General features: G+C 57.7%; 54 protein-coding genes, 2 tRNA genes and 1 pseudogene (2 of these 57 only partly in view). 18 read left to right on the plus strand and 39 right to left on the minus strand.

Features of this window, described 5'->3' with window-relative positions:
• The 6 genes from ACSYSS_RS01305 to ACSYSS_RS01330 all read left to right on the plus strand — a co-directional run.
• Positions 1-1,551, plus strand: the 3' portion of a protein-coding gene (locus ACSYSS_RS01305) for a xylulokinase (protein ID WP_491703725.1). Its footprint begins 60 nt before the window's first position; the window shows 1,551 of its 1,611 coding nt (coding positions 61-1,611); the start codon falls outside the window, past its left edge; the stop codon is at positions 1,549-1,551.
• A gap of 176 nt (positions 1,552-1,727) precedes the next feature.
• Positions 1,728-3,245 (plus strand): L-arabinose isomerase, encoded by a 1,518-nt coding sequence (gene araA / locus ACSYSS_RS01310; protein ID WP_491703726.1) that lies wholly within the window; start codon positions 1,728-1,730, stop codon positions 3,243-3,245.
• A 561-nt stretch (positions 3,246-3,806) separates the two neighbouring features.
• On the plus strand, positions 3,807-5,192 hold the full coding sequence (locus ACSYSS_RS01315) for an ATP-binding protein (RefSeq protein ID WP_491703727.1): 1,386 nt from the start codon (positions 3,807-3,809) through the stop codon (positions 5,190-5,192).
• Positions 5,193-5,408: 216 nt separating this feature from the next.
• Positions 5,409-6,293, plus strand: a complete 885-nt coding sequence (locus tag ACSYSS_RS01320) for an aldo/keto reductase (RefSeq protein ID WP_491703728.1) — start codon at positions 5,409-5,411, stop codon at positions 6,291-6,293.
• Positions 6,294-6,832: 539 nt separating this feature from the next.
• Positions 6,833-8,359: an arabinosylfuranosidase ArfA gene (gene arfA, locus ACSYSS_RS01325; RefSeq protein ID WP_491703729.1), complete on the plus strand. Its 1,527-nt coding sequence runs from the start codon at positions 6,833-6,835 to the stop codon at positions 8,357-8,359.
• A 363-nt stretch (positions 8,360-8,722) separates the two neighbouring features.
• Positions 8,723-12,295 (plus strand): glycoside hydrolase family 2 TIM barrel-domain containing protein, encoded by a 3,573-nt coding sequence (locus ACSYSS_RS01330; protein ID WP_491703730.1) that lies wholly within the window; start codon positions 8,723-8,725, stop codon positions 12,293-12,295.
• A 769-nt stretch (positions 12,296-13,064) separates the two neighbouring features.
• On the opposite strand, the pseudogene valS reads toward ACSYSS_RS01330, so the two are convergent.
• The 4 genes and pseudogenes from valS to ACSYSS_RS01350 all read right to left on the minus strand — a co-directional run.
• Positions 13,065-15,722, minus strand: a pseudogene (gene valS / locus ACSYSS_RS01335) (valine--tRNA ligase); the annotation flags it as partial.
• 376 nt (positions 15,723-16,098) lie between these two features.
• Positions 16,099-17,682, minus strand: coding sequence for an ABC transporter substrate-binding protein (locus ACSYSS_RS01340; RefSeq protein WP_491703731.1), 1,584 nt, complete (start codon positions 17,680-17,682; stop codon positions 16,099-16,101).
• A gap of 45 nt (positions 17,683-17,727) precedes the next feature.
• Positions 17,728-18,399: an endonuclease III gene (gene nth, locus ACSYSS_RS01345; protein WP_491703732.1), complete on the minus strand. Its 672-nt coding sequence runs from the start codon at positions 18,397-18,399 to the stop codon at positions 17,728-17,730.
• Positions 18,396-19,250: a winged helix-turn-helix transcriptional regulator gene (locus ACSYSS_RS01350; protein ID WP_491703733.1), complete on the minus strand. Its 855-nt coding sequence runs from the start codon at positions 19,248-19,250 to the stop codon at positions 18,396-18,398. The genes nth and ACSYSS_RS01350 overlap by 4 nt, the downstream gene beginning before the upstream one ends.
• A gap of 244 nt (positions 19,251-19,494) precedes the next feature.
• Between ACSYSS_RS01350 and ACSYSS_RS01355 the strand changes: the two genes are divergently transcribed.
• Positions 19,495-20,349 carry a hypothetical protein gene (locus ACSYSS_RS01355; protein ID WP_491703734.1) on the plus strand — a complete coding sequence of 285 codons (855 nt, stop codon included), beginning with the start codon at positions 19,495-19,497 and terminating at the stop codon, positions 20,347-20,349.
• A gap of 185 nt (positions 20,350-20,534) precedes the next feature.
• On the opposite strand, the gene ACSYSS_RS01360 is transcribed toward ACSYSS_RS01355, so the two are convergent.
• From ACSYSS_RS01360 to ACSYSS_RS01395, 8 genes are all read right to left on the minus strand, one after another.
• Positions 20,535-21,101, minus strand: coding sequence for a manganese efflux pump MntP (locus ACSYSS_RS01360; protein ID WP_491703735.1), 567 nt, complete (start codon positions 21,099-21,101; stop codon positions 20,535-20,537).
• 471 nt (positions 21,102-21,572) lie between these two features.
• On the minus strand, positions 21,573-22,067 hold the full coding sequence (locus tag ACSYSS_RS01365) for an inorganic diphosphatase (protein WP_491703736.1): 495 nt from the start codon (positions 22,065-22,067) through the stop codon (positions 21,573-21,575).
• A 69-nt stretch (positions 22,068-22,136) separates the two neighbouring features.
• On the minus strand, positions 22,137-23,735 hold the full coding sequence (locus ACSYSS_RS01370) for a PrsW family intramembrane metalloprotease (RefSeq protein WP_491703737.1): 1,599 nt from the start codon (positions 23,733-23,735) through the stop codon (positions 22,137-22,139).
• Between the two features lie 76 nt (positions 23,736-23,811).
• Positions 23,812-24,786 carry a zinc ribbon domain-containing protein gene (locus ACSYSS_RS01375; protein ID WP_491703738.1) on the minus strand — a complete coding sequence of 325 codons (975 nt, stop codon included), beginning with the start codon at positions 24,784-24,786 and terminating at the stop codon, positions 23,812-23,814.
• Between the two features lie 53 nt (positions 24,787-24,839).
• Entirely contained in the window at positions 24,840-25,685 is an 846-nt protein-coding gene (locus tag ACSYSS_RS01380) for a hypothetical protein (protein ID WP_491703739.1), read from the minus strand.
• Positions 25,686-25,717: 32 nt separating this feature from the next.
• Positions 25,718-26,119, minus strand: coding sequence for a zinc-ribbon domain-containing protein (locus ACSYSS_RS01385; protein ID WP_491703740.1), 402 nt, complete (start codon positions 26,117-26,119; stop codon positions 25,718-25,720).
• Positions 26,120-26,403: 284 nt separating this feature from the next.
• On the minus strand, positions 26,404-27,669 hold the full coding sequence (locus tag ACSYSS_RS01390) for a hypothetical protein (protein WP_491704324.1): 1,266 nt from the start codon (positions 27,667-27,669) through the stop codon (positions 26,404-26,406).
• The gene (locus tag ACSYSS_RS01395; RefSeq protein WP_491704316.1) at positions 27,572-28,090 is read right to left on the minus strand and encodes a zinc-ribbon domain-containing protein; all 519 of its coding nucleotides are present in this window, start codon (positions 28,088-28,090) and stop codon (positions 27,572-27,574) included. The genes ACSYSS_RS01390 and ACSYSS_RS01395 overlap by 98 nt, the downstream gene beginning before the upstream one ends.
• A 290-nt stretch (positions 28,091-28,380) precedes the next feature.
• Between ACSYSS_RS01395 and ACSYSS_RS01400 the strand changes: the two genes are divergently transcribed.
• Positions 28,381-28,908: a WhiB family transcriptional regulator gene (locus ACSYSS_RS01400; RefSeq protein WP_491703741.1), complete on the plus strand. Its 528-nt coding sequence runs from the start codon at positions 28,381-28,383 to the stop codon at positions 28,906-28,908.
• A 78-nt stretch (positions 28,909-28,986) separates the two neighbouring features.
• Here ACSYSS_RS01400 and ACSYSS_RS01405 read toward each other — a convergent pair whose 3' ends face one another.
• A complete protein-coding gene (locus tag ACSYSS_RS01405; protein WP_491703742.1) occupies positions 28,987-30,453 on the minus strand; it encodes a DUF6287 domain-containing protein in 1,467 nt (488 codons plus the stop codon).
• Positions 30,454-30,580: 127 nt separating this feature from the next.
• Positions 30,581-30,671: transfer RNA gene (locus ACSYSS_RS01410), tRNA-Ile, on the minus strand.
• A gap of 32 nt (positions 30,672-30,703) precedes the next feature.
• On the opposite strand from ACSYSS_RS01410, the gene ACSYSS_RS01415 reads away from it, so the two are divergent.
• A complete protein-coding gene (locus ACSYSS_RS01415) occupies positions 30,704-31,531 on the plus strand; it encodes a tyrosine-type recombinase/integrase (RefSeq protein WP_491703743.1) in 828 nt (275 codons plus the stop codon).
• Between the two features lie 23 nt (positions 31,532-31,554).
• Here ACSYSS_RS01415 and ACSYSS_RS01420 read toward each other — a convergent pair whose 3' ends face one another.
• The 22 genes from ACSYSS_RS01420 to ACSYSS_RS01525 form a co-directional block, all read right to left on the minus strand.
• Entirely contained in the window at positions 31,555-31,791 is a 237-nt protein-coding gene (locus tag ACSYSS_RS01420; RefSeq protein ID WP_491703744.1) for a hypothetical protein, read from the minus strand.
• Between the two features lie 9 nt (positions 31,792-31,800).
• On the minus strand, positions 31,801-32,541 hold the full coding sequence (locus tag ACSYSS_RS01425) for an endolysin-like domain-containing protein (protein WP_491703745.1): 741 nt from the start codon (positions 32,539-32,541) through the stop codon (positions 31,801-31,803).
• On the minus strand, positions 32,538-32,816 hold the full coding sequence (locus ACSYSS_RS01430; protein WP_491703746.1) for a hypothetical protein: 279 nt from the start codon (positions 32,814-32,816) through the stop codon (positions 32,538-32,540). Before ACSYSS_RS01430 ends, ACSYSS_RS01425 begins: the two co-directional genes overlap by 4 nt.
• Positions 32,813-33,958 carry an SGNH/GDSL hydrolase family protein gene (locus tag ACSYSS_RS01435; RefSeq protein WP_491703747.1) on the minus strand — a complete coding sequence of 382 codons (1,146 nt, stop codon included), beginning with the start codon at positions 33,956-33,958 and terminating at the stop codon, positions 32,813-32,815. The genes ACSYSS_RS01430 and ACSYSS_RS01435 overlap by 4 nt, the downstream gene beginning before the upstream one ends.
• 12 nt (positions 33,959-33,970) lie before the next feature.
• Positions 33,971-35,473, minus strand: a complete 1,503-nt coding sequence (locus tag ACSYSS_RS01440) for a hypothetical protein (protein WP_491703748.1) — start codon at positions 35,471-35,473, stop codon at positions 33,971-33,973.
• Positions 35,470-37,188: a tape measure protein gene (locus ACSYSS_RS01445; RefSeq protein ID WP_491703749.1), complete on the minus strand. Its 1,719-nt coding sequence runs from the start codon at positions 37,186-37,188 to the stop codon at positions 35,470-35,472. Before ACSYSS_RS01445 ends, ACSYSS_RS01440 begins: the two co-directional genes overlap by 4 nt.
• A gap of 135 nt (positions 37,189-37,323) precedes the next feature.
• The gene (locus ACSYSS_RS01450; protein WP_491703750.1) at positions 37,324-37,704 is read right to left on the minus strand and encodes a hypothetical protein; all 381 of its coding nucleotides are present in this window, start codon (positions 37,702-37,704) and stop codon (positions 37,324-37,326) included.
• Position 37,705: 1 nt separating this feature from the next.
• On the minus strand, positions 37,706-38,089 hold the full coding sequence (locus ACSYSS_RS01455) for an HK97-gp10 family putative phage morphogenesis protein (protein WP_491703751.1): 384 nt from the start codon (positions 38,087-38,089) through the stop codon (positions 37,706-37,708).
• Complete coding sequence (locus tag ACSYSS_RS01460; protein WP_491703752.1) at positions 38,067-38,543, minus strand: hypothetical protein; 477 nt, start codon at positions 38,541-38,543, stop codon at positions 38,067-38,069. The genes ACSYSS_RS01455 and ACSYSS_RS01460 overlap by 23 nt, the downstream gene beginning before the upstream one ends.
• 13 nt (positions 38,544-38,556) lie before the next feature.
• Positions 38,557-38,919 carry a hypothetical protein gene (locus tag ACSYSS_RS01465; protein ID WP_491703753.1) on the minus strand — a complete coding sequence of 121 codons (363 nt, stop codon included), beginning with the start codon at positions 38,917-38,919 and terminating at the stop codon, positions 38,557-38,559.
• Positions 38,920-38,966: 47 nt separating this feature from the next.
• Entirely contained in the window at positions 38,967-39,254 is a 288-nt protein-coding gene (locus ACSYSS_RS01470) for a hypothetical protein (RefSeq protein WP_491703754.1), read from the minus strand.
• Complete coding sequence (locus tag ACSYSS_RS01475; protein WP_491703755.1) at positions 39,251-40,855, minus strand: HK97 family phage prohead protease; 1,605 nt, start codon at positions 40,853-40,855, stop codon at positions 39,251-39,253. Before ACSYSS_RS01475 ends, ACSYSS_RS01470 begins: the two co-directional genes overlap by 4 nt.
• Entirely contained in the window at positions 40,842-41,978 is a 1,137-nt protein-coding gene (locus ACSYSS_RS01480; protein ID WP_491703756.1) for a phage portal protein, read from the minus strand. The genes ACSYSS_RS01475 and ACSYSS_RS01480 overlap by 14 nt, the downstream gene beginning before the upstream one ends.
• 120 nt (positions 41,979-42,098) lie before the next feature.
• Positions 42,099-43,538, minus strand: a complete 1,440-nt coding sequence (locus tag ACSYSS_RS01485) for a hypothetical protein (protein ID WP_491703757.1) — start codon at positions 43,536-43,538, stop codon at positions 42,099-42,101.
• A complete protein-coding gene (locus ACSYSS_RS01490) occupies positions 43,528-43,839 on the minus strand; it encodes a hypothetical protein (RefSeq protein ID WP_491703758.1) in 312 nt (103 codons plus the stop codon). Before ACSYSS_RS01490 ends, ACSYSS_RS01485 begins: the two co-directional genes overlap by 11 nt.
• A gap of 160 nt (positions 43,840-43,999) precedes the next feature.
• Positions 44,000-44,737: an HNH endonuclease gene (locus ACSYSS_RS01495; RefSeq protein ID WP_491703759.1), complete on the minus strand. Its 738-nt coding sequence runs from the start codon at positions 44,735-44,737 to the stop codon at positions 44,000-44,002.
• Positions 44,730-44,933 carry a helix-turn-helix domain-containing protein gene (locus ACSYSS_RS01500; RefSeq protein ID WP_491703760.1) on the minus strand — a complete coding sequence of 68 codons (204 nt, stop codon included), beginning with the start codon at positions 44,931-44,933 and terminating at the stop codon, positions 44,730-44,732. The genes ACSYSS_RS01495 and ACSYSS_RS01500 overlap by 8 nt, the downstream gene beginning before the upstream one ends.
• Positions 44,934-44,945: 12 nt before the next feature.
• On the minus strand, positions 44,946-45,317 hold the full coding sequence (locus tag ACSYSS_RS01505) for a hypothetical protein (protein WP_491703761.1): 372 nt from the start codon (positions 45,315-45,317) through the stop codon (positions 44,946-44,948).
• Entirely contained in the window at positions 45,301-45,588 is a 288-nt protein-coding gene (locus ACSYSS_RS01510; RefSeq protein WP_491703762.1) for a hypothetical protein, read from the minus strand. The genes ACSYSS_RS01505 and ACSYSS_RS01510 overlap by 17 nt, the downstream gene beginning before the upstream one ends.
• A 395-nt stretch (positions 45,589-45,983) precedes the next feature.
• Positions 45,984-46,175 carry a hypothetical protein gene (locus tag ACSYSS_RS01515; RefSeq protein ID WP_491703763.1) on the minus strand — a complete coding sequence of 64 codons (192 nt, stop codon included), beginning with the start codon at positions 46,173-46,175 and terminating at the stop codon, positions 45,984-45,986.
• The gene (locus ACSYSS_RS01520; protein WP_491703764.1) at positions 46,168-46,341 is read right to left on the minus strand and encodes a hypothetical protein; all 174 of its coding nucleotides are present in this window, start codon (positions 46,339-46,341) and stop codon (positions 46,168-46,170) included. Before ACSYSS_RS01520 ends, ACSYSS_RS01515 begins: the two co-directional genes overlap by 8 nt.
• Positions 46,342-46,343: 2 nt before the next feature.
• Complete coding sequence (locus ACSYSS_RS01525; protein ID WP_491703765.1) at positions 46,344-46,469, minus strand: hypothetical protein; 126 nt, start codon at positions 46,467-46,469, stop codon at positions 46,344-46,346.
• A 114-nt stretch (positions 46,470-46,583) separates the two neighbouring features.
• Here ACSYSS_RS01525 and ACSYSS_RS01530 point away from each other — a divergent pair, with 114 nt between their 5' ends.
• Positions 46,584-47,222 (plus strand): hypothetical protein, encoded by a 639-nt coding sequence (locus ACSYSS_RS01530; RefSeq protein WP_491703766.1) that lies wholly within the window; start codon positions 46,584-46,586, stop codon positions 47,220-47,222.
• Between the two features lie 91 nt (positions 47,223-47,313).
• On the opposite strand, the gene ACSYSS_RS01535 is transcribed toward ACSYSS_RS01530, so the two are convergent.
• From ACSYSS_RS01535 to ACSYSS_RS01545, 3 genes are all read right to left on the minus strand, one after another.
• Positions 47,314-47,496: a hypothetical protein gene (locus ACSYSS_RS01535; protein ID WP_491703767.1), complete on the minus strand. Its 183-nt coding sequence runs from the start codon at positions 47,494-47,496 to the stop codon at positions 47,314-47,316.
• Positions 47,496-47,735 carry a helix-turn-helix domain-containing protein gene (locus tag ACSYSS_RS01540; RefSeq protein ID WP_491703768.1) on the minus strand — a complete coding sequence of 80 codons (240 nt, stop codon included), beginning with the start codon at positions 47,733-47,735 and terminating at the stop codon, positions 47,496-47,498. The genes ACSYSS_RS01535 and ACSYSS_RS01540 overlap by 1 nt, the downstream gene beginning before the upstream one ends.
• 343 nt (positions 47,736-48,078) lie before the next feature.
• Positions 48,079-48,152: transfer RNA gene (locus ACSYSS_RS01545), tRNA-Met, on the minus strand.
• A 281-nt stretch (positions 48,153-48,433) separates the two neighbouring features.
• Here ACSYSS_RS01545 and ACSYSS_RS01550 point away from each other — a divergent pair.
• The 8 genes from ACSYSS_RS01550 to atpD form a co-directional block, all read left to right on the plus strand.
• Positions 48,434-49,468, plus strand: a complete 1,035-nt coding sequence (locus ACSYSS_RS01550; RefSeq protein ID WP_491703769.1) for a homoserine O-succinyltransferase — start codon at positions 48,434-48,436, stop codon at positions 49,466-49,468.
• A 492-nt stretch (positions 49,469-49,960) separates the two neighbouring features.
• Complete coding sequence (atpB, locus tag ACSYSS_RS01555) at positions 49,961-50,773, plus strand: F0F1 ATP synthase subunit A (protein WP_491703770.1); 813 nt, start codon at positions 49,961-49,963, stop codon at positions 50,771-50,773.
• Positions 50,774-50,940: 167 nt separating this feature from the next.
• Positions 50,941-51,168: an ATP synthase F0 subunit C gene (gene atpE / locus ACSYSS_RS01560; protein WP_491703771.1), complete on the plus strand. Its 228-nt coding sequence runs from the start codon at positions 50,941-50,943 to the stop codon at positions 51,166-51,168.
• 87 nt (positions 51,169-51,255) lie between these two features.
• Complete coding sequence (locus tag ACSYSS_RS01565) at positions 51,256-51,786, plus strand: F0F1 ATP synthase subunit B (RefSeq protein ID WP_491703772.1); 531 nt, start codon at positions 51,256-51,258, stop codon at positions 51,784-51,786.
• 77 nt (positions 51,787-51,863) lie between these two features.
• Complete coding sequence (locus ACSYSS_RS01570) at positions 51,864-52,691, plus strand: F0F1 ATP synthase subunit delta (RefSeq protein ID WP_491703773.1); 828 nt, start codon at positions 51,864-51,866, stop codon at positions 52,689-52,691.
• Positions 52,692-52,776: 85 nt separating this feature from the next.
• On the plus strand, positions 52,777-54,408 hold the full coding sequence (gene atpA, locus ACSYSS_RS01575; RefSeq protein ID WP_491703774.1) for a F0F1 ATP synthase subunit alpha: 1,632 nt from the start codon (positions 52,777-52,779) through the stop codon (positions 54,406-54,408).
• A gap of 3 nt (positions 54,409-54,411) precedes the next feature.
• A complete protein-coding gene (locus tag ACSYSS_RS01580) occupies positions 54,412-55,455 on the plus strand; it encodes a F0F1 ATP synthase subunit gamma (protein WP_491703775.1) in 1,044 nt (347 codons plus the stop codon).
• 8 nt (positions 55,456-55,463) lie between these two features.
• A protein-coding gene (gene atpD, locus ACSYSS_RS01585; RefSeq protein ID WP_491703776.1) for a F0F1 ATP synthase subunit beta crosses the window boundary here: on the plus strand, positions 55,464-56,161 show its 5' portion. 787 nt of this gene lie beyond the right edge of the window; the window shows 698 of its 1,485 coding nt (coding positions 1-698); the start codon lies at positions 55,464-55,466; the stop codon falls past the right edge of the window.

The following is a 56,161-nucleotide window of genomic DNA, read 5'->3' on the forward strand; positions in this document are numbered from 1 at the left end:
GGTTCCACCCGCATCAAGGCGGTGCTCATCGACTCTGCCACGTATACAACGCTGGCTTCCGGCGACTACGGCTGGGAGAACAAGCTGGAGAATGGTCTATGGACCTATTCGCTTGATGACATCTGGAGTGGATTGCAAGCTGCCTATGCGGCGCTCGCGTCCGATGTGAAGTCGCACTATGAAGAGCCTTTGACCACCACCGGTTCGATTGGTTTCTCCGCCATGATGCACGGCTATCTCGCCTTCGACAAGGACGGCGAGCTGCTGGTGCCCTTCCGCACCTGGCGCAACTCCAACACCCACGAGGCACATGAGAAACTTTCGCAGCTCTTCCAATACAACATCCCCGAGCGTTGGTCCATTGCCCATCTCTATCAGTGCATCCTGAACAAGGAGGAGCACGTGCCGTCCGTGGCCTACTTCACCACGCTCGCCGGCTACGTGCATTGGAAGCTCACAGGCCGCAAGGTACTCGGCGTGGGCGATGCCTCCGGTATGTTTCCCATCGATGCCAAGACGCGTGACTGGAACCAGAAGTTCATGGCACAGTTCGAGGCTCTGCCTGAGGTCGCCGCGCAGCCTTGGAAACTGGCTGATCTGTTGCCGCAGGTGCTGCTCGCGGGTCAGGACGCCGGGAGTCTGACTGCCGAGGGCGCCAAGCTGCTCGATCCCACTGGCACGCTGCAGCCCGGCATCCCGCTCGCTCCTCCCGAGGGTGATGCCGGCACCGGCATGATCGCCACGAATTCCGTGCGCGTGGGCACCGGTAACATTTCGGCCGGCACCTCCACGTTCGCCACGGTGGTGCTGGACCACAGCCTGACCAAGTTCCACCCCGAGATCGACCTGGTCTCCACTCCTTCCGGCGAGCCTGCCGGCATGAGCCATGCCAACAACTTCACGTCCGACCTCAACGCCTGGGTCAAGGTGTTCGCCGATTTCGCCAAGTCCATTGGCGCCAAGGTGAGCGACGGCGACCTCTACTCGGCGCTGTTCAATGCGGCGATTGGTCTGGATGCCGATGCCGACGCTGGCGGTTTGGTGAACTATTGCTTCTATTCCGGCGAGTTCCTTGCGGGGTTGGAAGAAGGCCGTCCGGTCTTCGCCCGTGGCCCAGAGGCCAACATGAACCTGGCCAACTTCATGCGCGCCCAGCTCTTCGGCGCCTTCTGTCCGGTGACCATCGGCATGAACATCATGACCAAGGAGGAGGGCGTGAAAGTCACCTCCATGGTTGGTCATGGTGGCATCTTCAAGACCCCGCGTGTGGCGCAGAAGATTCTGGCTGGGGCGTTTGACGCACCCATCACCGTCATGTCCACCGCCGCCGAGGGAGGGGCCTGGGGCATGGCCGTGCTTGCGGACTATCTGCGTCATGCCGAGACCCCGTTGCCCGATTACCTTGAGCAGCGGGTCTTCAAGGACGCCGAGTCCACCACCGAGCAGCCTGACCCTGCGGACGTGGCCGGGTTCGCCTCGTTCTTCGAGCAGTTCAAGAAGTCCCTGCCGGTGGAGCAGGCCGCCATCGACACCATCGCCTTGGAGCGATGAGTCCGCATGCGTAATGCATTGCGTTCGGTCAGGTTGACCACAGATATATGTTGTGCTGGACGCTCCGGGCCGCTCGGCCAAGTCTTACGCCAGCACAACATACATCTGTGGACAGCCGCGTTACCAAAGTGTTAAAGATTTAAAACTAATCGAACAACCAACAAAAGGAAGTCAATATGACATTCGCAAATCCCTATGAAGGCAAGACCATCTGGTTCGGCGTGGGCAGCCAGGACCTCTACGGCGAGGACGCGCTGCGCCAGGTGGCCGAGCAGTCCACGAAGATCGTGGACGCGCTCAACGCCACGGGCAGGATTCCGGTCAAGCTCGTCCTGAAGCCCACGCTGAAGTCTTCTGACGGTGTCAAGTCGTTCATGTCCGAGGCCTCCGCCGATCCCAGCTGCATCGGTGTGGTGGCTTGGATGCACACGTTCTCGCCCGCCAAGATGTGGATTCGTGGCCTGAGGGTGCTCACCAAGCCGCTGCTGCAGCTCAACACCCAGTTCCACAAGGAGATTCCGTGGGACACCATCGACATGGACTTCATGAACCTCAACCAGTCCGCCCATGGCGACCGTGAGTTCGGCTACATCCTGACCCGCCTGGGTATTCCGCGCAAGATTGTGGTCGGCCACTACACCGACCCCGAGGTTGCAGAGAAGATCGGCACCTGGGCCCGCGCCTGCGAGGGCTGGAACGAGGCGCAGAACATGCGCGTCATGCGTTGGGGCGACAACATGCGCAACGTGGCCGTCACCGAAGGCGACAAGACCGAGGTCGAACGCGTCTTCGGCACGCAGGTCAACACCTGGGCCGTCAACGAATTGGTCAGTTACTACGAGAAGGTCAAGGACAGCCAGGTCAACGATCTCATCGAGGACTACAAGGCCAAGTACGACGTGGCGCCCGAGCTGCTCGACTCCCGCTATGACGAGCTCAAGGTGGCCGCGCGCGAAGAGGCCGCCATGGTCAACATGATGAACGACAACGGCGCCACCGCCTGCGTCGACAACTTCGAGGACCTGGGCACCCTCCCGCAGCTACCGGGTGTCGGTGCACAGCGCATGCCCAGCGAGTACGGTTTCGGCTTCTCCGCCGAGGGCGACTGGAAGACCTCGGTGCTGGTGCGCATCGGCAATGTGATGGGCTATGGCCTTGATGGCGGTGCCAGCCTCATGGAGGACTACTCCTACAACTTCGTGCTGGGCCATGAGATGGACATGGGCTCCCACATGCTTGAGGTCTCGCCTTCGGTCGGCTCCATCGCCAAGCCGAAGCTGGAGATCCATCCGCTGGGTATCGGCAATAAGTCCGATCCGGTGCGTCTGGTCTTCACCGTGGCTCCGCACCAGGGCGCCGTGGTGGTTTCCATGGCCGATATGCGTGAGCGCTTCCGCCTGCTCATGGACGTGGTCGATGTGGTTGAGCCCGAGGGGTCGCTGAAGGCGCTGCCTTGCGCTCGCGGACTGTGGAAGCCGCGTCCGAGCCTCAAAGTGGCGGCGGAGTGCTGGCTGCGCGCCGGCGGCTCACATCACACCTGCATGACCACTTCCGTGGGTCGTGAGGCTTGGGAGGACTTCGCCCGCATCGCCGGAGTGGAGCTCGCCACCGTCGACGAGACCACCGATCCACGCCGCTTCGAGCGTGACTTGGAACTCAGTGAAATGGTACACCGCCTCGACAACCGTATGTGATCGGCTGAGACTCTCCTCGAAAGAGGTTGCCCCTACCTTTTGCGACGTTTGGTGTCGCTTTTGGTAGGGGCAGTTTTCTTCTCCTACCTTTTGCGACGTTAAGTGTCGCTTTTGGTAGGTAGAGTTCCTTCCTCCTACTGATTGCGACGTTTGGTGTCGCTTTTGGTAGGCAAAGTCCTTTTCCCTTATTTATTACGACATGTGAGGTCGCAAAAGGTAGGGGGATTTTGTCATATGAGTTATGTTCGTTTGTGGCTCTGAGGGCGGACGTTTGGTGTGACTTGTCGCTTGTATTCGTATGTTTCGTTCGTCAGTGGGTGTTCAGCGGACGTTTTGTGCGAAGTGGCCGTTGATTTCGTACGGTTCGTACATTAGGCCTCGACGATATTGTCAAGGTGGGTATCAGCGTTGAGATGATCTTACAGTCTGAGACTGCAAGATTAATAGAAACTTGCAGTCTGAAACTACAAGATGTATACTAATCTTGCAGTTTGAAATTGCAAGAAAATAGATAACTTGCAGTATGAGACTACAAGTTTGTTTGCAGACAGGGGGCGCGAAATGAACGGATTGGTGGCTTCGATTGTCCGTGAGCAGCAGGATGCCGGCATTCCTGAGGTTTTTTCCCGTGACCTGAGCTTGGGCCCTGTCCAGCAGCCTCGGCGTGGCAATCTTGTGCAGGCCGTGGTTGGGGTGCGTCGTTGCGGCAAGACGTACCGACTCTATCAGGAGATGCGACGGGTGCTTGCCGAGACGCAGTTCGATGAGTCTGCGTTGCTGTACTTCAATTTCGAGGACGAGCGGTTGCGCCCGTATTCTTCAACGCTGATCAACGATGTGGTCGAGGCGTTCTTTGAGTTGCATCCTGAGGCACGCACGCGCGGTGCCTTCTTTTTCTTCGACGAGATCCAAGAGGTACCGGATTGGGGACTGGCTTTGCGCAGGCTTGTCGACACCCAGAAAGCAACCATCTATGTTTCCGGTTCATCTTCGAGAATGCTTTCCAGCGAGATTGCCACGGAGTTCCGCGGCCGTTCGCTGTCCAGAGAGCTGTTTCCCATGAGTTTTTCCGAATTCGCACGGTTCCATGGTTTTGATATGGGTGATGTGCCGAAAGCCAGGGGAGGGCGAGTCTTCACCCAGGCCGAACGTACGCAACTGAGACGGTTGTGCTCGCAATATCTGGAGCGGGGAGGGTTCATCGCCGTGCAGAACCTGGAGATGCCGGATGCTGTGTCACTGTTGCAAAGTTACGCGAACCGCACCGTGGGCAGCGATATCGTCGAGCGCTACGATGTGCGCAGTCCCGTTGCGGCGGTGCGTTTTATCTCGCGGTGCCTGGCCTCATCCGGACGGGCGCTTTCGATCAACAAGGTGCGTGGCGAATTTGCGGGGCAGGGGCTGAAGACATCGCGCGAGACGTTGGCGGCGTTGCTGTCCTATTATGAGGATGCCTATCTGATGTTTACGGTGCCTGAGTTCTCCCGGGCGTTGGCGAGCAATCCGCGCACCTCACCTAAGGTCTATGCGGTCGATCCGGGGATGTTCCTTGCGTTTTCCAAAGCCTCGTCTGTGGAGTATGGGCAGCGGCTTGAGACGGCGGTGTTTCTGAAGCTTAGGCGTTCTGAGCGTTTGGTGCGGGACGGCAGCGTGTCTCGTCTGTTGTTTGCCGAGGGTGGGCGGCGCCACGAGGTGGATTTTGTGGTCGGTGATGCGTTGACGCAAACGGCTTATCGTTTGGTTCAGGTGTGTTGGTCGTTGGCGGGCGTAGGTGGCCAGGACGGTGGTGAGACCAGGCGCCGTGAGGTCTCCGCGCTGAGGGCGGCCATGCAAAAATACGGGCAGAGCCGAGGTGTCATCGTCACGTTCGATGAGCAGGAGAGCATCGATGTCGAGGAGGGTGTGATCGATGTCGTTCCTGCTTGGCAGTGGCTGTTGGATGAGTGAGTCGGTGTGTGCTATACGCTGTGTCAAATGGCTCTAGGTGAACGTTTGGTATCGTTTGGTGTTTGTGCTCGTATGGTTCGTTCACTGATGAGCGTTCGATGGATGTTTTGTGCGAGGTGGGTGTTGGTTTCGTGCAGTTCGTTCAGCTGGACTGTTAACGACTCTGCTTTTCCCGGTGAATCCGTAAACTGGAGAAAGCGAAATGAAGGAGTGATTATGGGGCAGCAGATGCAGCAGGACAGACGAAACGGCGCGGCACCGGTGCCGACGGTCAAATTGAACGATGGCAATGATATTCCGCAAGTGGGGCTCGGCGTGCTCCATATCGGCGACGATGACGTGGCCGGCGTGGTTGAGTCCGCGCTCAAGGTGGGTTACCGCCACATCGATGCAGCGGCGGGCTACGAGAACGAGGGGGGCGTGGGTCGGGCGCTCGCGGATGCCGGGTTCAACAAGGGTGAGGCGCGCAAGAGTCTGTGGGTTACCACCAAACTCAAGGATTCGGAGCAGGGCTACGACAGTGCGCTGAAGGCCTTCGATCGTCAGATCGGGCTGCTTGGGCTCGACTATGTGGATATGTATATGCTCCACTGGCCTACGCCGTTCAACTGGCGTAGCGGCGAAAGCTGGAGGGCGATGGCTAAGCTGCGTGGCGAGGGCCGCATCCGCACGCTCGGCGTCTGCAACTTCCTGCCAGAGCACTTGCAGCGCCTTCACGACGAGATCGGCGAATGGCCCGCCATCGATCAGATCGAGCTGCATCCCACCTATCAGCAGCGCGAGGTGGTCGACTTTTGCCGCTCTCATGGCATAGCGGTGGAAGCGTATTCGCCGATTGCCCGCGGTCAGGACTTCGCGGCTGGCGACGGTGTGGTGGAGTCCATCGCGAAGGTCCACGGTGTTTCGGCGGCGCAGGTGATTCTACGGTGGCACATCGAGGAGGGCTTCATCGTCATCCCCAAGTCGGTGCATGAGTCGCGTCAGCGCGAGAACCTGGATCTGTTCGGTTTCGCCCTCACGTCCGAGGAGCATGCCGCCATCAGCGCGCTCGATGGCAATGGCAGCATGGGCCACGACCCGATGACCTTCACCTACGCCTGAAGTCACTGTTATTGCATCTTTGGCTTTGTTGTAGCGGCTTTCCTCGGCGATTGGGGTAGTGTAAGGCGGTGATGTTGCCGATGTGGAAGTGGCAACATTCGTGGTTGTAGTTGTGATTGTTGGAATCGCCGTTCTGCCTCCTGCCGTCGATTAGTTTGGTTGTCTGTTCACTGGCTGCCGTTTCGTTCGAAAGATTAAATTATCGGTGTCCGGTGCCATCATGTCTGTCTCGAAGCTACTGATTTGTCTGTTTGTTTGCCCTGCGGCCACCGATTCATTGGATTAATTGACTGTCTGTTCAAAGAATGTCGCAGTTTTCTATCGACAAAGGTATAGAGGAATCCCAGCAACGCGGTCGTTGAATATCAATGACATACTGGTAAAGGCCCCTTTGAACATGCTGCCTTGGGCATGTGCCATGGTTCCAATGTTGTACACTGAAAAGCACAATGAGATATCAATGAATGATTCGTGTGAATGGGGAGTGCGCTTGGTTCCATGGCACGGGCCGTCGGTGTCACCGTACAAAGGAGCAGGGAATGGGCAATGACATTCAGCATGCGAGGTTGGTTGTGGATAGGGCGTTCGAGGTTTCGCCGGTGGCCGACCGGTTGTTCGGCTCGTTCGTGGAGCATCTGGGCCGTTGCGTATACACGGGCATCTACGAGCCGGGCCATCCGACCGCGGACGCGGACGGTTTCCGCCGGGACGTCATCGATTTGGTGAGGGAGCTGGGCGTGACCACGATCCGCTATCCGGGCGGCAACTTCGTCTCCGGCTACCGTTGGGAGGATGGTGTGGGCCCGGTGGAGGAACGTCCGCGCCGCCTCGATCTGGCGTGGCACTCCACGGAGTCCAACCGGTTCGGTCTGCACGAGATGGCCAAGTGGCTGCGCAAGGTGGGCGGCAACGAGCTCATGGAGGCGGTGAACCTCGGCACCCGCGGCCTGCCGGAGGCTCTTGACCTGCTGGAGTACGCCAACGTGCCCGGCGGCACCAGGCTCTCCGAGGCCCGTCGTGCCAACGGGGCCGACAAGCCGTTCGACATCCGCATGTGGTGCCTGGGCAACGAGATGGACGGCCCCTGGCAGCTGGGGCACAGGGACGCGGACGACTACGGCAGGCTCGCCGCGTCGGTGGCGGCGGGCATGCGGCAGATCGACCCCGGCCTCGAGCTGGTGGTCTGCGGCTCCTCATCGCATGGCATGCCCACGTTCGGCGAATGGGAGGAGACGGTGCTCGGCCACACATACGAGAACGTGGACTTCGTCTCCTGCCACGCCTACTATCAGCCGCAGGACGGCGACATGGCCAGCTTCCTGGCCTCCGGGGTGGACATGGACGGCTTCATCAGGGATGTTTCGGCCGCCATCGAGGCCACGCGCTCGAGACTCAAGAGCAGGCACAGGGTCCACATCTCGTTCGACGAGTGGAACGTGTGGTACCAGGGCTGCGAGCCCAGCCGCACCCCCGAGGGCATCGGCAACTGGCCAGAGGCACCGCACCTGCTGGAGGACGTGTACTCCGTGGCCGACGCGGTGGTGGTGGGCGACCTCCTGATCACCCTGCTCAGGAACGCCGACAAGGTCAAGTCCGCAAGCCTGGCCCAGCTGGTCAACGTGATCGCCCCGATCATGACCGCCCCCGGAGGCCCGGCCTGGCGCCAGACCACGTTCTATCCCTTCGCCCTCACCGCCAGGTACGCCCGCGGCGGTGTCGTGCTGGAGCCCAAACTCGACTCCGACCCCACCGCAACCAAGAAGTACGGCGACGTGGACGCGGTCAACGCCGTCGCGGTCTGTCAGGCCGACGGCTCGGTGACGGTGTTCGCCGTGAACCGCTCGCTCGACAAGGCCGCGCATTTCGAGGTCGAGCTGCCTCAAGGCACCGTCATGGACCACGTTGATGTGCGGACCCTCCACGACGACGATATCCACGCCGCCAACACCATCGAACACCAGGACCGCATCACCCCGCACCCCAACACCACCGCCAAGACCACCGGGCCGAACGCGCTCACCGTCGACCTGCCCCCCGTATCATGGAACGCCATCCACATTGGCTGATTGTCGTGATATCTGGAATGTATCGCTTGGCATGGATAGTGCTTAGCGTGTGCATTTCGGCCGTCGAACCTGGTCTTGCCAACCATGTTGTGTTCTCATGCGGAAGTGAGAGTGCCTCCCTCGTGGAATTGAACGAGCTCGAGGCCATGACGCTGCCAACGGCGTGCAAATCAATCGCTGATGAAAAGCTAGTCATTGCGTATTCGGCGGAATGACGTATAGCATTGTTGTTTCCGAGAGTTCTGATTGCCACGCTAAAATCGAATAGGAATATGTGGTAAAACTGCATATGGCTGTACGACTGTTGCAATGGAGTAAAAGATAGACGTGTTTATACAACATTATTATGAGGATTCATCGCAATTGCATATCGGAGCGGAGCCGCCGAGAGCCTATTTCGTGCCCGATGCAGATCCCGCCGATCGACGTGGGGATTTGCGTGAAGGTTCTCCACGATTTGTGAGCTTGGATGGGGATTGGAGGTTCCAGTACTATTCCAGCGTCTACCAACTTGACGCCGAAGTGGAGCGGGCTGAAGCCACTGGGAATAGGCCTTTTTATGATGCACAGTTCGATGCGGAACGTGATGCCGGCGTAGGCGTCTTTGATTCCATCACAGTTCCTTCCACCTGGCAGATGCAGGGCTACGACAGCCAGCAATACACGAATGTGGAATATCCGTTCCCATACGACCCGCCGTACGTGCCCCAAGACGACCCGTGCGGCGTGTATCTCCGCGATTTCGACTACAAGACCATCGCCGAAGCACCGCGCGCCTTTCTCGATTTCGAGGGTGTGGATTCGTGCTTCTACGTATGGCTCAACGGTGCGTTCGTAGGCTACAGCCAAGTGAGCCACTCCACCAGTGAATTCGAGGTGACGCGGTTGCTGCGTCAAGGCCGTAACAGGGTGGCGGTGCTGGTCCTGAAGTGGTGCGACGGCAGTTATTTGGAGGATCAGGACAAGTTCCGCATGAGCGGCATCTTCCGCAGCGTATACCTATTGCGTCGTCCTCAGGCGGGCATTCGTGACTACTTCGTACACACAGATTTGGACGGCGGGCACCGTTCGGCGAAGGTGAACATCGATGTTGATTTTCTGGCGCCCGAACGTGCTAGGAGCAGGCTCGACGAGACTTCCGGCACGTTCATTTCCAACGATGCTAAGTCTGATGCAGACGGTGAGTCGCGCCCTGCAGAACTGGGTGGTGGCATCGGCGCCGGTGCCAAAGCATGCCCGGTGCGGGCTCTGCTGTACAGCCCAGAGGGCGATGTGGTGGCGCAAGGCGGTGTGGAGGTGAGAGGCGGCGCAAATGAACATGGCTCGAGTCGCGCTCGCGTATCGCTGACGGTTGAGAACCCCGAATTATGGAATGCCGAGCAGCCGAACCTATACCGTCTTGAACTGGAAACGTATGCCCAGGCGGGATGTGGCATTGATGGCATGCCGGCGGGTGCCAGTGCGCTGACGGATGGTGTTGTGGCCGGCGGCGCTTTCGGTGCGGGCGCGGTTCGGCTCGAAGTCATCACCGAATTCATCGGTATTCGTGAGGTGCACGTGGATGGCAATGTGGTCAAGGTCAACGGGCGGCCCATCAAGATACACGGTGTCAATCGCCATGACGGCGACCCTGTCACCGGCTTTACGATTGGCCAAAGCCAGTTGATGCGCGATTTGGCGCTGATGAAGGAGCATAATGTCAACGCCATACGCACCAGTCATTACCCCAATTCCCCGCAGTATTATGCGCTCTATGACAAGCTGGGTTTCTATGTCATCGCCGAGTCCGACCTTGAGGCACACGGCATCGAGACCTTGTATGGCAAGCAACCCGGCGAGAATGAGGGGGAGACTTGGAATGGCAGGATTGCCGACGAGCCCCGGTTCACCCGTTCCATCGTCGATCGTGTGCAGCGCAATGTGGAGAGCCATAAGAACCATCCTGCAGTCATCGTCTGGTCGATGGGCAATGAGTCTGGTTATGGATGTGGTTTTGAGGCGGCGCTCAAGTGGACAAAAAAGCGCGATTCGAGCAGATTGACCCATTACGAATCAGCCATCCACGGCGCGCCACGCAAGGGTTTGGACTATTCGAACCTCGATCTGTATTCGCGCATGTATCCATCCATTCAGATGATCGATGGATACTTCACGCCTGAAGGCCCACATGGGGTCAGTCCCTACGGTGACGATGGTGATGGCGGTCTGCGCCCCTTCTTCATGTGCGAGTTCTGCCATGCCATGGGCAATGGGCCGGGCGACTTGGAGGAGTATTTCCAAGCGTTCCAACGTTATGACGGTTTGCTGGGTGGTTGCGTTTGGGAATGGGCCGACCATGCCATTGACAAGGGACGTACGGTAGGCGGTCGCAAGGTCTATCTGTATGGTGGCGACCACGGTGAGTTCCCGCATCAGGGCAACTTCTGCATGGACGGCCTCGTGTACCCCGACCGTACGCCGCACACCGGTCTGAAGGAGTTCAAGAATGTGTTCCGCCCGGCGCGGGTAGTTCGTTTCGATGCTGCCGCCGGTGCTTTGCGGCTGCATAACTATATGGATTTTGTGGATCTTAAGGACTACGCCACGATTTCCTGGCAGATGTTGGTGGATGGCAATCCGGTCCAAGATGGATACTTTGCGCCTCGGCCTGGAGGCGCGGGTGCCAAGAGCCCGGCTTCCAAGGTTGGTGTCATCGCAAATTCTCGAAGTGATACGGATACTGCGGAAGGTGCCTACTGTGGGCAGGTGCCCAGCGTCCCTGCTCACGGCGAGGGCGAACTGACGTTGCCGGATTTGAGGGTTTCCCAGCAGGGCAAGGTGACGTTGCTCGTGCATTATGGACTGCTGAATGCCACGCAGGTGCTTCCCGTCGGGTTCGACCTTGGCTTTGACGAGGTGGCCGTGGCTGTGGAAGGCCGGAGCAATATGGCGGCTCAGGCGGTGCTCAAGGCCGATGCTTTCTCTGCGTCTGTACCCGGATCTTCCGCTGTTTCGCCAGCTGAGCTGTCTAGCGAATTGTCGGTCGGTTCTCTTGTGCCGGTGCCGATTGCGATGACTGAGACTGCTTCGCAGATTGTGCTCACTGGGGCGAATTGGCGCTATGTCTTTGACAGGCGCGTTGGCCTGGTCTCGTCGATGGCTGCCGATGACCGGCAGCTGCTGGCTCGGCCTGCCGAGCTCAACGTGTGGCGCGCGCCTACCGACAACGACATGTATATCAAGAAGGAGTGGGTGTCGGCCGGCTACAGCCGCACCTATGCCCGTGCCTATAGCTGTGAGGCCGAGTTGGAATCGCCGGATGGAGCTGATGCTTTTGGCGTCGTCGGTGGCGCGGCAGCTACCGTAAAATCCAGCATTGTCTTGGTGGCTCCTGTGGTGCAGCCCTCCGTCAAAGTGCGGGCGGAGTGGAAGGTCACTGCCGAGGGTGCGCTGAGCGTGAGATTTGAGGTGGAACGTGATGCAAGCGTCTTTCCGTTCCTGCCGCGCTTCGGCCTACGCCTCTTCCTGCCCAAAGCGATGGATCGGGTGGAGTTCTGTGGTTATGGGCCATATGAAAGCTATGTAGACAAGCATCGCAGCAGCCATTACGGCGTCTTCGAATCTACAGCCGAAGGATTGGTTGAGCATTATCTGCGTCCGCAGGAGAACGGTTCGCACTGGGGCACTGATTTGCTGAGTGTCACCGATGATTCCGCTGCCGGACTGACTGTCGCTGCGTCCAAGCCGTTCTCGTTCAACTGCTCGTCCTATACCCAAGAGGAACTCACTGAAAAGGGCCATGACTTCGAGCTTGAGGAGTCGCCCTACACGGTGCTCTGCCTGGACTACGCCCAGTCGGGTGTGGGTTCCAACTCCTGCGGCCCGGCGCTGGCAGACCGCTATCGGTTCAATCCGTCGAGCTTCGAGTTTGGTCTGACTCTTCAGCCACGGTGCTGATTTTCTAACGGTTTTCGCTATTTCCGCACCGATACGAAGCCACTAAGGTTTCGTATCGGTGCGACAACGACTCATAATCCTGGTAATGTGATGCGTTTAGCTAAGCGCGCCACATTACCGTCACTGAGACATGGCCAACAATGGAATTGCCGCGACCGGACAGACCCGCGCTACGGAACCATCGATAGCATCCTCGTAACGAATGGTTTTGTGGTACGAACAAAAGCATCGCCGTTGTCCGAGAAGGCATTTTTCAAGGCGGTGTATCCGTGAGTCGATGAGTCACAATGATTTGGCCAATGACACCAAGTCTGCGATGAGGTTGTTGGCAAAGGCTCTGATGAGTTCCTTGACGACGTCGTCATGCATGTTCCATTCAATCAGTGGAATGATACGTTCCAGTTCCTCGCGGAACAGGCTGACGGATAGTTTTTTCTGCTCCGATAGCGTCCATGATATTTATGCTGTCGTGTGTTTTATGCTGGGAAGTGTCAGTAATTGTGGGAATTACAACAATGTCCCGTGATCTGTGCCGAATAATGGCATCAATCATGGGACATTATCGATACGAGCGTTACTTTTTTTACTTCTTCTTCCGAGCCGGTGCCTCTCCGAGCTTGAAGTCTGTCACCGCCACATTCTCATCGTCCGCGGCACCGCCGTTCTTGGCTGTGCCATGCGCTGACGGTGTGGAGGATGTACCAGCGTCCCCACCTTCGGAGTTCTTCTCAATGGCTCCTGTGCCTCCCGTCACTTCGACGGTCAGCGGCCCGGTGACGCGGCCTGCTTCGGCGATGTCGTCAAGCGTGGCCTGGACGGCGCCTAGACCGGCTGCCGGCACGGAGAGTGTGGCCTTGAGGATCGGGGTCTTCATGGAGACTTTCGCTGTGGACTTCAAGCCGCGCAGCTCTGCCAATGCCTTGCCGGCCCAGACCAATACGTCGGGCTTGGCGTTGCCGGCAGCGGTCTTGTAGATGTCTGAGGTCGGCCAATTGGCGGTGTGCACGGAGCCCTCGCCCGCGTGGATCCAATGCCATACCTCTTCCGTGGCAAACGGCAGATAGGGGGCGAAGAGGCGGGTGAACGCCTCAAGGCCGAGGCCGAGCGTGGTGTGCGCGCTCTTCACGGCGGCCTCGCTCGGAATGTGGCCGGTGGAGTCGGCGGTGCCGTAGGCGCGGTTCTTCACCAGCTCGATGTAGTCGTCGCAGAATTGCCAGAAGAAGGTCTCGATGGTTTCAAGTGCTTTGGAATGCTCGTAGGCTTCCATCGATGCAGTTGCCTCGTCGATTACCTGCGCCAGGCGGGCCATCACGGCGCGGTCAAGCGGTTCTGTGACATCCGCAGGATCCCAGACGGCAGTGGCGGCTTCTCCCACATGGTGGTTCTCGTCCTCGCGGCCGATCGCCAGTGCGAACTTCGCGGCGTTGAGCAGCTTCATGGCCAGGCGCCGCCCGATTTTCATCTGCCCTTCGTCGTAGGTGGCGTCAAGTCCGAGGCGTGCGGATGATGCCCAATAGCGCACTGCGTCGGCACCGTACTTCTCAATTGGCTCCTTGGGTACTACCACGTTGCCCTTGGACTTCGACATCTTCTTGTGGTCCGGATCGAGGATCCAGCCGGAGAGCGTGGTGTGCTTCCAAGGCAGGCAGTGGTTCTCAAGGTGTGCGCGGTCCATCGAGCTGAAGAGCCAGGTGCGGATGATGTCCTGGCCCTGCGGGCGCAGGTCCATGGGGAACGTGGCCGCAAAGAGGTCGTCGTTCTCCTTGCCACCTTCGGCCCAGTGGGTCACGATCTGCGGGGTCAGCGAGGAGGTGGCCCAGGTGTCCATGATGTCCTTCTCGGCGGTGAAGCCGCCAGGCACATCGCGTTGGCCCTCGTCGTAGCCAGAAGGCACATCGTTGGTTGGGTCGATGGGGAGTTGGTCTTCGCTCGGCGTGATCGGTCGATCATAATCCGGCTCACCGTCGGCCTTGACCGGGTACCAGAGCGGAAAGGGAACGCCGAAGAAGCGCTGGCGCGAGATGAGCCAGTCGCCGTTCAGGCCGTTGACCCAGTTCTCGTAGCGCACGCGCATGAAGTCGGGGTGGAACTCCAGCTCCTTGCCGCGTTCCAACAGTTCGGCGCGCAGCTTCATGTCGGTGCCGCCGTTCTTGAGGTACCACTGGCGTGAGGTGACGATCTCGAGTGGCTTGTCGCCCTTCTCGTAGAAGTTCGTCATACGTTTGGTCGGCGTCGGCTCGCCGTCCAGGTCGCCGGACTCGCGCAGATGCTCCACGATGATCTTGCGGGCGGAGAACGTGGTCTTGCCTTCGGTTTCCTCGAAGATCGCGCGGCCGCCTTCGTCCTCGATCCAGTCCGGCACGCTCATGATGATGCGCCCGTTGCGCTGGATGATCGGGCGGGTGGGCAGCTTCAGGTCGCGCCACCACTCGACGTCGGTCACGTCGCCGAAGGTGCAGCACATGGCGATGCCGGCGCCCTTGTCCATCTCGGCGGCGGGGTGCGCCACAATCGGCACCTTCACTTTGAAGAGCGGCGAATAGACATACTGGCCGAAGTATTGCTTGTATCGGTCGTCGTCGGGGTTGGCGATGAGGGCCACGCAGGCGCCGAGCAGCTCGGGGCGCGTGGTCTCGATGTAGATTGGGGTGCCGTCCTTGAAGCGGAAGGCCACCTTGTGGTAGAAGCCGGGATATTCGCGGCTTTCGAGCTCGGCCTGCGCCACGGCGGTCTGGAACGTCACATCCCACAGTCCTGGTGCATCCTTCTGATAGACCTCGCCTCGCGCAAGGTTGCGAAGGAATGCCTTTTGGGCCACGCGCTGCGGGTGCTCGCCGATGGTGTGGTAGGTCTGCTTCCAGTCCACGGAGAGGCCGAGTGAGCGCCAAAGGGCCTCGAATTGCTTCTCGTCCTTCGCGGTCAGCTGCTCGCAGAGCTCCACAAAGTTCTTGCGGCTCACCGGCACCTGGTCTCTTGCCTCGATCTTCTTGCCGTCCGTACCCTCGAACGGTGGTTTGAAGTCAGGGTCATACTTGAGCGACGTGTCCACGCGCACGCCGTAGTAGTTTTGCACGCGGCGCTCGGTGGGCAGGCCGTTGTCGTCCCAGCCCATGGGGTAGAACACCTGCTTGCCCTTCATACGCTCGTAGCGGGCGATCACATCGGTGTGCGTGTACGAGAACACATGGCCCACATGCAGGTGGCCGGAGACGGTGGGCGGTGGAGTATCTATGGAGTAGACGGCCTTGCGGTCGGGTTTGCCGTTGCCGTCCTTGGGCACTCGGCTCAGGTCGAAGGCGTATGTGCCCTTTTCGTCCCAGTTGGCCCGCCATTTGTCTTCCAGACCGTCCACGCTGGCACGGTCGGGGAGTGCGGAAAGATTGGCTTTGACGCCTGAATTATTGCTGTTAGCGCTCGTATCTGTCATAACCCCACAGTTTACCATGCACTTTCCCCGTCAATTGGTGTCCTTCCGTCCATTGACGTGCACATATATAACACATTGGCTCCGGAGTTGCGCACAGGTATGCGTTGCGCTGGACACTCAAGGCCGTTCGGCCAAGCCTACGCCAGCGCAACGCATACCTGTGCGCAACTCCTCCAACGGTTAGATTAGCCGAGCGGTGTGTGATGAGACCAAGAGAAGCTCTGCTATTGCGCTAGAAATGAGCACCTTCCCTGTAACATAGTGGTTGTCCACATGTGCCCTGTGTTCTGGCGTAGGCTTGGCCGAACGGCCTTGAGTGTCCAGAACACAGGGCACATGTGGACAACCATGGCGATGCCTTGAAGGGAGAGACACCTCAGCTGGTCGTCAGATCTTGCAGAGGAAGCCGTTGATCGGTGAGGTTTTCGGGGTAGCCGCGGGTCTTTGGCGTGGTCACCACCGTGCTGTGCTCGGTGTATAGCCAGTCACAGGCGCAGTCTTGGCTGACTGCTTTGGCATAGGCGCGCATCGCCGCCTGATAGGTTTTGTCGTTTCTGGATTCTTGTGCGGTCTTATACAGCTGCTGCACCTGGCTGTTCTGATATCCGAATGCGGAACTGGCGAAGCTGGCTGCATCACCTGTTCTGTTCATTGTGGTGACGGCCAGTGAATAGTCTCCGCTGTGCAATCGGTTCACAAATGTCTGGTCATCAAGGACTTCGAGCGAGACCTGCAACCGTGTTTGATTGAGTTGGTCTGCTATGGATTGACCAATGTCGGCGTATTCCTGGGGGACAATGAACTTAGCTACGCCTAAGTAATGTGGGCCGAAAAAGTTGATTTCGTCAGAACCTTTTTGCACATCATGGGGGAACAGGCCGCTGAGATCCTCGTATCCCGGTTCCAATGGGCCTACTGGCCCGCCAAGCAGTTTGTCAGCCTGAGGCTTGTCTTTGATGAGTGACTTGGCATCGACGATGTAGCGGGCGCTCTGGCGAGCACGGGAATCCGAAAAAATTGATTGTGATTGATTGTTCAATGCAAGCATTACCTTCGACATGCTGTTCCCGTATGTTGTTTTGAAGGATTTGTTGCTTGCGAACGGTTTGGGGGAGTCGCTCGTTTTGAGCACGGCAAGTTGAATCTGATTGTTGTGCAGCGCGGTTTTCAACGCATCGTTGTCGGAAAAATAGCGCAATGTGACTTGCTGGGATGCTGACTGTTGACCCCAATACAGAGAATTGCGCACCAACGTGATGGATTCTCCTGGTTTGAAGTCACCCACGGTGAAGGGTCCTGATCCCAAGGCTTTTTTCGCATAATTGATGTCTGCCGAAGAGTCGTAGACTATGCCCGAGCAGCTTGATAGCGCGTATAGCAGGCGAGGGTTGGGGGCAGTGAGTGTGATGGACAGTGTTGAGGGGTTGGGAGCCGTCACTGTCTGCAGGTTCACCAGGCCATTGGCGTTTGATGATGAGCTGTAACTATTGGCTTGTTGCTTGAGTGAATACAGTACGTCGGAGGAGTCCAGCGCATCTCCGTTCGAGAACCGCATTTCGGTGTTGAGCTTGAATGTGTATTTCAATCCGTCGTCAGAAATGCGCCAGCTTTTGGCCAAGCCGCTGATGGGCCTGTTGAGATCATTGCGTGAGACGAGGGTCTCATAGACGTTGCCTATCAACGCCTGCCGCAGTGCACTGCCACCTGGGTCTTGCGGCAGGGTGGGGTCCAGTGTGTCTTCATCGTTGCGAATGTCGAGTGAGGATGGCCCCACTCCATGCACGCCCACCGTGGCAGATGGCCCCGCCTCAAGTGACGACATCGAAGAGGGGAGTTTGCGGTGGTTTAGTTGCGTCCAGCCAAACCAGAGTAGTGCCGAAAAGGCGACCACAAGCACGGTGAACGTCAGCACCTGCTTCGCTGCGTGTGCTGGTTCATGGGTTTTCTTGTGTTCGGACATGCCAATAAGTATAGAATGTGATGCTGAACTTAAGCTGTGAATTTCCTAAATGACCTCAGCTGAAGGGCAGGTGCTCCGCAACGGGCAGTTTGCGCAGTCCGGCTTCCTTGCGTGGCAAGTGGAACGTCCAAAGAGAATAAGCCGGTGTGAGAGATTTGTCCATTCACTGGGTTCAAAGTAGCTGCAGATTTCGTACTCGATGTGAACCGGGTCTGGGTGAGGCGAACGCCAGTCCGAGCGCCAGCGTAGCCGACCGGTGACTCTGATGACATGTGTGTCCACCGGCATTCCAGGAATGCCAAACGCGTTGCCCAACACAACATTGGCTGTTTTCCGGCCTACCCCCGCCAGCGTCACCAAATCCTCCATACAGGCTGGAACCTCGCCGCCGAAGTTATCCAAAAGCTGGTTGGAAAGTGTGATGATATGCGCTGCCTTGGCGTGGTAGAAACCGACTGGGTGGATGATGTCTTCTACAGTCTCGATCCTTGCCGTTGCAAGCCGCTCTGGCGTGCCATACGTTTTGAACAGCTGCGGGGTCACGCTGTTGACTCGCACATCAGTGGTCTGGGCGCTGAGTACGGTGGCCACCAAAAGCTGGAACGGGGTGTTGAAATTCAAAGCGCATCGTGGGTCTGGAATAACCTGTTTGAGTATTTCGTATTCGTCATGGATTCGACGGATTTGTGCCTGCTTCGTTTCACGAAACTGGCTCATTTCGCGCCCCCGGATGCAGTGTTGTCTTTGTCCGCCACGTCGCCGCCCGTGGTGGTGCCATCCATGCTTGGATTCCCTATACGTGAATGATTGCCGGGTTTGGTGCCGTTGTCAATCGTCCCTGCCGCCTCGGAGGTGCCATCCTCGTTGTGCTCATCGGTGGGGTCGAATCGGTATCCCACATTGCGTACCGTACCTATAAGATGCTCGTATTCACCTCCGAGCTTGGCCCGAAGCCTGCGGATATGCACGTCCACCGTGCGAGTGCCGCCATAGTAGTCATAGCCCCACACCTCTTGGAGTAGTTGGGTGCGTGTGAACACATGGTGCGGATGTTGCGCCAGATATTTGAGTAGCTCGAATTCCTTGTATGCCAAATCGACGGGTCGTCCTTTGAGCGTGGCTGTGTAGCTCTTGGGGTCTACCACAAGGTCGCCGCAATGGATCCGCCCTTCGTGGCCACTGCTGTCTTCGGCGATATCGATGAATGGCGTAAAAGTTGAACTGCTTCGTTCCTGCGCCAGTCTCAACCTACCTTCAGTCTCCGAAGGAGACGCTGTGTCGATGACGATGTCGGTTATGCCCCAACCTGCGTTGACGGCGGGGAAACCACCTTCATTGACCACCAGAATAATGGGTGTGGTCAGCCCTGCGGCATGGATGAGCCCGCACAGGGTTTTCGCACCTGCCAAGTCCTGTCTTGCGTCGAGAAGCAATATGGTGTCTTCAGGCAATTTCATCAGGCTCGCCGTGTCCATCGGCAGCACACGTACGCGGTGTGAAAGCAGCGCCAGAGAGGGCAGGACCACAGACGGATCAGGCGCTAGCGTCATCAAAGTCAAATCAAGCAAGACGACCCTTTCTCGGCATTGGTAAGTAGAAGATCCATATTGCATCGGCTCCTGTCCGGCGGCGCTTTGCACTTCCGCCAGGCTGTTGAACCATCAGTATCATGTGGCACACCAACCGCATGCGCAGTCATGACAAATGATTGGTTTATATTTTAGACGCAGGTTGTGGACACGTTCCGCTAGCATGATGAAAGGGAATTGAGCGTTTTGACGGATTTCAGTTGTGCTTTGCGGGAGGGTCCTAATGTCAGATGTGAGGGAGACTGTACAACCTACTGAAGGTGTTGGCGCAGGTGACGCCGCTGGAACTTCGGCCCCTCGTTCGAAGGTCTCAGTAGGCGTGGTACAGACGATTATGGCTGCCATCCTCGTTGTTGCGGTCGTCTTGATGTGGCTGTTTCCGAACCTCCGTATGCAGGTATTTTTCTGTTGTTTTGGCTTTGTACAGATGCTGTGCATAGTTGTCATCGATTTCTCGCGTCCGCTCCATACTTCGTTCTCCGATAAGATGGTGGGCTACGTTGGGGCTCTCGCACTCGGCATAGTGCTGCTGTACTCCATGCAGAACGCTGTGCCGTTCCTCGACAAAGGGGCGCATTTTCTACGGTTCTCGCCCTCGCAGACCTCGCTGTTGTTTACCGTCTGTAAGCAGTGGGCCGTGGCGCTGCTTGTGGTGTTTGTGCTGTTCGTTGCCTTCGGCTTCCTCGTTCAGATGCTGCGCCGTGAGCGCACCGACCTGGTGGTTTCCCTCTCTGAGAATATCCTCGTCAACGTGGCGCTCGCATCCAGTGTGGGCTGGATGTTCCTGCCGGTCGTCGTCTGGTACTTCCAGGCCGCTCCTGCCGTGGGCAACGGTTCGGCTATCGGACCGGCCATTGCGGCGGTTGTTGTGGCATTGGTGCTGATTGTGGCGTTGGTGCTGGTTTCGGGCAAGTGGACGAAATCCATTCGTGTGGGTGTGAGCGCCTGCAAGGTCGGAACACAGGACAATCCCGCTGACCCGACCTGCGAGACCGTGGCGCTGGCGCTGCTGCCATTCATGCTTTCGGGCCTGGTGGTCTGGATTCTGGCCACGGTGCTCCTGTTTTCGGCTCTCTGAGCCTTCAGAATCCTGCTGATTTCATTCAGAGGGGACTTTTCTGGGCTGATGCAGAATAACAAAAATCAAAAACGGCGGAATTCCAACGTTCTTGATTTTCGTTGTTGAAAAATTTCGCAGAAAAGTCCCCTCTGAATGAAACAGGCCTTGTTATCAAGACGATTTCACCAAGCAACGTGATGAGATTAGGCGATGATGCCTAAATGCTCCAATAGAATCTTCAACCCGATGAGGATGAGTACCACGCCACCGCCAATTTCTGCAGGTTTTTGCCAGTGTGAGCCAAAGATATGGCCAATGTAAAGCCCCGCAGCAGAGAATGCGCCGGTGACCAGCCCGATAATCATTGCCGCGAACCATAGATTGATCTTCATCAAACCTAAGCTGATGCCGATGGCAAACGCATCGATGCTGCAGGCAATGGCCAACGGGAGCATGTGACGCCAGTCGAATTGCGCGGTCTCCTTTTCGTTCTCTTTTTCTTCTCCCAAGGCCTCACGAATCATGTTGCCGCCGATGAGTAGCAGGAGTATGAAAATAATCCAGTGGTCCACGGCTTCGATGTAGGTGCCGATAAGACTTGCCAGGAAGTAGCCAAGGATGGGGAAGAGCGCTTGGAATCCGCCGAACCACAGTGCTGTTTTGAGCGCGTCTAGAGGTCGCACTTTGCGCACGGTGAGCCCTTTGCCGATGGAGACGGCGAACGCATCCATAGAGACGGATACTGCTATAAGAAGGGTTGTGATGATCATTAATCAGTGCCTTGCTGGTTCATCGTACAAGACACGCAACTATGCTTGGCAGCTGCGGTTCCAGTCGATGGGCCTCGACGGCCCTTGCCGCCTACGCCTAGTGTTCGGCATTGAGAACTGCCACTGAGGCGACCCGGAAATCACGGGCGTGCGGCTTTGAATTCTCGATATGAATACCGTTCGCATGCCATGCTTACAGGTATAAGCATAGTGCGTGGGGCAAGGATCCCACCATAGGCAAACGAGACGATGTTGTATGGATGGTTGTGCTGCAGCGTAAATCTTTTCATACCCCAGCAGGTGGGAGGTAGGCGAAGAAACGTGTGATCAAACACGTGAATCATTGCGCAGGAGTACAACAATGGGATTTGAACCTGAAGTCCAAATCCCATATGATTCGTGTGTTTGTGTTCGGCATCAAGTGCCTGGCCTTAGGCCTACGCTCATGTCGAATGCCGTCAACCGATGAATCTACTTTTCGGAGTCGGCCAGGCGCTTGCGCGAGGCCTCGATCTGCTTGCCGGCCTCCTCGACGCCGGTCCAGTAATCGCCGGGCTTGACTTCCTTGCCGGGCTCAAGGGCCTTGTATTGCTCGAAGAAGTGCTTGATTTCGGCCTTGTGATAGTCATTCACATCGTCGATGTCCTTGATGTCGTCGAAGCGCACGTCAGCGGGCACGCACAGCACCTTGTCGTCGCCGCCCTCTTCGTCCTCCATGTGGTACAGGCCCACCGCGCGGCACTTGACAACGCAGCCGGGAAACACGGAGTTCGGCACCATCACGAGGGCGTCGAGTGGATCGCCATCCTCGCCCAACGTGCCCTCGATGTAGCCATAATCATCCGGGTAGCCCATGGCGGTGAAGAGCGTGCGGTCGAGGAACACGCGGCCGCTTTCCTGATCCACCTCATACTTGTTCTTAGATCCGCGAGGGATTTCAACGACGACATTGAACGTATCTGCCATTTGTTTCTCCTATTGTTATGAGTCTTTGTGACTATTACACACCTAGCTTAGCGCAAATGCGAGCCGAATTCATGCGGATTGATTCTGTTGGGTGGATTGCGTCGGCGGTGTCTGCTGCGCCTGCTGCATAGGTTGTGCTGGTTGTGCCGATAGGTTTGGCGTGCCTGTTGCGCTGGGCGTGGTTGTTCCGGTATGCAGCTGGTTGATCTGCTGCAGACCGGCGTTGATGGTGACAAGAATGACGATCCAGGCCAGCACGGACAGCACCGCCATGCCGATCTTTTGGATGTAGCCGTTGTTGTCGTTGCCTGCAGCCAGCGGCGAATCCCAGATGGCATGGAGCACAACAGGAATCCAGAAGAGCTGGAGGAACCGTTTGTCGACGAAGTGGTGCGCTTGCAGGTCCTCGCCTCGGGTGGCCATCACCAGGGCGGCACCTGAAATGGCGGCCCAAGCAACGTGTCCGCCTATGGCGCTCAAGCCACGAAGGATGAGTGTTGAATTCATGGATGGGAACCCATATTCCTGGAAGAACTGGGAGAGTGCAGCAGTGATTCCATCAATGTCGCCATACTTCTGAATGCCGTTGTTGATGTATGTAATCAATGTCTGTGCGGCTGAGCCATCACTGACTTGCGTCAATGAGTCGAAACCATAGCCGGCGGTTTCGAACACCGCGAATCCGGCACCGATGGCTCCTCCAATGAGCAAACCATTGAGGATGTACTTGGGCTTGAGCCTTTTGATGAATATCGCCAGGGCGACGAGTTTGGCGAGTTCCTCCACAATGCCTGTGACGATGAACCCCCATTGGTCCCCGACTGTACCTTCTGCAAATCTGTTGAGGTACATCACTGCCACCAGCGACAACGCGCCCCCGACGAAGAACATCTGTAATACTGACCAGAAGCTGATGTTCCTAGGTGCGTTGCATTCAAAATAGAAGATGAGCACCGAGAAGGGCACGGCCATGGCACCGATGAAGATGAGGCCGACGTATGAGGGCACTATCTCATTTGCGGATTGCAGGAAATACAGAATCACATAGGTAACGATGAACAGCAGAAAGACTCTGGAGAACAGCCAGGGCTTCGGCCAAGTGGAGGCGATCTTGTCCTCGCTGGGCGTGGTGTAGGCCGTGCCGCCGATGAAGATGCGCTCGGATTCCTTGCGGCTATGTTTCTTGAACACGTCGGAGAAAAGATTCTTGAGGTGAATCTGCACGGTGCCTGTGCCGCCCGCAAGTTTGTTGACCGCGGCGGTGACGGAGAAGCCCGAGTTGTTGGTACTGGGCCGTTGCGCTTGTGGAGCCATGTACGGTTGCTGGTACTGCTGTTGAGCGGGTGCCGCGTAAGGCTGTTGAGGTGCCATGTACGGTTGCTGGTATTGCTGGCCGCCTTGCTGCTGGTACTGAGGAGCGTACGGCTGTGGTGTCTGCTGATAATAAATGCCAGATTGTGCCTGCTGCTGAGGTGCGGTGTAGCTCTGTAGTTGGTCTGCGCCGGTCTGAGGGTCGCCTTGTGGCGCAGTGCCTTGAGGGGGTTGCGGCGATGCTGCTTGCGCAAGCTGGAATTCTCCGTTACGTAAGGCTGCTTGGAATTCGGCCGCGTTTGGTTCCCTGTTGTTTATGGCTTTGAATCGTTCGTGCCATTCGTCTTGTGTTGCCATTGTGCTCCTTTATGTCACTTTTGCCGATATGGATGATTGATTCCGTCGGGTCGTGCTCTGGGTTTGATAGTCAATTTTATTGGAATGCATCGGGAAAGTCATTGACCAAAGTATTCCTTGCTTTGTCTGAGACTTCCTTCAGTTGTTTGTTTACGGTTGTGTTGGAGGTGAGTGTGTCCGTTGACATTTTCGTGTTGCATCCGCCGAACTGTTTATTGGCGATGGCCTCGGCGTTCTGATAGTCATTGAGCATGTCTTGGGTGACGTTGACCGCAGTGAAAAAGGTTGCCCTGGTTTTGTAGTCACTGCCTGTCTTGTCTGTATCTTCGTTGATGGCATCAATGTCGCTGTTGAGCTTTGAAAGACTGTCTCTGACGTGGGTCTGGCTGGTTTCGCAGGCCGTCATGGCCGCTGAATGTTCTTGTTCCTCTTGCTGTTGCACATAGGCGTCATAACAATATAATCCCACCACAATAACGACTGCCGTCACAATCAAGGTTATGATGACTGCTCGCAGTGTATGCTTCTTTTTTGCAGGGGCCGCTCCGTTGCTCGCTGTGGTTGGTGCAGCGTATGCGGGGTATAGGTTGCCGTTCGCAGGCGGTTGCATGGTGCCGGGCATTTGAGTCGAACTTGTTGAAGACTGCGTCGGTCGCGTTTCAACGGATTGGTCAGGGTCTGGCGTTCCCATTGCGGTTTCCTCGGCTACCTCGCCGTTTTGCCTAGCCTCCTCAAGATCGTCTTCGCTCGGGGCTCTGCCGTTGACCATTTCGAAGTAGGCCGTCCATTCGGCTTGAGGCATCGCCGTTGGCTCCGCATCTGCCTGACTGTCTGTTTCAGCTTCGGATTGTTGTTCGGATTGTGCAGTCTGCTCTTGAGGGAGGGTTGTTGTACTCTCTTCGGTCTTGCCCTCTTGAGGCGCGTCCTCTGCCAGTTCATCTGTGTTCTGATTGGGCAGAGTTCCGTTGTTCCTTTCGATTTTGGCCCCACAGTTTCCACAGAATACGGCGTCATCTCCCACTGGCGCTCCGCAGGTATTGCAATTCGTCATTGTCCTTCTTCTTTCTTCGATACGGTTGAATTGATTTTTTGGGAGTGTCCTCGTTACGAGATTGATTGCCAGAGCGGATTCCTGACAAGATAGACGATTACGGCTATTGCTACGAGGTATATGACAAAACGAATGCGATTGTGTTTGGCGTAGGCTGTGACCTTGTCTTCAAGGCTCATATCTGACCACCCAGGAATGCAGGTTTCAGGGGTTTCCATCTCTGGCCATTTCCTGAAACGCTCGCTGAGGCTGGATAGGTTCCAGATTTCCCGTACCGGTCCGTGGAAGCTGTGCCACAGGTGGTAGAGAAAGCCAATACTTAGCAGGAAGATGATGGCTCCATTCCATTGCCATGTATCCTTGAGGCTTGACTCTTTAACGATATTTGTTATGTTGTTCTTGAGTTCTCCGGTGACGAACTCTTCAAAGATGCCTGCGACGATGATGACGTAGGCCATGGAAAGCGCTTCCAACAGGGGCTTCGACCATCGGTGGGGGAATGTGAAGGTTAGAGCCATGCCGACTACACATGCGGCGAGCAGTGCCATCTTGATACGGTCGGGGGCTTCCATGCCATATCCGTCAATGAATGTGAAAACCCAGAGGGAATCGTCTTCTATGTTTCCCTTTGAGTCGGTGATACGTACTACGGGCAGAAAGATGGCGAGCATGGTGATGAGGGCGGCAAGAATCATAGGGGTAAGACGAGAGTCCAACAGATCCAGACGGGCCAGGTGGTCGGTTGCCTTATGCCGTTGGTAATCGTTCTTTAGGGACTGCAAGGTTCTGATGCCAACAATGAAGAGGCAGCCAAAGAAGTAAAGCAAAGCGATGATAAGCCATTGGGCCTGCATGACGACTTTGAGGTTCCCCTTATCGTCGTGAATTGCATATATCATGCAGGCAACATAAATGCAGAAATATACTGCGCCTATGAATGTGCATGCATAAGCCAGTAATTTCTTGATTCGATGTCTATTGTTTCGGGGGGGGGGGTAGCGGTTTGTGCTCCTACGCCAGGGTTCTGCGTTGGCTGGACAGGATAGGTAGGACTTTGCGGGTAGGTACCGACAGGTATCGGCGTGGTTTGGAAGGCTGAGTAGGTTTGCGCTGGTGCCGGTGAAACGGGTTGTGACGCAGGCTGCTGGTATGGCTGTGCCTGTGGAGGAGCGGAAGTTTGTGCTGTTTCGGATTGGACGGCTGTTGCAGTCTTTTGCGATGAGGCTGAGTCTTGTGGTATTGCTTGGTTCTGGTGTGGTTCCAGTTTGGTGCCGCACTTCGTACAGAATTTGGGTGTGCCTTCTATGGCCTTGCCACAATGTGGACAGAACATTGTCTCTTTTCTCTTCTCTACTTATTGCCTAACTGTCATGCATAGCGCATTTCAGTTTTGTCATATATAGGCAAAAGAATAATAATTAGTGAGAACAATTTGGATAATGCTAACGTGTTATGCGTAGTTCAGAGATATTGTATTATACGACATATTCCGATTCGTATGGTTTCTTTTGGCTTCAGTAACTCTTCTAGTGATATTGGTGAGTGGTCACCCTGCGGCGATGGCCTTGATGCTCATACCGATTTTTTGTGGGCCTGAATGGTTACATTTGGTTCGGCTCAGTTGAAGGCATAGCTCTTTTTGGCTAGTTTCAGATTGATTGGATTGTTGTGCTCAGGGTAGCCTTTGTATTGCATGTTCTTCCCTTTGGCGTCGGTGAGGTCGGTGTACTGATCGCTTGCCGCGAGCTTGTCCTGACCCATCAGGGCCCAAGTCAAATCTAATTCCTCCGAGGGGTCGACGAAGCCGGTCGATGTCTCGCTCTGTTCCGCTCCCTGTTCCGCAGCGCTCAGGTTTTGCATCCACGTGGAATCTGCCAAATACCAGTCTCCATCAACCTGTACGTAGTTGAAGGCATGCACCGCGGAGACGCCGAGATAGTTCTTGAGACCGGCCTCGGTAAAGCCGAGCGAGGTGAGCATGGCGAAGCTCCAGCAGATCCCGGTGCCTCCGTTGTCTGTGCTGCCGGCCATGTTCCAGTTCTCCAGTGCGTCCGCAAGGCTCATGGTGCGGTATCCTTGTGTTGCCTCGATTTCCTCGTTTCGCTGCCCATCGTATGTCATGTCGGCGGCGATGGTCTCCTCTACGGCAAGTACTTTTGCTGCATCGGAGTTTGCGCCTTTCAGTGCCTTGGCAAAGGCGTTATAGAGGTCAACGGCCTCTTTCTGCTCCTCGTCCGACAGCGATACATTGCCGTAGTCTCCGAGGTCCATGCTGCTGTATGCCTTGCCATCTTTGAGGATATCGACGATGAGTTTGTCGAGGTTCTCATCCTTGCTGTCTGGGTGTTCGGAAGCGTCCTTGTAGATAGCTGATTGGCATCCGTTGCCGAGGAAACACTGGTCGGACACCGCTTCCTGGTCGGTTCCCTGAACATTTCCGTTGCCGTCATGGTTGACGTTGGCGGCGCTATACTGCTTCCACGCTTTTTCGATGGCCGTAAGATGGGCTTTGTATTCTTTTGTCAGGGCTGGCATGCCCTTGGCAAGCTGCGTTATGTTCTCGTCCGAGCTGGCTGAGCAGAGCGAGGGCGCCGCTTTGGTTTTGTCGTTGCTGAAGGTGAGGTCGGTCGTCCCCTTTGACGGGAAGTTGGTCTCGATGTTCGGGTCGTTTTCAGGCAGGACTATTTTCCCGCTTTTATCCACGCCGCCTCCGAGTTGCGAGGCGATGTTCCCCGCCTCGGCATCGAATTTTTTCTGCGCCGACGAGTATGCGCCGAGCGATGCCTTACAGTCTGCGAGATCTTGCGAGCTTTCGTGGGTTTCCTCTACCATCAAGACGATGAATGTGATGATGACGACGAGTACGAAGGCCAGAACTCCCAAGAGGATGTTGCGCTGCAGTTTGGTGTGGTTGACTGTCTTGGCCTGAGACTGTGCACTTGCCGTGGGCGGTGCTCCAACCGGAGCCGAGAAAGGTGGGCGGCTGGGTCATTGGTTGCATATATTGCGGTTGCATCGGTTGTTGAGCCGGCATTTGTGGCTGCTGCGCCTGTGGCATGGTGAACTGGACCGAAGATTGCACGGGCTGTGGCGAGGCGTTCTGGTTTTGGTATGTAGGTTGTTGTGGGCCGTTCTGGTATGTGGGTTGTGCAAATTGAGTCTGTGGCTGCTGTTGAGCCTGCTGCGTCTGTTTCGCTTGGGGTTGTGGTTCATGGGCGTCATGAATCTGAATCTTGGTGCCGCAGTTGGCGCAGAATTCCATGTCGGAGTCGATTTGCGCTCCACAATTTGGGCAGAAAAGCATGGTTTCCTTCGTTCTCTCTTCGTTAAGGTTAATAGTCAATGATTTATTACATGCTCATTACTTCTTGTCTGGTGAATAAACGTAACGCTTGTAATTAACTGTTTATTGGTGTTTCCTGATAAAACATTGGGGACGATATGAAAGTCTGTATGAAAGGATCGTCCCCGACATGCCAAACTTGCGGACAACCACTGGCATTTGACCACATTGTTTTATCAGGCTTCGTTTTTTGAATTCGCAAATGCATAATGAAGAACATATACGTGATGATTGCATGAAAGGAATTCACTATGAGCGTCGCTTCGCATACCAAGATGGAGCATGGTTGGTGCAGAACGGTTCCTTCGAGGTTGGCGGACTTGCTGTGGGGGCTGGAGGCTCCTCCGGGAGGTGATAAGAAGGCCGCTTATGAGCTCAGGCGTGCCGGCGTACGTATCTGTGAGATGTGCCCCATTCAGCATCATTGCTTGGCGCAGAGTATGGTGGATGAGGCCCAGGAAGGTATTCATGGCGGATTGTCGCTTAAGGCTCGTCGGCAGTTAAAGCAGAGGGCCGTGGCTTTTGGGATTGGTTTTGACGCTCGCAGTAATGATGTTGATGTAACACAGGTGAGGCGTTGGCTCGATGCCCATCCGGGTGAAATTGAACAGGCGAGAGACAGGGAAAATGCACAGCGACGACAGCGATATGCACGATATGTGGTGGCATCGAGGCGGCCGGCCAAGCAATCCACTCCGGTCAATTTGAGCCGACCGGCAGGAGTCCATCTTGGTGAAAGACGTTCTGCTCCACAAAGTCGTCAAGCGCTCGGGAAGTAGGTCTGCTTAGGTGGGCAATTCCCTTTCTGTCTTGCAATCCACTGCCACGCATTTCTAGCATGGAGATAATTCCATCAATTAAAGCGTTGGGCAGGACTGCCGTTTTCCGCTCACCACGTCCAGGCGGCACTGCAGACTGGCTTTCGCGCTCTTAGCCCAAGTCTGGTTCAAGCTATCGATTGCCTTCTGTGCCTTTTTGACGGCGGCATCGAGCTTCCCCTGCGTGGCTTCGGAGGGTTTCAACGTTGACTCGTCGCGGTAGTAGGCGTATGAGGCATCTAGGCACAGCGGCATGCCACCTTGCCCAGTCGAATGGGAGACAATGATGCGATCTCTTGAGGGGTCGGTCGGGTCGGGAGCCGTCTCATTCTTATTGGCATCGTATGCCATGTTCAGCAATGCCGCATTTTTCTGCACCACTACGATTGAGTAGGGGTCTTGGCGCATGCAACCGCCGTTGGGATAAGGGCCGATGCATCCCACGGCTCCGTCCTGCATGAGCTGGGTCTGTGTGTTTGGGACCTCCTGCGCCGTATAGGTATCGTATTCTCCGGTCAACATGTCTTTGCTGACGCAGGAGTCATGGCCCGCGCATTTTCTGAGGGTATATGGTGGCGTTGTGCCGGAGACCGGTGTCTGTGGGGTGATCTTGCCGTCCGTGATTCTCATCCACGCGCCGCCGGGGTTCGTCCAAGTGCCGTCGAGGCTTGAGTAATCGCCAGAGGCAATGGCTTTCATGTCAAGCGCTTTGCCCTCGGCCTCTGTGTCTGCAGCCTGTTTTTGTTTTTCGGCGGCAGTGACTAGGTCTTGCACAGGTTTGAGTGCCCTATCCACCGATCTCTTCGAGTCGACCACATTCTTGGCGCTTTGGTCAAGTTTTGAGGTGGTGTCCACAAGCTGGTGTGCGGCGGTCCTGTTCGTTTCGGCAGCATGGTTGAGATTCTGAGTGGACGCGGTCACAGGGTTGCTCACCACCGCAGGGGCATGATTGGACCCATACTTCTTGTCTCTGGTTTTCTGTTGTATCTGCAGTTGCTTCGCCGCGTCGTATGTTCGGCCATAGGCCTTGACAGTGCTTGGTTTGTCCACTTGTGCGATGGTGATTGTGCCGGCGGTCTTGCTGCATTTGCGCACTGACTGGTTCAGTTTCCGATCTGCATCGTTGAGTTGCACCAGCGACTGCTCGTACTGCTGTTGTGCATAGGCATGGGAATGGACGCTGTAGTAGCGCCAGCCTGCATATCCACCGATGCCGAGCACCAGTGCCGCCACAACCACGATTGCTATGACGATTGCCGCTTTGTTCCGCTTGGCCTTGCGGCCATCGTCTCCGCCCCCGCCTGCTGACGTGTCGACTGGAACGACGGTTGTCTCTGCGTCGTTTGTGACTGCCATGCGTGCGTCCTGCATCATCTGTGCTACGCCATCCTGTGCTATGGTCTCTTGCACCTTTGTCCCGCATGATTCGCAGAATCTGGCATCTTCCGCAAGCTTTGCACCACACTTATAGCAGTACTGTGGTCTGTTTGTCTTGCCTATATCCATGCCGTTCTTCCCTCTCTTGATGGGGTAACGCCAGTATAGGAGTTCAATAGGATGTGTTTCAAGATCCCGATATTTGGTCAAGCTAGGAAAAAGAAAACCGCGGGATTCGTTGGAATTCCATGGTTAATGGTAGCGGGGTCAGGATTTGAACCTGAGTCCTCTGGGTTATTAACCCAGAGGACTCAGGTTCAAAACATCGCCCGCGACCCAACTCCGCCGGAGTTTATCCTCACTGCGTGACAATGATTCCATGCCAAAAAAGAGAGAAGCGGCGCCGCAGTGGCGCGATGAAATAGACAAGTGGATGGACACCTTGGCTGCGGCCGGACTGAGTGGCACGACGATGACCACCAGGCGCAACCAGATCGGCAAACTCAGCCGTGACCTCAAGGGCTCGCCCTTTGACGTCACGAGCGAGCGATTGCTGCACTGGTTCGCCAAGGGCGACTGGAAGCCCGAGACTCGGAAGGGCTACCGCAACGCCTGCACCAGCTTCTTCGGCTGGCTGCACCAGTCAGGCTGGGCGGAAGATGATATCTCCAAGAGGCTGCCCAGTGTGCGTAGACCGCACGCCCACCCGAGGCCGTGCCCGGACCGCGTCATCCTCGCGGCGTTGGGCAAGGCCACGGAACTCGAGAAAATCATGATCAGGCTCGGCGCCGAATGCGGGCTAAGGCGCAACGAGACCGCCCAGGTGAACGCCAGTGACGTCATGGATGACTTGGTTGGCCGTTCGCTCATCGTGCATGGCAAGGGCGACAAGCAGCGTATCGTGCCGTTGCCGGACGACCTCGCCGACAAAATCGTCGAGCATGGCGGCTGGCTTTTGCCGGGACGCTGGACCGGCCACGTTGAGCCATGCTTCGTCGGCCGTCACATCGCCCGATTGCTTGGCGGTGAGTGGACTGCGCACAGCCTGCGCCACCGCTATGCCACGAAGACCTACGAGCAGACGCACGACCTTTACCTGGTGAGCAAGCTGCTTGGCCACGAGTCGGTCGAAACCACGCAAAGATACGTGGCCATGCCCGACTCAAGGCTCAGAGCTGGGCTCGACGGCATCAGGCTGGCGTGCTAGTTTTACATTTTTCCTACCGGAATCTAGGGCTGCTTGTTGCCGAGTCTGATGGGGTTGTAGACGACGGCGAAGCCTGCGGCGATGTAGCCGGCGATCTGGGTTATCCAGTCGCCTACGTTTGGGTCGCCGAATTTGCTGAATCCAGAGCCCACGATTGCCGCCAGCAGGCAGGCGATGTAGATGCCGGTTCTGACCTTGTCGTTGAAGACGGGTCTGTAGTCCGTGTCGTCGGGTGTGATGGCATGCTGCGGTTCGCTCATGGTTTCCTCCTATTTTGCGGTGACGTTGATCTGGAGCTGGTCGAGCTTGGCCTTGACGGCCTGCTGGACGACGCTTGCGATGTCGGTGGGGTCGGCGCCTATGGCCTTGGCGAGGGTGTCGATGGTGGCCTGCTGTGCGGTGAGGGTGGCCTGGATGTTGGCGAGGGCCTTGGCGTTGCGCTGGGCGACGCTGAAGGTGCCGGTCAGGTAGTTCCAGGCGGTGTTCTTGTCTCCGCCGTAGGTGTAGCTCATGGTGAGTGCTGCGGTGTGCTGCATTTCCTGTTCTGTGACCATGTCTGTTTCTCCTTGTGTTGGTTGTGTGTATCTGAGGTAGCAGTCCCAGGGGTAGCTGTAGTAGGGGCTGATGTTGGTCTCCCGGCCGGTCTGGTCGCCTGGGCTGCCTTCGGCGGTGCCGTGCTCGCTTTGGGATGCCTGGGCGAGCATGCCTCCCCCGAGGTAGACGGCGGTGTGGTCGGCGTCGTTGAGGAGGATGTCGCCGGCTTGCGGGCTGCCGTTCGGGGGCAGGCGCGTCCAGCCGCGTGCGGTGAGTTCGGCCGACATGTTACCGGTGTAGGTGGCGTTTCCGGTGTCGAAGCCGGCCTCCTTAAGGCAGTGGATGACCAGGCTAGAGCAGTCGCAGTCGCCGCCTGGGCGGATGTCCCAGCGCCGGCTCTGCGAGTAGCCGAGGCTCACGTCGCGGCACCAGTATTCCATGCGCCGGATGAGTTGTTGCAGTGATGGCATTGTCATTCCTTTCTTCGTTCGAACAGGTCGGGTGGTGCCTTGGGCGGCGGCGGGCCCTTGCGGCTCCAGATGGCGTCGACGAGCTCCCGGTTCCACTGCCACAGGCGCTGGCTGTAGGCGATCTGGTCGGAGAGCTCGAGCTGCGCTTGGAGGAGCAGTTCGCTGCTTTTCACGTCGTTCTGTCGTTTGCCGGTGAGCAGGGTGGCCAGCGCTGTGACCACGCCTCCCGCGACCGCGCTGCCTGCCCCGACGAGCGCGACGAGTACGGTCTCGCTGATCATGCGGGATAGGTGATGGAGCCGCAGCAGTATCCCTGATCGTCTGTTGAGGCCTGATAGATCTTGAGCGCTGGGTCGATGGTCGCCAGGTAGAGTGTCCGGCGTGAGCCATTGCCTCCCGACGCGCCGACGGCCCATTGATTGATGGCGGGTTTCGCCCATCCTGGCAGGCTGTTGCTGGAGCCGCCGCCGATGCTTGGCACGCTGCCCTGCCAGTTGAGGGAGACGGTGGCTCCGGAGAGCGTGCATTCGATGGGCGCGCTGCCGAACTGGCGGAGTGTGTACTCGCTGCGTGGGCTGTAGGTGCCGTTTATTGCGTTAAGGACCTGGCCTGCGATGACCTTGCATCCGGCTTGGTTGGGGTGGATGCCGTCCGACTGGATGAGGCCGCCTTCGCCTTTGAGCCACAGGTAGGCGAGGCTGACGATCTCGACGGCCCCGGTTTGCTGGAACCCGTGGATGAGTCCCGAATATTTGACCCGGTCGGTGGCGCTGGTGGGGTCGTCGTCGAACAGGAGTGGCACGCAGATGATGCGGGCGTTGGGCCATGCGGCCCTCGCGTTGTTCGCCCAGCTGCTTGCCATGGTGCGTGCGTCGGTCTCGGAGAGGATGTCGTTGCGTCCTCCGGCGAGCACGATGATCGCGTTCGTGCCGGCCTGGCTTATGGCCGCGTCGGCCTTGGCCTTGTCGAGCTGTGCCTGGAACGTGCGGGTGTCGATGCCGAAGCCGGCCCCGCCGACCGCGAAATTCTTGAGCGTCGAGCCGGGGATGAGCCTCTGGAGTTCGACGGCCCAGCTGCTGGCGGGGTTGGATGCGTAGCTGTCGCCGAATGTCACCAGCAGCGGGCTCGTCGCCTCATCGTGCCACTGGCCGAGAGCCGCGCGGGTCCTCGAGCCGGATTGCATGATGTTGTCGGCCATGTTCTGGTCGGCGAGCTTGCCTGTGGTGGCGGCCGCGGCCTCGGCCTTCCTCTGCGCGTCCTGGGCTGCCTGGGCGCTCGAGGTGACGAGCTGGGACACCTGGGCGGGCAGGGTGTCGATGTTCGCGTCGATTGACTCAGCCATCTGTTTGAACTGCGAGCTGGCGTCCTTGACGAGGTCCGTGGCTGCCGGGTATTTGATGTGGTATTTCGGCGTCTGTTTCATTGTTTTGCCTTTCTATTGTCTGAAGTAGGTGATTTGTCCGAGTTCGCCCCACGTGAACGCGAGGGACTGCCAGGCGAGCGTTATGGGCTTGAGGTCCGCCCAACTGCTGAGCGTGGGCGGGATGGTCGGCATGGGCCAGAGCGTGAGCTTGTTGCTCAGGATGGGTTCGCCGTGCTCCCAGTCGAAGCTGAGGGTGCCGCCGATGGCGAGCCATACGCCGCTGGTGGCGGGCGTGCCGTCATCGGAGAGGAGCGGCGTGTACCGGTTGCGGATGAACCCGTAGAGCGCAGGGCTGGGTTGCAGGTTTTGCTCGTGCTGGTCGATGTCGACCTTGCGGGTGGAGACGGTGAGCTTCTCGGGGCGCAGCCTCATCGTGCAGGCTCTGAGCCATTCGGCCCACTGGTCGCGCTGTGCGTCGGTGGGCTGCCATACGTTGCCGTCCCAGTGGCCCTCGCTCGCGTCCTCGATGACCGCGTCCGATTCGAATGTGGCGGATTTGACGGTCTGCGTGAGATTCGCGGGGAGCCTGCCACGGCCGCCGATGGTGAGCTGCGCGTCCTCGAAGGTGAGCTTGGAGCCAGATTCATCCCATTTGACGCGCTTGCCCTTGATGGTGACCTGGCTTATCGGGTCGGGAAGGGTCAGCTGTGTGGCATCCACGCCGATCTGGTCGCCTGTGAGCACGCTTTCGGTGCCGTTGCCGCCCTCGGCGGTCAGGCTCCCGTCCGAGTGCAGGGTGATGGACGAGGCAACACCCGCCAGCCACGCGGTCGTCTCGTCCCTGCCGTGTTCGTGGGTCTCGTAGTAGAGGGGCAGGTCGGGGTGATGCGCGCCGAGATGGTAAAGCACTGTGGACAGGTCGGGGAAGCTGTCGGAGTCGTAGGGGGCTAGCTTGACGCGGGTGCGGGTCAGCCAGTCCATGGTCGCAGCCGATAGGGGAGGGCATCCCAGCGCGGTGAGACGTCGCTGCACCTCGGCGATGCGGTCGGTGGTCCAACCGGTCCAGTGCATGCCGGCATACTTCGGATCGCTTGAGGTCGGTCCCTGCTCGGTGGTGCGGCTCGCCCTCACGAGGTCGCCATTGGCATGAAGGTCGAGCGTCCACGAGCCGTCGGCGTTCTGGGTGATGGTGTTGCCCGTGGCCATCGTGCCCCTGAAGATAGTGAGCGCAGTGGGGTCCATTGGGCCCGTTGGGTTTGGGATGTGCTCGAGATGCCAGTGCGCCCAGTCACGCCGCTGGTCCCGCCACATGGTGGCGCTGTTGAGGTCCCGCCATTGGGGCATGAGGGTCAGCTGGACGAGCACCTTGGCTCCGGCAAGCCTGGTGCTGTTGCCCGCCAGAGCCCCCGTGCGGTCCAGGAGCCTGAAGCTCAGCACGCTTACGTCGGGCTGCTTGGTGGGGTCGTCGGTGCCCCAGTCGATGTCGAACGCGGAGAGCGTCACCACATCGCCTTGGTGGCCGGTCAGGTTTTCCCACCCGTCGCCGCGGTCGAGGAAGAGGAACGGCTGTCTCACTGCTTCCTCCCGAAATAGTCCTGAAGCAATTTCTCTATGGTCTTGGCGGCATCCCGCTCGCCGAGGATGCCCTTGAGGGTGATGTTGAAGTTGAACACCTGGGTGGGCGCTGACGATGTGTTGCCTCCACTCAGGCTGTAGGATGCCCGCCGCAGCGGCGTGACCTGCGCGCCACGGGGGAGCGTGAGGATCTCAGGGCCCGCCTCGCCCACAAGGGCCGAGCCCGCGGTGCGCACGACACCACCTTGGGCGAGCATCGGGATACGGAAGGATTTGCCGCCCACGCCGGGCACCCAGTCGGGGATGTCGAAGCCCTTGCCGCCGATCACCGAGTTCCAGGCAGATTTGATGCCATCGACGGCCTTACGGAACGGTGAGGTGAGCATGTCGCCGATGCCGGAGAAGAACGCGCCTATCCTGCCTGGCACGCCTTGGAACCAGTCGAGCAGCCCGTGCCATTTGGCGGATATGGCATCGCCCGCGTTGGCGAACCATCCCTGGATGCTGTGGATGCTCGAGGAAAGGAACCCGGTGAGCGCGCCCCACGCCTGCTGACCGACTTGCGTCTGCGTGAAGAAGTACACGAGCCCAGCGGCAAGCGCCGCAAGGGCCACGACCACCACCATGATGGGGTTGGCCTCCATGACCAGGTTGAACGCGGCCTGCGCGTCCTTGGCGAGGTTGATTACCGTCGTCCAGGTCTGGGTGACGGTGGTGACCAGGCTCAGCGAGCTGATCCATGACACGATGCCGCCCGCGGCCATAACCGAATAGAGTAGCGTGATTCCTGCGGCGAACCCGCCTATGCCGATGACCACCGGGGCGATGTTCCCGGCTATCGCGCCGAGCCGACCGGCGAACTCGCCGACCTTCCCGACGATGCCGGGCACGCTGTCGGCCAGGTTGCTTATCTGGTCCGCGAAAGTTGCCATGAATCCGGTGACGGTGGGTTTGACCAGGTCGATGAGGCTGGCGCCGAGTTTGACCACGCCGGCCTCGAGGTTGCCGGAGGCGTTGGAGAGCTGGCTGGTGTCGTTCGCTGCCTTCTTCGCCGCGTCGCTCATGCCGAGCTGCATCAGGGCCTGGTTGAATTCGTCGCTGGTGATCTGGCCCTTGGCCATGGCGTCGCGGAAGTTGCCCGTGTAGGCTCCGTTTGCCTTCATTGCCTCTTGGAGCTTGCCCGACGCTCCGGGGATCGCGTCTGAAAGCTGGTTCCAGTTTTCCGTGGTGAGCTTGGTGGCGCCTGCGGTCTGGGTGAGCACCATGGCCACGCTCTTGTAGGCGTCGGCGCCGCCACCGGCAACGGCGGTCAGGTTGCCTGCGGCCTCCGCGAGCTGGTCGTAGCCCTGTACGCCGTTGCTGGCGAGCTGGGCAGTCGTGTTGCGGATGTCGGAAAGCGAGAACACGGTCTGGTCGGCGTACTTCTGCGTCGACTTGGTGAGCTCCTTGATCTTGGAGCCGTCCACACCCGCGAATTTCAGCGTGTTGGCGAAGCTCTGAGCCGAGTCGCTGGTGGCGACCATTTCGCCGGAAAGATTGCCGACATAGCCGACGACCTTGCTGGTCATGCTCCCCACGGCACCGGCCACCGCACCCGAGACTGCGCCGAACTTCGCGGCAAGCCCCGAGGCCGAGCCCGAGGCTTGGCCCATGGCACGGGTCGCGCCCGAGCTGTCGCCGATGATGCGCACCGCGAGAATCGCGCTCTTAGCCATCCTTCGTCGCCTCCTTCAGTTCCTCTTGCTCCTCGTCTAGCAGGGCCACCGCCGTGGCCCAGTCCCTCTCGTCGGGTTGTTGTTGCCGCCGCCACGCCCAGGGCGTGCCCCCGAAGCGAGCGGCCAGCACCAAGCTCAGACGGCTGAAGGAGCCGTCTGGCCAAGGGGCTGCAAAGGGTCCGGCGCCGCCATCTCCGGCACATTCAGATCAGGCTCCGCTGGCATGGTGTCGGGCATGGGGGAGGCCGTGCCTGGAACGGCTGCGGCCGTGGTCTGGGTGATTTCGATGCTGTCGACGTTTTGGGCCCACTCGTCGAACGATTGGCCTGCGGTAAGCTGGCCGTTGCGTCGCAAAGCCGCATAGGTCGCATAGGCGGAGCCGAAGAGAGGTTCCTGCTCGACGTTGTGCCCGTCGGTCGCCATGATGTGCTTCTCCGCCTGCATCGTGTCGAACAGCGATGGCCTTACGGCCATTTTTGTGCCGTCCATATATGTCACGTTGAAAATGTTGCTCATTTCATGCTCCTTGCACTTGGTTGATGATCTTCTTGATTTCCTCGTTATAGAGTTCGACCCATGTGGGTTCGGTTTGCTTCGCCGCCTCCGCGAGGAACGGGTGCGGCTTTATGTGGTGGCCGGGCCAACCCCAGTGGACGGGGCCCGCATACGGCACCGATTTCTTCCCGGCGCGGATGACACCGGCCTTCTGCGTGGCCCCGGCCCGGATGCTGCGGCTCAGGTTGCCTGATTTGACGGGCACAAGCCCACGGCCTGCGGGAACGACCACCTCGGCGGCCTTGCGGTTCACCTCGCGCAGGTCCTTCGCGTCGGCCCCCGCCTTGCGCAGCGACCTGGCCAGCTGGGCCGAGCCCTTGATCTCAATCAGCGACCGTTTGGCCATCGTTCTGGGACTCCGTGGTAGGTGCCGGACGTTTCGGCTTCTGGTTCGGATCGAGCAGGTCCACGTCGGTGGTGGTGAAGGAGAAGTCCTGGTCGTTCTTCTTCTTGACGTCGCCGCCGATGGCGATGGGCACGATGGTCACGTTGCCGGTGAAGCCGAGGTCGCCCTTATCGTTGGGCCAGAACTTGAATGGCATGGTCTTGCCGCTGTTCTTGAAGCACCATGCCTGGATGCCGTCCTTGCTGAAGTTCTCCTTGACGGTGCCTTCCAGCGTCCAGCTCACCGTCTGGGCCGCAGCTTCGCTGTGCCCGTCGAGGAAGTCGATGGGGTCGTCGCTGTCGGCCTTCGGCGTGAGCGATGCCTTCGTGATGTCGGCGTCGAAGCGTTGCTCGTCCGTGCTGTCGCCGATGATGAGGTACCCGTCGTTGAGCACCCTCTGCTTGGTGTCTGCCATTGTTTTCTCCTTGCTAATCGAGTGGGTTGAATGTGATTTCGTAGGCCGCCAGGCTCTCGCTGCCTTGCCCGTAGGTGACCGGCTTCGCGGTCTCCATGTTGATGTGATCGGATTGGAGCTTGTCGACGACCTTAAGAATCGTGTCCATCGCCGCGACCTGTGTGGCAGTTGTTCCGGCGATGACCAGGATGCTCCAATGGATGGTGACGATCTCCCAGCCCTCGAAGTCGAGGTCGGGTGGCTGGATGAGGATGACTGCGTGGCCGGGTAGTGGCCGTGCCTTCTGCGCGTCGATGGTCACCGAGTCCACGAGATTGCCCACGCTATCGGTCAGCTGCTCGATGAGCTCTTCGCGCTGTTCTATTGTCGTGCTCATGCGAATGCCAGCCCTCCGGTACGAACCCCTGCGGCCATGAGCTTGGGTCAGACACTACGTAGAGGGTCTGTGGAAATACGGAACGGCTGGGTCTCGGAATCGGCCACATCCATGACGCCGAGCTTGGCGCTGCGGCTGTTGTACAGATCGCTGGCGCAGCTCACGATGCAGTCGTCCTCAACGGTCTGCGAGACCTGCTGGCCGCTGATGGCGCTTTTCACGTATTCGCGTGCCGTCTTCAGACAGGTTGCGATGCGGTCGTCGTCACCTGCGGGCAAGGACACCTCGTCGCGGAGCCGTTCGGTCAGCTCGTCAGGCTTTTCCTCGGTGCTCATGCTGCGTCTCCGGCGAATTTGATGGGGATAAGACCCTCGGCGTGTGTGGCTGCCATGGCCATGTAGCCATAGACGCTGTAGCTGTTGGTCAAGGTTGTGGGATCGCCGTCGGTGAGCTGGGTGGGGCCACCTGCCTCCCAGACGGTCACCGATTCGGGGTCGATGAAGCAGGCCGTGCCCGCAGGCGCTTTGGGGAGCATCTGCACCGGTACGCGTAGGAAGCGGCCGGCGATGCCGGTCAGGTCGAAATCGCCGAGTTTGTCGGTGCCACTGCCTGAGAGGTCAAAGAAGCGGTCGCCGGTGTCCTTGAGGTTTACCAGTGCGCTCATCACGTCCTTGGATACCCCCAGACGGGTCAGGTTCACGTTGAGATCGTCGGCAAGCTCGGCAGCGTCGATGATGAGGTCTACCCACTGCTTGATGGTCATGTCGTCAACGGCTGCCGGGGCCTCAATTCGATTGGAGTCGCTTGTGGCGTCCCGCTGGGTGGCGATGGTGTCGTAGAGATACTTGCGCACTGCGTTCTCGGTGTTCTTGGCATAGGCGTTGTTCAATGCCTTGAGTGCGGTGTTGAGCATGGGCGTGGTGCTGCGCTCGATGGTCTGTCGTGAGAGCTTGGTCCATCCGCCATAGGTGTGGATGCCTACGGACTTGGTGCCGAAGGTGATTTTGCCGAACTTTAGGTCGTCGCCTTCGGTTTCCTGCTCGCCGGCATCCATGGTGTCCGAGGTGACGATGTTGTACTCCATCGTCATGCCCTTGGCCGGAAGGGAATCGTGGGTGAGCAGGTTGGTGACCTTGCGGCGTTGCTCGATGAGCTTGAGCTGGTCGGCTATCCATGTGGTCGTGTTGCCGGTGTCCTTGGTGACGATCATGTCACGGCACTCGTGCATGAGCTTTGCTGCTTCCTCGTCGCCGTGGGCCACCGCGAGCAGATAATCGCCTGCCGAACGGTATTCGGCTCCGAGTTTCCTGGCTGGTTCGGGGTTCAGCCCTTTAGCAAGCGCCGTCTTCATGCTGCGTTGCTCGTCTGTGATGGCGTCGAGCTTCTCTTCGATTTCCTTATCCACTTCTGGCTCCTTTTCGGTTGGTTGCTGGTTGTTGGATGTCTGGGTTCTCTGGCCGGTGATGTGAGCACCCGGATAGGCGGGCGTGCCGCAGACGGCCACTTCGCACAGGTCGATTCTGCGACGGTGCACCTCGGTCACGCCGTCGTCGCTTTCGGTCATGAGGTTCTCCACGGGACTAAACCCGATGCTGAACGCGTCATACACTCCGTCCCGCACGAGCTGGGCAGTCTCCCTGGCCGATGCCGTGTCTGAGAGCTTCGCCGTGATGTGCAGGCCGTCGTTCTCGCGGCTCATGCCGGTGACCTTCCCGACCAGCTCGCCATGCTCGCGGCTGATTTTCACGTCACGGCTGCCGAAATCGCAGTCGGGGTCGATGACTTCCGCATAGTCGCTGAAAAGGCTGTAACGGGTGTTGAATGGCACCGCGATTCCAGTCAGTTCGGTCCCGTCGCCTTCGTTCGCCTCACGAAGCTCCACGCCCTTTATGTCCAGGGTGCGCCGCTCCATGAGCCTTGCGTCATTCTTGTCCATTACTTACCTCCGTGGCTTCTTGTGTCTGTGGTGCCGCGATGAGTGGTGCGAGTCCCTCGCGCGCCCGCACCTCGTTGGGTTGCATCCAACCCGAGTCCAAAGCCGTCTTGTAGGCGTTGAACCGATCGGACATGTCGGCCCTGCGGCTCGAATCCCAGTCGAACCGTGCTTCGCGGCCTCTGGGGAGGAGTCGGTCGAAAAGCTCCTCGATCTCGCCGGTGTAGGCCTGGAGCGTGTAATCGGCGAACTCTATCCAGCTCTGCTCGATGTTGCTGTAGGTCAGGTTGCTGCCGTCGACCGCGGCCAGCATGATGCTCGCCGGAATGCCGAGCAGGCGTGCGATCTGCGTGGTGTCGAACTTTTGGGTCTCCAGAAACTGCAAATCCGCGGGCTTCATGTCGATGGGCACGTAGGTCAGGTTGTCGCCGATGAACCTGACCTCGCCCGCCTCGCCCACGGAGTTCCAGTCCTTTTTGGCCTGTGCGACCCATTCCTGCGAGATGTGTTTGTCGGGCTTCACGTATGCCTTGATGTTGCTGCCGTCTTTGTAGAAGCGCGCCTTGTAGTCCTTGGCCATCTTCGCGCCCTGCACCTCCTCGCGTGCCGCCGAGATGGGGCCGAGGCCCCGAAGACTGCCGGGCACGTTAAGGAACTTGCAATGCACGACGTCATCCGTCGAATAGTTGTGGCCCAGATAGCTGTAGCACAGCTTCGGGCTGGCGGGGTCGTGGCCGTCGTCGGTCACGGTCACCAGCGAGGGCGGCAGCACCTCGCATGACACAATCTCGCCGTCGAAGCGTATCAGGCGCACGAACGCGTTGCCGTCGAGCACCATGCTGGCCACCATGTCGCTGATGAAGTCCCTGCGGCTTCGGTCTACGTCGGGCTTAGCCACGAGGCTGCTCACGGTGTCGAGCTTGAGCCCGTTACGAACTTCGTTGATGGGCAGGCCGGCGATGGCGGTCTGGAGCACCTGCACACCGCGGAACACGGTGGAGAGAGTCAGCGGGTCGTAATCCTCCTCGCGTGCCTTCGGCTTGATGCCGTCGGGCATGCCCTCGCCGGCCTTGGCTCCACGGACCACGAACCGCGTGCCGGCCTTCAGCCGCTGCCACAACCCCATCTGTTCGTTCATGCTGCCGATGATGCACCGCAGGAGCCCGCAGCGCCAAGCCGAAAGCCGTCAAACGCGGTCAAAGGGCTCCAAATGAGGTCAAATGCCGTCAAACGCGCTCAAACGACGTCACAGGATGGTGATGGGGCCGTCGTCCTCCGGCCTGTGGACGGCTCCCCAGGCGGCGAGCATGCAGCTTTCCAACGGCGATGTGAGGCCTGCCGAACCGCGACGGGTCACTCGCCAAGCGTCACCGCTCCATGTCCTCGCGCTGTTGGCCGCACTGGCATCGAGCTCCTCGTCCGAGGCGTGCGATGCCGTACGGTTCTGCAAGCCGCTGACAAACGCCTGGCCAACGGCCAGATAATCCGCAGGAGCCAGTTCCACGAACTCGATTGCCGGCTCTCCCTGTTCCCTCATCGAGGCCAAACGGTCGTGAAGGTCGTTGTTGGGGCCTCTGCTGTCCATGATGACCGGCGCGTGATAGGCATCGCACAGCCTTTTCACTTCGTCCGGCGCCGAACCTGTGCCGTCGAAGATCTTGAGCAGCTGGACGGTGACGGTGCCGTCGTCGTTGCTGATTCCGGCGCTGATACTGGTATGGGTGGCGTCCACATCCACGGCGACGCCGAAGACGACCGCCCTTTCGCCGAGTTGGCTGGATTCCACTGGTGTAGTTTCGGTCGCCGCCCAAAGGTCTTCGGGGATCACCCTGTCGCTGATGCCCTCGTCGCGCCGGTTGCCGAACGCTCGCGCCCAGCCTGCCGGGTTGCCCTTGAAGTCTTCGTGGAAGTCCGCGAGTTGGGGCTTGTACCAGAGGTAGCCCGCTGCGGGATGGTAGCGCATGATCGTTTCGAGGTCTTCGGGGTCTGCGTCCTGCGGGATGCCGAAATCGAACCAGCAGGTGCGGCGTGGCACGTCTCCGGCCCGTAGCCCGTCGAGCACGGAGTTGAAGTAGGTGCTGTCGGCGGTGCCTTCGGTCGAGGTTATCCAACGTTGCGCGGTGAATCCGGTGCGTTTGAGCCTGGTGTTCATTGCCGGCTGGATGGCGTCGATGATGGTGTCCCCGGCCTCCTTGCTCAGTGTGAAGGCCTCGTCGATGGTGACCTTGTCGAGCTGTTTGCCGTGTGCGGCTATCTTGGTCATGGCCATGGGGCTGATGGTGCTGCCGTTGCCGAAGGTCACGCTCATGCCGCCGTTGCTGAATCTGAACTTGTCCACCTTTTGCGAGAGACGGCTGCGGCGCATGGTCTCGGCGTATTCCTTGAAATGGTCCTCGGAGTCCTTGCCGGTCTGTGCGGCGTAGATGATTCGCCGACGTTTGCCGAGGCTGGCGTTGTAAGTGTCTGAGGCATCCACGAGTGCGGACTTTCCGCATTGGCGTGGTGTGGAGATCACCACGGTGTCGTAATAAAAGCTTCCGGTCTTGGGGTCGATTTCGGTGGCGATGTCGGCAACGTAACGCTGCCATGGCAGGAATGGGGTGCCCATCATCCTGGCCACGGCCGCGAGGCGTTTGCCGTCGTTCCTGCGCTCAGGGTTGGGTTTGGTTCCGCCTCTAATCCTCATCGCCGGTCCCGTTCCAGACTTCCTCCACGTCGTCGTCGGCGACGGTTTCGGTGGGGTACATGTCGCGGATTTTCCACAACGCGTCGATGTATTGGCCCATGTTGCGACTGATCTCCTTGCCCTTGCGGTTCTGACTGTCGATGTTCTGGGCCAAGGAAAGCAAAGACTGGCAGAGCCCGGCACGTATGGGGTCGTCCTCGGGATGGCTTTCCTCGAGGTTTCTGACGATCTCGCGCGTGACGCGCTCCTGTTCGCCTATCTCGCGTCCGGTGTCGTTGTCGAAGCCTTCTAAAAGTGGCATGGTTTGCTCCAAACTGAATAAGGGTGTATATTCTGTTATTGGAAGCAATTCGTCGCAATCCTTGGTATTACCGAGGTTTGCGGCGTTTTTTTATTTCGTTTCGGGGGGAGAAAAAACTGGGCGCGGGGTCTTCAAGCCGCCGGCTGTTTTAAAAAACCGGTCACCACTGCGGCCGAGTCGAGGCCGCGACCGGCTTCGAGCGCAGGCCGAGCCGCACAAGCTGTTCACGGCGCCGAGCCTGGCGAATGTCCACGAGTTCCTGCGTGAGGTGCAGCCCATACCATCGGCGCGCCACGAGCTCCTCGCCATGCGTGCGCTCATCGTCCCTCAGCCGGTCGAACACGACGGATGCGCCAGGGTCCACCACATGCAGCTGATAGTCCAACGCCACCCACTCGTCAAGCATCCTCGGATGCCGACTGCTCGACGGCACGGACTTGATGACCCACACATCCACCGGGTCGCCCAGCCTCACCAGCCTGGCATAGGCTCCCCGCCAGGCACCCTGTGTGGCAGCGACCAACGGTGCAGGACGATCTCGGCGTATGTCCACATCGGGAGCGATGGCGCGGGCGATGCGGTCGAAGTCCAGCACGATCGCACTGGGCTCCGCATGCTCGGACACGAACGTGCTCTTGCCGGCCTCGGGCGGACCCATCACCACGTGGATGTTCGCGCCATAGCCGCTGAGCACCCTGTCCTGACGGCTCGCGTTGCAGTGCTTGCAGGCCCTGCGGATGTTCGCCACAGTGTCCTGGCCTCCAAGGTGAAACGGCCTGATATGGTCGTCTTCCTCGCCGATGCGCGTGCATCCAGGCAGTCCGAGCCAGCACTCGTTGCCCCACGTGGCCAGCACCTCGCGGTGAATCTTCGGACTGACGACCTGCCTTCTACCCACGGTGCCTCATCCCCCTGCTGCGCTGAGTGAGCACGAACTCATTGACTTCGGACTCCGCGTACTTGACACGGCTGCCAATGCGGATAGGCTCAGGCCCATAGTGCGGGATGCTCTCACGCCAACGCCTCAGCGTGCTCTCCGAGACCTTCAGACGCCGACACGTCTCGCTGACTGTCAACAATGGAATCGATGACATTTGCTTCCTCCTCTAGAAGAGCTCCTGCGGGCCGAACACGGGTTCGGGGCGTTTGTAGGTCTTGTTGCGTTGGTTGAGCCGTGCGATCTGCCCGTTTGCCCAGCGTCTGAACTCGCGCGAGTCCACGCACCACGAGCCGGACCGCTCGTAGACGTGCAGGCCGAGCGTCTGTAGGCTGTGCAGCTCTATCGGGTTGCCCAGGCCCAGCGGTCCGGCGCATTGGAAGGCCATGAGCTCGGTGCTGCCGATTTTGCCGGCCACTTTGTCGATGTCGTCGGCCATGGTGCGCAGCGCCTGCGCGGCCTCGAACGGGTCGGCGTACTGGCCCATGGCCTCGGCCAGCGTGGTCTTTCGTTTTGTGGCCATCTCAATCGTCCTCCACAAGATATTCGTAGCTGTTCGTGTATCTGGCGAGCTGTCTGAGGCACGCCTCGGTCTGGTAGATCTTCTCGTGGCCGTTCCTGGCGATGTGCCTGGGCAGGTTGCCGTTGTGCACGAGCTTCTGGAGCTCGTTGTCGCTGAGCCCCGAACGCTCGAGCAGGCTGCTCCGGCTGACGGTCGCGACCTTGCTGCGGTTGAGCTTGTCGAGCCAGGGGAGCAGTTTCCGCGACTGCTGTCTGAGCATCGAGTCGAACCCTTGTCTTCCGTATCCCATCTCGTTTTCCTTCCGTTTGGTTTCCATGTGACTTTTGGGTGGTGAGTGCTGGAGAGGTCAAGACCCTGTTCAGGCCGGCAAAGCGCACGAAGCGCTTCGAGAGCATGAACACGAGTGGGTCTCAACAATGGCTTTCGGTATGGAGCCGGCCGTCGATTGCAAGAGCGTCCGAAGACGCCGGGAATGGTCCCAACGGAGAACCCGCACACGGGGGTGCGGTGTTGCTGCCAGATTCCGCCTTAATCAGCGTCCTCCGCCGGTCTGGAGCAGAATTTCGTCCCTCGAATGGCGCGACTGCCACGCGCCTGGCGTTCCCGGAGCTCGTCCCGGGCAAAGCATGGCTGGGGTACGCCCTACGCCCCGTCAAAGCCGTTCAATTATGCGAAACAATCGTTCTAATCCGGCGCGTCAGGGCAGCCGTCACGCAGCCAGCGCTCCTGGCGGGCCAGCGCGTCCAGGCACTGCGCCTTGAGCATCGTCACCTCGTCCGTCGAAAGGATCGTCGAACAACGATGCCGGCCATCCTCCACGTTCAGCGCGAACGTGCCCAGGTATTCGTAGCTCATCGAGATGCTCGTCTTAGCCATTGTCGGCTCCCTTCCTGGCCAGCGCGTGGTCTATCGAGGCCCTCAGATGCCTCAGCCGCTTCTCGTTGGTGGCGATGTACTGATAGTTCGAGTCCATCGTGCTCGTTATTCGCAGGAACAACACCTTGGTTTCGTCGTCGTAATCGGCGTCGAAGTTTGCAACCATGTTTAGTCCTCCCTCCACAGCCACTGCCAGAATCCGCAGATGCTCGCGGCCAGCAACATCAACAGGAACATCGGCACATACAGCGTGGCCACGAAGAAGCCACGCAACACCTTTTTCAGCACCTTCATGACCTCACCTGCCTAAGCGCATCTGCTTTGCAAGCAGAGGGTCTGAAAGTTTGAACCTTCCTTCGCGGTAGGATTGAATTGCAGTACAAAAGCAACCAACGAAGGAAAGCAAGAATGAAAGACCAGATCGCAATCGTCGTGTCGATACTGTCTTTTCTGATCGCGCTGATTTCGCTCATACGAACGATTCGGCGACACACGGAGGCGTCGTGGGCATTCTTCCGGGTCGACGACGCCGGGCTCGAAGAAATGGAACAAGCCGAGCTGATGCCGCCCCTGAAGGGGCTCGTCGGCGATAAGCCGATGAGCGTCATACTCGCCATAAACGATGGTGACGGCGATGCCTTCGACGTGCGGGCTTTCGGGCACAACTGCATTGTGCACATAATGAAGTGGGAGAAGCTGCCCGACGGGGACCCGGACAGGCAATGGAAGAACGAGGAAATGACCATGTGGCCGATCGTCAAGACCGGCGACACGGGCGTGAACATGATAGTATGCCCGCTGGAAGGACAGAGCGAGATACCCGATGATGCCGAGGTATGCGTGCACTGGACGAAATCACCCACAAGACTCCGCAAATGCGGATATGAACACAGTCCCGTATCGGGCAACGTGGACTGGTGGAACGACAAGGACTGGCAAGTACGCCACCGAATAGCCGAACGCTGCAAGCTATGGCTGGCACACCGACGTTTCCACCGCCGCCCACAGGACGCCACGACCACACCGACCACACCTTTTGTATCCTGAAGCATCAATGCATCACCTCAATCAATCCACGAGAGAACGCTGAGCACGATCGACAACAATGAAATGATGATCACGACATCGTCGATATCCATCACCGCACCTCCATTGGTTCGTGGGAAACGAGACGTGCGCTCACCTGCGCGTCGAACGCGTCCTGACGCGCCTTTGCAGCCGCGTCCAGCGCGTCGTGGGCATCCCACAGCGCGACCAGCGACGCAAGCAACGCCATCGCCGACAACGCCAATGCCAGACTCGCAAGAATCTCAACACTCATTACTTGACCTCCATTGGTTCACGCGCCATCAGCACATCTGTACTGACGTCAAATAAGTTGGCCAAAGTTGCAATATCCTGAAGTGTGAATTTTGTTGTTCCCGCAAGTTTTTGCGAGATGAGAGAACGAGTAATGCCAAGATGACGTGAGAGTTCTGCTCGTGACATGCCGTTAATTTCCAGAAGATGATTGATGCGACTAATCATCTCTTTGTAATTACAACCTTGTTGTTTAGCCATACTATGCACTATAGCACAAGTTGAAAAGTGTAAGTGCACAATTTCGGTAGTGTGTAGTAAAAGTACTCATTTTGGTGTAATATGTTCAGTATGACTACACAAACAAAGGAAAAGCCGGACGTAAAGATTTCGCTGGAATCAGTAATATGCGCAAACATGAGAGTTGCTTTAGCGATACGCGATAAAAGTAAGGCAGATTTATCACGAGCTCTTGGCGTGTCGCGCGGCTTGATTTCGCAAAAGATGAAGGGTGATACGGCTTGGACTATTCCAGATATGGAAAAGGCCGGTGAATTCCTAGGAATTCAACCGGCCAAGTTCCTTGAGCCCAATGGGTTATTAGTAGCGGGGTTAGGATTTGAACCTAAGACCTCTGGGTTATGAGCCCAGCGAGCTACCGAACTGCTCCACCCCGCGACGGTTGTCAAAGACAACATTTCTATAATACGGCTAAACTGCCAAACGTCAAATCGACTATGCTCACAGCGTTTTACCACAGGATGTTTCCGGATTGCACCCATTTTGTCGCCATTTGCTGGGCAATGCGTACGATTCGGTCGAAGAACCCTTTTTGTGTCTGTAACGTAGTCACTGGTGAATCCTCGACTCTCGACGGGTTCATTTCGGTTATCAGCTGGGTTGTATGGCGTGCTGCCATGTGTTCACGCCCGTCCGCAAACCCCGCAATAATAGGTGTCATGCCTATCAAGATTCCCAGTGATTTACCGGCTCGCGACATCCTCGATTCGGAGCGTATTTTTGCTCTTGAGAAGCCGGATGCCGAGCGTCAGCAGATACGTCCGTTGAGATTGGTGATTCTCAATCTGATGCCCAAGAAGATCGAGACCGAGACTCAGCTGTTGCGCCTCATCTCCAAATCACCGCTTCAGGTTGATATTGATTTTATGCAGACTTCGACGCATGAGTCTACCCATGTCAGCGCGGACCATCTCGTAAAGTTCTATGAAAAATTTGATGTGCTGAAGAACAATTACTATGACGGTCTTGTTGTCACCGGTGCGCCAGTGGAACAACTGGAATTCGAACAGGTCGATTATTGGCAGGAGCTTACCGAGATTCTCGATTGGTCACAAACCCACGTTTTTTCCACCATGTACTTGTGCTGGGGCGCCATGGCCGCACTATATTACCGATATGATGTGCGGAAGGTCAATTTCAAGGAAAAGCTGTTTGGCGTCTTTCCGCAGTTTTTGCAAGACGAGTACTGTTTTCTGACCAATGGATTCGACGAGATCTCTCTTCAGCCTCACTCTAGGTTGGCTGGAATCAGGGAGGAGGATGTAGCTGCTGATCCTGATCTTCAAGTACTCACAAAGGGACCTGAGGCTGGTTCCGGCCTCATTGCGACCAAGGATTTTTCTGAAGTGTTTGTATTGGGGCATTGGGAGTACGGCAAATTTACATTGCGAGACGAGTACGAACGCGACAAGGCCAAGGGCCTCAAGAACGTTCCATTCCCACGTAATTATTTTCCGCATGACGACCCTGCATTGGAGCCGCTGTTCTCATGGCGGGCCCATGCCAACCTCATCTGGCGCAACTGGTTGAACTGGGTGTATCAGACCACTCCGTACGATCTGACGCGGGTGCCCGGGCTTCGCGCCAGCAGGCAGCTTGGTACCGATCGCGCCATTCGTCATGCGCCGGTGTCCCCACGCTCTGATGGTTTTGTCCCATTCGCCACTGACGGCTATGGCTTGCACAGCTGCTGAGAATCATGATGTGTGCAGCTGCATTGTCGTTATTGTACCTGCTGAACTGAAAGTGTCTGAATTGTACGCACTTGGATTGATGAGTTCGTAAATGGGTACATTTTGGACGGAAAAGAGGGAATTTCTGACTGAAACGTACCTGTAAAGTTGCCAGATATGACGGCGTACGTACGATTCGGTCGGTCTGTATGAGGTATCTCGAAAATTCTGCTGTGTATCTTTACGATTTTTGTCTGTTTGCCCTGTAAGAATCGCTCTATACCCCTTGGAAACATTTGGAAACGACGAAAATTCAAGTTGAATTACCAATTTTCCCAAAAGTGTGTAGAATCACTTCACGGTTGTTCGAGGTAGAGGGACAGGGTCAATCCAACGAGGTCGCCCCTGCCTTTTTTATTTCCGCGGAAATGATGGGGTGAATGAGGCCGATGTCTCACATCTCCTTCATGTGGCGTAGACTCGAATGTCTGAGATCTTTATTGGGAGGCGTACATGTTTAAAACGGTGAGCAATGCTGTAACGCTTGCAGCCGGTAACGGCGCTGATTTGCCTTCAGTCAACGACTTCCTGCCTCCTGAAATTCTGTTCCAGGGCACGCCGTTCGCCATCAACAGGATCATGCTTGTCCGTATTGTGGCGACGCTCGTGTTGTTGGTCGTACTTGGCATCACGGCGGCACATGCAAAGCTTATTCCCGGCCGCTGGCAGGCGTTCATCGAGTGGGGTATCAGTTTCATTCAGAACAGCGTCGTTTACGAAATTATGGGCGAGCTACGTGGCAGGCGCTACGTGCCGATGATCGTTACTCTGTTCTTCACGATTCTCGTGTTCAATGTGTGTGGCGTGATTCCTGGTGCCAACATAGCCGCGACTGCCACCATCGCCATGCCGCTGGTATTTGCGCTCTGGACGCTGTACCAATACTGGGCGGCGGGCATCCGAGAGAAGGGACTATGGGGATTCATTCGTGATGAATGCTTCACTCCTGGGGTGCCTCCTTTCATTTATGTGTTGCTGGCTCCGGTGCAGTTGTTTGAAATCGTCATCGTCCGCCCGCTTTCGCTCACCATCCGACTGTTCGCCAATATGGTTTCTGGTCACTTGGTGCTTGCCACTTGCCTGGCGTTCGCCAATTACTGGATTGTCGAATTCAGCAACAAGCTCGCCGGTATCCCCGTTGGCGGCCTTTGGCTTGTAGGCGGTCTTGTGATGACGTTGTTCGAGCTGTTCGTGGCGTTTCTTCAGGCTTATGTGTTTGCCATTCTTTCCACGGCGTACATCAACCTGAGCTATCCGGAGAACTAATCCACGCGGCCTTAGCCTTGTGCCACAGCCACGGTTACAGAATTTATAATTAAAAACACATAACTGAAAACAGTTGGTTTATTTGGTTTGGAATATCCATTGTCTGCCACCCGTTCGGTGTGACGGTCTGAAATGAAATTGTTCCATTCCCAAGAAAGGAAACACAAATGGGTATCATCTCCCTTGCTGCCGTATCAGGTAACCTGAGCATCCTTGGCTACGGCTTGGCCGTTCTTGGTCCAGGCCTCGGCTTGGGCATGTTGGTCGGGCACGCGCTTGATGCCACTGCTCGTCAGCCTGAGATGGCTGGAAAGATTCAGACGCTCATGCTCATCGGTGCTGCAATGGTCGAGCTGCTCGGCTTACTGGGCTTCGTAGCCTTGCTCATCGTCTGAGTGGCAGTGAAAATGATTCGGTATGGGTGCGCAAACGTTCGGTCTGTGCACATATGCACGATATGGAAGGTATGAAAGGAGGGCTTCATGGTGGAATTAGCCGCTAGCGGCGGATTGCAGTTGTTCATTCCCAAGGTGTATGACATGGTGTGGTCTCTGATCATTCTCATCATCATTGCGGTGTTCTTCTACAAGTTCTTCATGCCCAAGTTCAACGCCATTTTCGACGAACGAGCCGAGAAGATTGAAGGCAATATCTCCAAGGCCGCCAAAGCCAAGGAAGACGCCGACAAGGCGAAGAAAAAGTATGAAGATCAGCTCAACAGTGCTCGCATGGATGCTTCGAAGATACGTGATGATGCACGAGTCGAGGCCAAGCAGATTGTTGCTGATGCACATAACAAGGCTGACAGCGAAGCGGCTCAGATCACTGCCGCCGCTCAGCGTTCTGTCGCATCTCAGCAGCAGCAGGCCATGGTCAAGCTCAAAGGTGACGTTGGTACATTGGCAACGTCATTGGCAGGCAAGATTCTTGGTGAAAAGCTTCAGGATTCCGCTGTGCAGTCCAACATGATCGATGGGATGATCGACGAGCTGGAGACCAAAGACAAAAAGTAGCCGCTTACATGCACTGGCTGTGAGGCTAGAGCAGAAGAGATTGGTGACATGGATGAAAGACCGAGGAGGTGAACCAAATGCGTGGAGAAGCTTCATTGAGCGCAGACCGTCAGTCGCGTGACTTATTGGCTCCCAAGCTGCGTGATTGCGGTGTGGAGACATGGAGGATTGGCGAAGAACTGTTCGTCATGACACAACTTCTGGATGAGAACGCAAAGGTGGAGCAGTCGTTGACTGATCCCAGTCGCCCGACGAGTGACAAGGTGACGTTGCTGAACAACATTCTTGGCGGAGAGGTTCATCCATATACGCTTGAGGTTCTGCAGGATTTGGTAGGACGTAGGTGGAGCAGGGTCTCCGACATTGCGAATGCAGTGGAGGACTTTGCCGTTGATGCCATGATGTATTACTCTGACGCCACGAAATGCACTTTGGCGGTCTCCATTGAGTTGGCTAAGATTGAATCGTCACTACTTAATTCACCAGTGCTCTGCTCGAAATTGGCTGATTCGTCAATCTCGGCACAGGCTCGTGAGAACCTTCTGGACAAGGTGTTTGACAGCAGCGATCTCAATAAGGTCACGATGTGTCTTGTGAGGCATTTGGTGTGTTCCCCACGTCACAGAACATTGCTTACGTCCTTGCGCTGGCTCATTGCAAAGTTTTCCAGGCACATGGGTGCATCCATGGTCACGGTTACAGCGGCAACTCAACTCAGCCACGATCAGATCAGGCGTCTTATGGAGCATTTTTCTGCACAGCTTGGCCATCCGGCCCATATCAATCTTATGGTCGACCCCTCGGTGATCGGCGGCATGAGAATACAGATCGGGGATGACGTCACCGACCATACGGTCGCGGCTCAACTTGCCTGGCTGGAACGAAGCATAAAGACCAGCATGTAAACAACGGCCCTCGGGTTTTGGCTTTGTGGTCAATGGGCTTGAGGACTTATAAGACTTAATTCGTACACAAGATAAGGAGTGATTGATGGCAGAACTTACCATTGATCCCGCCAAGGTGCGCAAGGCTCTCGACGAATTCGTCGAGTCCTATCGCCCCAGCGATTCACCCACTCAGGAGGTGGGGTACGTTGAGGCGGCCGGAGACGGCATTGCGCATGTGACGGGATTGCCTGGTTGCATGGCCAACGAGTTGCTGACCTTTGAGGACGGTACGCTCGGTTTGGCGTTCAACCTTGATCCTCGTGAGATCGGCGTGGTTGTCCTTGGTGACTTCGCCGGCATTGAAGAGGGGCAGGAAGTCAAGCGCACCGGCGAGGTGCTCTCCGTCCCAGTCGGAGACGGCTTCCTGGGTCGCACCGTTGACCCGCTAGGCAAGCCGATTGACGGCTTGGGAGAGATCAAGAGCGAAGGCCGAAGAATGATGGAGGCGCAGGCCCCCGATGTGATGCACCGCCATCCGGTCGACGAGCCGCTTTCCACGGGTCTCATGGCCATCGATGCCATGACTCCTATCGGCCGTGGCCAGCGTCAGCTCATCATCGGCGACCGGCAGACGGGTAAGACCGCCATCGCCATCGACACCATCATCAACCAGAAGAGCAACTGGGAGAGCGGCGACCCGAAGAAGCAGGTGCGTTGCATCTACGTGGCCATCGGTCAGAAGGGCACCACCATCGCATCCGTGCGTAAGAGCCTGGAAGATGCCGGGGCCATGGAGTACACTACCATCGTGGCCAGCCCTGCCTCCGATTCTGCAGGGTTCAAATACATAGCCCCCTACACCGGTTCGGCTATCGGCCAGCACTGGATGTATCACGGCAAGCATGTGCTCATCGTCTTCGATGATCTTTCCAAGCAGGCCGAGGCCTATCGATCTATCTCCTTGCTGCTGAGGCGCCCACCGGGGCGTGAGGCTTACCCCGGCGATGTGTTCTACCTGCACTCCCGTCTGCTGGAACGCTGCGCCAAGCTCTCCGATGATTTGGGCGGTGGCTCGATGACTGGTCTGCCGATTGTGGAGACGAAGGCGAATGACGTTTCGGCGTACATTCCAACCAACGTCATCTCCATCACTGACGGTCAGATCTTCCTGCAGTCCGATCTCTTCAACGCCAACCAGCGTCCTGCTGTGGATGTGGGTATCTCCGTCTCCCGTGTGGGTGGAGACGCGCAGACCAAGGCGATGAAGAAGGTCACGAGTACGCTGAAGATTTCCTTGGCTCAGTATCGTTCGTTGCAGTCCTTCGCCATGTTCGCATCCGACTTGGATGCAGCGTCGAAGCAACAGCTGACCCGCGGGGCAAGGCTCACCGAGCTGCTCAAGCAACCCCAGTTCTCGCCGTATTCCATGGAGCAGGAGGTCGTGGCGGTATGGACCGGCACCCATGGCAAGCTTGACGACCTTGAGGTTGCCGATGTGCTGCCCTTCGAACATGGACTCTTGGACTATCTCGACCACAACACCGACGTGCTCAAGGTCATTCGTGACACCGGTGACTTTAGCGACGAAACCGAGCAGAAGCTCGATGCGGCGGTGGACGCGTACCGTTCCAACTACGTGACGAAGGCGGGCACTCCTCTGGTGACGAAGAAGCCAAAGGCCGATTTCGTCCCGGCGAAGGTCGAGCAGGAGAAAATCGTGGCGGGGAGCAAGTAGCCTATGGTTTCGCAACTCGCATTGAAATCGAGAATCAACTCCACCACGTCGTTGGGCAAGATCTTCAACGCGCAGGAGATGATTGCGTCCTCGCACATTTCCAAGGCCCGTACCGTGGCCTTGAATGCGAAGCCGTATAGCGATGCGATTTTCGATGCCGTGCAGGCTCTTGCAGCGCACACCGACATCGATCATCCAATCGTGAAGAACCGCCAGGTCTCCAATCCCCAGGTTGCCGTCTTGGCGTTGACGGCTGACCGCGGCATGGCCGGTGCGTATACGTCCTCGGTGATTCGTGAGACCGAGGCCTTGCTCGATAGGCTCGACGGCGAGGGCAAGCAGCCACAGTTGTATGTGTATGGCAGACGCGGTATTTCGTACTACAAATACCGCGGCCGCACCATTGCGGACACGTGGGAGGGCCAGACCGACCACCCGGGTGTTGAGGTGGCTCGTCAGATTTCCGACGAACTGCTTTCTGACTACATGAAGCCCGCTGAGAAGGGCGGTGTCTCCGAGCTGTACATCGTCTTCACCGAGTTCATCAACATGGTGGTGCAGAAGGTGCGCGTGCTACGGATGCTGCCTGTGCAGCTGGTTGGCGGGTACACGGCCAATCGCAACGAGCAGGCCGCAAGGGCCCATCAGGAAGCTGTGGGCAAGGCTGCGGGGCAAGGCACTGACGGCGATTCATCCAAGGATCAAATCACCGAGGCCACGCAGGACGTCGAAGGCAGTGACGAGAACCTCAAGGCCAAGTCGGTCAGGCCGGCCACGCCATTGTATCTGTTCGAACCGAGCCTGAACGAAGTGCTTGACTCGATTCTGCCTAAGTATGTCCAATCGCGCATCCACGAGTGTCTTCTTACGGCAGCTGCGTCCGAGACGGCGAGCAGGCAGAACGCCATGCACACTGCAACGGACAATGCCAACAATCTGATTGACGAGCTCACACGCAGGCTTAATGCTTCGCGCCAGGCCTCCATCACACAGGAACTTACTGAGATTATCAGCAGCGCGGATGCGCTTAACAAGAAGGAAGAGTAGGGACGCATATGGCTGAAAATCAGACAACAGCGGCCACCGAAAAACCCGAGGTCGATTTGGGTGCCGGACGCGTCACACGTGTTCAGGGCTCCGTTGTCGACGTTGAGTTTCCAGCGGGCCACATGCCCGATATCTATAATGCCTTGAAGGTCAACATCAGCAATGTTGGTAACGAGGAAGGCGAAAGCGTCAAGGAGATCACCCTTGAGGTCGAGCAGCACTTGGGCGACTCCACGGTGCGTGCCGTGGCTTTGAAGCCGACCGATGGACTGGTGCGTGGCGCTTCGGTCACGGATACGGGCGGCCCCATCGAGGTGCCGGTCGGCGACGTGACCAAGGGCCATGTCTTTGATGTCACGGGCAACATCTTGAACGCCAAGCCCGGTGAGCATATCGACATCAAGGAGCGTTGGAGCATCCATCGCAATCCTCCCGCCTTCGACCAGCTTGAAAGCAGCACGAAGATGTTCGAAACGGGCATCAAGGTCATCGATCTGCTTACCCCATACGTAGAGGGTGGCAAGATCGGCCTCTTCGGCGGTGCAGGCGTTGGCAAGACCGTGCTGATTCAGGAGATGATCCAGCGCGTGGCGCAGAACCACGGCGGCGTCTCCGTGTTTGCAGGCGTTGGCGAGCGTACCCGTGAGGGCAACGATCTGATCGGCGAGATGGCGGCTGCCGGCGTCCTTGAGAAAACCGCCTTGGT

It is taken from the genome of Bifidobacterium sp. ESL1118 (assembly GCF_058505595.1).

What these genes read in the sequence shown, in the direction of transcription:
- araA (WP_491703726.1), top strand. Translation starts at nt 1,728, where the DNA reads ATGACATTCGCAAATCCCTATGAAGGCAAGACCATCTGGTTCGGCGTG.
- ACSYSS_RS01315 (WP_491703727.1), top strand. Translation starts at nt 3,807, where the DNA reads ATGAACGGATTGGTGGCTTCGATTGTCCGTGAGCAGCAGGATGCCGGC.
- ACSYSS_RS01320 (WP_491703728.1), top strand. Translation starts at nt 5,409, where the DNA reads ATGGGGCAGCAGATGCAGCAGGACAGACGAAACGGCGCGGCACCGGTG.
- arfA (WP_491703729.1), top strand. Translation starts at nt 6,833, where the DNA reads ATGGGCAATGACATTCAGCATGCGAGGTTGGTTGTGGATAGGGCGTTC.
- ACSYSS_RS01340 (WP_491703731.1), bottom strand. Translation starts at nt 17,682, where the DNA reads ATGTCCGAACACAAGAAAACCCATGAACCAGCACACGCAGCGAAGCAG.
- nth (WP_491703732.1), bottom strand. Translation starts at nt 18,399, where the DNA reads ATGAGCCAGTTTCGTGAAACGAAGCAGGCACAAATCCGTCGAATCCAT.
- ACSYSS_RS01355 (WP_491703734.1), top strand. Translation starts at nt 19,495, where the DNA reads ATGTCAGATGTGAGGGAGACTGTACAACCTACTGAAGGTGTTGGCGCA.
- ACSYSS_RS01360 (WP_491703735.1), bottom strand. Translation starts at nt 21,101, where the DNA reads ATGATCATCACAACCCTTCTTATAGCAGTATCCGTCTCTATGGATGCG.
- ACSYSS_RS01365 (WP_491703736.1), bottom strand. Translation starts at nt 22,067, where the DNA reads ATGGCAGATACGTTCAATGTCGTCGTTGAAATCCCTCGCGGATCTAAG.
- ACSYSS_RS01370 (WP_491703737.1), bottom strand. Translation starts at nt 23,735, where the DNA reads ATGGCAACACAAGACGAATGGCACGAACGATTCAAAGCCATAAACAAC.
- ACSYSS_RS01375 (WP_491703738.1), bottom strand. Translation starts at nt 24,786, where the DNA reads ATGACGAATTGCAATACCTGCGGAGCGCCAGTGGGAGATGACGCCGTA.
- ACSYSS_RS01380 (WP_491703739.1), bottom strand. Translation starts at nt 25,685, where the DNA reads ATGATATATGCAATTCACGACGATAAGGGGAACCTCAAAGTCGTCATG.
- ACSYSS_RS01385 (WP_491703740.1), bottom strand. Translation starts at nt 26,119, where the DNA reads ATGTTCTGTCCACATTGTGGCAAGGCCATAGAAGGCACACCCAAATTC.
- ACSYSS_RS01395 (WP_491704316.1), bottom strand. Translation starts at nt 28,090, where the DNA reads ATGCTTTTCTGCCCAAATTGTGGAGCGCAAATCGACTCCGACATGGAA.
- ACSYSS_RS01400 (WP_491703741.1), top strand. Translation starts at nt 28,381, where the DNA reads ATGAGCGTCGCTTCGCATACCAAGATGGAGCATGGTTGGTGCAGAACG.
- ACSYSS_RS01405 (WP_491703742.1), bottom strand. Translation starts at nt 30,453, where the DNA reads ATGGATATAGGCAAGACAAACAGACCACAGTACTGCTATAAGTGTGGT.
- ACSYSS_RS01415 (WP_491703743.1), top strand. Translation starts at nt 30,704, where the DNA reads ATGCCAAAAAAGAGAGAAGCGGCGCCGCAGTGGCGCGATGAAATAGAC.
- ACSYSS_RS01420 (WP_491703744.1), bottom strand. Translation starts at nt 31,791, where the DNA reads ATGAGCGAACCGCAGCATGCCATCACACCCGACGACACGGACTACAGA.
- ACSYSS_RS01425 (WP_491703745.1), bottom strand. Translation starts at nt 32,541, where the DNA reads ATGACAATGCCATCACTGCAACAACTCATCCGGCGCATGGAATACTGG.
- ACSYSS_RS01430 (WP_491703746.1), bottom strand. Translation starts at nt 32,816, where the DNA reads ATGATCAGCGAGACCGTACTCGTCGCGCTCGTCGGGGCAGGCAGCGCG.
- ACSYSS_RS01435 (WP_491703747.1), bottom strand. Translation starts at nt 33,958, where the DNA reads ATGAAACAGACGCCGAAATACCACATCAAATACCCGGCAGCCACGGAC.
- ACSYSS_RS01445 (WP_491703749.1), bottom strand. Translation starts at nt 37,188, where the DNA reads ATGGCTAAGAGCGCGATTCTCGCGGTGCGCATCATCGGCGACAGCTCG.
- ACSYSS_RS01450 (WP_491703750.1), bottom strand. Translation starts at nt 37,704, where the DNA reads ATGAGCAACATTTTCAACGTGACATATATGGACGGCACAAAAATGGCC.
- ACSYSS_RS01455 (WP_491703751.1), bottom strand. Translation starts at nt 38,089, where the DNA reads ATGGCCAAACGGTCGCTGATTGAGATCAAGGGCTCGGCCCAGCTGGCC.
- ACSYSS_RS01460 (WP_491703752.1), bottom strand. Translation starts at nt 38,543, where the DNA reads ATGGCAGACACCAAGCAGAGGGTGCTCAACGACGGGTACCTCATCATC.
- ACSYSS_RS01465 (WP_491703753.1), bottom strand. Translation starts at nt 38,919, where the DNA reads ATGAGCACGACAATAGAACAGCGCGAAGAGCTCATCGAGCAGCTGACC.
- ACSYSS_RS01470 (WP_491703754.1), bottom strand. Translation starts at nt 39,254, where the DNA reads ATGAGCACCGAGGAAAAGCCTGACGAGCTGACCGAACGGCTCCGCGAC.
- ACSYSS_RS01475 (WP_491703755.1), bottom strand. Translation starts at nt 40,855, where the DNA reads ATGGACAAGAATGACGCAAGGCTCATGGAGCGGCGCACCCTGGACATA.
- ACSYSS_RS01480 (WP_491703756.1), bottom strand. Translation starts at nt 41,978, where the DNA reads ATGGGGTTGTGGCAGCGGCTGAAGGCCGGCACGCGGTTCGTGGTCCGT.
- ACSYSS_RS01485 (WP_491703757.1), bottom strand. Translation starts at nt 43,538, where the DNA reads ATGAGGATTAGAGGCGGAACCAAACCCAACCCTGAGCGCAGGAACGAC.
- ACSYSS_RS01490 (WP_491703758.1), bottom strand. Translation starts at nt 43,839, where the DNA reads ATGCCACTTTTAGAAGGCTTCGACAACGACACCGGACGCGAGATAGGC.
- ACSYSS_RS01500 (WP_491703760.1), bottom strand. Translation starts at nt 44,933, where the DNA reads ATGTCATCGATTCCATTGTTGACAGTCAGCGAGACGTGTCGGCGTCTG.
- ACSYSS_RS01510 (WP_491703762.1), bottom strand. Translation starts at nt 45,588, where the DNA reads ATGGGATACGGAAGACAAGGGTTCGACTCGATGCTCAGACAGCAGTCG.
- ACSYSS_RS01515 (WP_491703763.1), bottom strand. Translation starts at nt 46,175, where the DNA reads ATGGCTAAGACGAGCATCTCGATGAGCTACGAATACCTGGGCACGTTC.
- ACSYSS_RS01520 (WP_491703764.1), bottom strand. Translation starts at nt 46,341, where the DNA reads ATGGTTGCAAACTTCGACGCCGATTACGACGACGAAACCAAGGTGTTG.
- ACSYSS_RS01525 (WP_491703765.1), bottom strand. Translation starts at nt 46,469, where the DNA reads ATGAAGGTGCTGAAAAAGGTGTTGCGTGGCTTCTTCGTGGCCACGCTG.
- ACSYSS_RS01530 (WP_491703766.1), top strand. Translation starts at nt 46,584, where the DNA reads ATGAAAGACCAGATCGCAATCGTCGTGTCGATACTGTCTTTTCTGATC.
- ACSYSS_RS01535 (WP_491703767.1), bottom strand. Translation starts at nt 47,496, where the DNA reads ATGAGTGTTGAGATTCTTGCGAGTCTGGCATTGGCGTTGTCGGCGATG.
- ACSYSS_RS01540 (WP_491703768.1), bottom strand. Translation starts at nt 47,735, where the DNA reads ATGGCTAAACAACAAGGTTGTAATTACAAAGAGATGATTAGTCGCATC.
- ACSYSS_RS01550 (WP_491703769.1), top strand. Translation starts at nt 48,434, where the DNA reads ATGCCTATCAAGATTCCCAGTGATTTACCGGCTCGCGACATCCTCGAT.
- atpB (WP_491703770.1), top strand. Translation starts at nt 49,961, where the DNA reads ATGTTTAAAACGGTGAGCAATGCTGTAACGCTTGCAGCCGGTAACGGC.
- atpE (WP_491703771.1), top strand. Translation starts at nt 50,941, where the DNA reads ATGGGTATCATCTCCCTTGCTGCCGTATCAGGTAACCTGAGCATCCTT.
- ACSYSS_RS01565 (WP_491703772.1), top strand. Translation starts at nt 51,256, where the DNA reads ATGGTGGAATTAGCCGCTAGCGGCGGATTGCAGTTGTTCATTCCCAAG.
- ACSYSS_RS01570 (WP_491703773.1), top strand. Translation starts at nt 51,864, where the DNA reads ATGCGTGGAGAAGCTTCATTGAGCGCAGACCGTCAGTCGCGTGACTTA.
- atpA (WP_491703774.1), top strand. Translation starts at nt 52,777, where the DNA reads ATGGCAGAACTTACCATTGATCCCGCCAAGGTGCGCAAGGCTCTCGAC.
- ACSYSS_RS01580 (WP_491703775.1), top strand. Translation starts at nt 54,412, where the DNA reads ATGGTTTCGCAACTCGCATTGAAATCGAGAATCAACTCCACCACGTCG.